Origin of the sequence: Scytonema hofmannii PCC 7110 (assembly GCF_000346485.2) — a bacterium.
Taxonomy (GTDB): domain Bacteria; phylum Cyanobacteriota; class Cyanobacteriia; order Cyanobacteriales; family Nostocaceae; genus Scytonema; species Scytonema hofmannii.
On record NZ_KQ976354.1, the window covers coordinates 6,983,625 to 7,041,295 of the forward strand.

At 42.0% G+C, this 57,671-nt stretch carries 52 protein-coding genes and 4 tRNA genes (2 of these 56 cut by a window edge); 22 read left to right on the forward strand and 34 right to left on the reverse strand.

Going from position 1 to position 57,671, the window contains the following annotated elements; genetic code table 11:
- Nucleotides 1–799 carry the 3' portion of an amidophosphoribosyltransferase gene (gene purF / locus WA1_RS29150; protein ID WP_017747062.1) on the forward strand. The gene continues 698 nt to the left of window position 1, outside the view, so the window shows 799 of its 1,497 coding nt (coding positions 699–1,497); its start codon lies off the left edge, out of view; the stop codon is at nucleotides 797–799.
- A gap of 156 nt (nucleotides 800–955) precedes the next feature.
- Entirely contained in the window at nucleotides 956–1,921 is a 966-nt protein-coding gene (locus WA1_RS29155) for an RpnC/YadD family protein (RefSeq protein ID WP_017747061.1), read from the forward strand.
- A gap of 25 nt (nucleotides 1,922–1,946) precedes the next feature.
- Here WA1_RS29155 and WA1_RS29160 read toward each other — a convergent pair whose 3' ends face one another.
- The 3 genes from WA1_RS29160 to WA1_RS29170 all read right to left on the reverse strand — a co-directional run bounded on the left by WA1_RS29160 (nucleotide 1,947) and on the right by WA1_RS29170 (nucleotide 3,982).
- Nucleotides 1,947–2,231: a hypothetical protein gene (locus WA1_RS29160; RefSeq protein WP_017747060.1), complete on the reverse strand. Its 285-nt coding sequence runs from the start codon at nucleotides 2,229–2,231 to the stop codon at nucleotides 1,947–1,949.
- 102 nt (nucleotides 2,232–2,333) lie between these two features.
- Complete coding sequence (locus WA1_RS29165) at nucleotides 2,334–3,380, reverse strand: ABC transporter permease (RefSeq protein WP_017747059.1); 1,047 nt, start codon at nucleotides 3,378–3,380, stop codon at nucleotides 2,334–2,336.
- 83 nt (nucleotides 3,381–3,463) lie between these two features.
- Nucleotides 3,464–3,982: an adenine phosphoribosyltransferase gene (locus WA1_RS29170; RefSeq protein WP_017747058.1), complete on the reverse strand. Its 519-nt coding sequence runs from the start codon at nucleotides 3,980–3,982 to the stop codon at nucleotides 3,464–3,466.
- A gap of 380 nt (nucleotides 3,983–4,362) precedes the next feature.
- On the opposite strand from WA1_RS29170, the gene WA1_RS29175 reads away from it, so the two are divergent.
- Both WA1_RS29175 and WA1_RS29180 read left to right on the forward strand, forming a co-directional pair.
- A complete protein-coding gene (locus tag WA1_RS29175; protein WP_017747057.1) occupies nucleotides 4,363–4,989 on the forward strand; it encodes a DUF3038 domain-containing protein in 627 nt (208 codons plus the stop codon).
- Nucleotides 4,986–6,533: a DUF4335 domain-containing protein gene (locus WA1_RS29180; RefSeq protein WP_017747056.1), complete on the forward strand. Its 1,548-nt coding sequence runs from the start codon at nucleotides 4,986–4,988 to the stop codon at nucleotides 6,531–6,533. Before WA1_RS29175 ends, WA1_RS29180 begins: the two co-directional genes overlap by 4 nt.
- A gap of 79 nt (nucleotides 6,534–6,612) precedes the next feature.
- On the opposite strand, the gene WA1_RS29185 is transcribed toward WA1_RS29180, so the two are convergent.
- A complete protein-coding gene (locus WA1_RS29185; protein ID WP_017747055.1) occupies nucleotides 6,613–8,880 on the reverse strand; it encodes a transglycosylase domain-containing protein in 2,268 nt (755 codons plus the stop codon).
- A 183-nt stretch (nucleotides 8,881–9,063) separates the two neighbouring features.
- Nucleotides 9,064–9,240 (reverse strand): hypothetical protein, encoded by a 177-nt coding sequence (locus WA1_RS57365; protein ID WP_017747054.1) that lies wholly within the window; start codon nucleotides 9,238–9,240, stop codon nucleotides 9,064–9,066.
- 76 nt (nucleotides 9,241–9,316) lie between these two features.
- Here WA1_RS57365 and WA1_RS29190 point away from each other — a divergent pair, with 76 nt between their 5' ends.
- Nucleotides 9,317–9,991: a hypothetical protein gene (locus tag WA1_RS29190; protein ID WP_017747053.1), complete on the forward strand. Its 675-nt coding sequence runs from the start codon at nucleotides 9,317–9,319 to the stop codon at nucleotides 9,989–9,991.
- 153 nt (nucleotides 9,992–10,144) lie between these two features.
- Here WA1_RS29190 and lspA read toward each other — a convergent pair whose 3' ends face one another.
- Together lspA and WA1_RS29200 are read right to left on the reverse strand one after the other, a co-directional pair.
- On the reverse strand, nucleotides 10,145–10,615 hold the full coding sequence (lspA, locus tag WA1_RS29195) for a signal peptidase II (protein ID WP_026135067.1): 471 nt from the start codon (nucleotides 10,613–10,615) through the stop codon (nucleotides 10,145–10,147).
- A 1-nt stretch (nucleotide 10,616) separates the two neighbouring features.
- Entirely contained in the window at nucleotides 10,617–11,204 is a 588-nt protein-coding gene (locus WA1_RS29200) for a biotin transporter BioY (protein WP_017747051.1), read from the reverse strand.
- A gap of 410 nt (nucleotides 11,205–11,614) precedes the next feature.
- On the opposite strand from WA1_RS29200, the gene pstS reads away from it, so the two are divergent.
- The 4 genes from pstS (at nucleotide 11,615) to pstB (ending at nucleotide 15,767) form a co-directional block, all read left to right on the forward strand.
- A complete protein-coding gene (pstS, locus tag WA1_RS29205; protein WP_017747050.1) occupies nucleotides 11,615–12,814 on the forward strand; it encodes a phosphate ABC transporter substrate-binding protein PstS in 1,200 nt (399 codons plus the stop codon).
- 240 nt (nucleotides 12,815–13,054) lie between these two features.
- Nucleotides 13,055–14,005: a phosphate ABC transporter permease subunit PstC gene (pstC, locus tag WA1_RS29210; protein ID WP_017747049.1), complete on the forward strand. Its 951-nt coding sequence runs from the start codon at nucleotides 13,055–13,057 to the stop codon at nucleotides 14,003–14,005.
- Nucleotides 14,006–14,025: 20 nt separating this feature from the next.
- Nucleotides 14,026–14,913 (forward strand): phosphate ABC transporter permease PstA, encoded by an 888-nt coding sequence (pstA, locus tag WA1_RS29215; protein ID WP_017747048.1) that lies wholly within the window; start codon nucleotides 14,026–14,028, stop codon nucleotides 14,911–14,913.
- A 47-nt stretch (nucleotides 14,914–14,960) separates the two neighbouring features.
- The gene (gene pstB, locus WA1_RS29220) at nucleotides 14,961–15,767 is read left to right on the forward strand and encodes a phosphate ABC transporter ATP-binding protein PstB (RefSeq protein WP_017747047.1); all 807 of its coding nucleotides are present in this window, start codon (nucleotides 14,961–14,963) and stop codon (nucleotides 15,765–15,767) included.
- A 171-nt stretch (nucleotides 15,768–15,938) separates the two neighbouring features.
- Here the strand turns inward: pstB and WA1_RS29225 are convergent.
- The 4 genes from WA1_RS29225 to WA1_RS29240 form a co-directional block, all read right to left on the reverse strand.
- Nucleotides 15,939–16,009: transfer RNA gene (locus WA1_RS29225), tRNA-Gly, on the reverse strand.
- Between the two features lie 92 nt (nucleotides 16,010–16,101).
- Nucleotides 16,102–17,379 (reverse strand): hypothetical protein, encoded by a 1,278-nt coding sequence (locus tag WA1_RS29230; protein WP_017747046.1) that lies wholly within the window; start codon nucleotides 17,377–17,379, stop codon nucleotides 16,102–16,104.
- Nucleotides 17,380–17,466: 87 nt separating this feature from the next.
- A complete protein-coding gene (locus tag WA1_RS29235) occupies nucleotides 17,467–20,994 on the reverse strand; it encodes a response regulator (RefSeq protein WP_017747045.1) in 3,528 nt (1,175 codons plus the stop codon).
- Nucleotides 20,991–21,197, reverse strand: coding sequence for an RRXRR domain-containing protein (locus WA1_RS29240; RefSeq protein WP_017747044.1), 207 nt, complete (start codon nucleotides 21,195–21,197; stop codon nucleotides 20,991–20,993). Before WA1_RS29240 ends, WA1_RS29235 begins: the two co-directional genes overlap by 4 nt.
- A gap of 709 nt (nucleotides 21,198–21,906) precedes the next feature.
- Here WA1_RS29240 and WA1_RS29245 point away from each other — a divergent pair.
- Nucleotides 21,907–22,518 carry a GNAT family N-acetyltransferase gene (locus WA1_RS29245; protein WP_017747043.1) on the forward strand — a complete coding sequence of 204 codons (612 nt, stop codon included), beginning with the start codon at nucleotides 21,907–21,909 and terminating at the stop codon, nucleotides 22,516–22,518.
- A 611-nt stretch (nucleotides 22,519–23,129) separates the two neighbouring features.
- Nucleotides 23,130–23,690, forward strand: coding sequence for a hypothetical protein (locus WA1_RS29250; protein WP_017747041.1), 561 nt, complete (start codon nucleotides 23,130–23,132; stop codon nucleotides 23,688–23,690).
- A gap of 1 nt (nucleotide 23,691) precedes the next feature.
- Here WA1_RS29250 and WA1_RS29255 read toward each other — a convergent pair whose 3' ends face one another.
- From WA1_RS29255 to WA1_RS29270, 4 genes are all read right to left on the reverse strand, one after another.
- Nucleotides 23,692–24,342, reverse strand: coding sequence for a YqiA/YcfP family alpha/beta fold hydrolase (locus tag WA1_RS29255; RefSeq protein WP_017747040.1), 651 nt, complete (start codon nucleotides 24,340–24,342; stop codon nucleotides 23,692–23,694).
- Between the two features lie 102 nt (nucleotides 24,343–24,444).
- Nucleotides 24,445–25,824, reverse strand: coding sequence for a glutathione-disulfide reductase (gene gor / locus WA1_RS29260; RefSeq protein WP_017747039.1), 1,380 nt, complete (start codon nucleotides 25,822–25,824; stop codon nucleotides 24,445–24,447).
- Nucleotides 25,825–25,845: 21 nt separating this feature from the next.
- Nucleotides 25,846–27,186: a glutathione-disulfide reductase gene (gene gorA / locus WA1_RS29265; RefSeq protein WP_017747038.1), complete on the reverse strand. Its 1,341-nt coding sequence runs from the start codon at nucleotides 27,184–27,186 to the stop codon at nucleotides 25,846–25,848.
- 85 nt (nucleotides 27,187–27,271) lie between these two features.
- Nucleotides 27,272–29,416, reverse strand: a complete 2,145-nt coding sequence (locus WA1_RS29270) for a cation:proton antiporter (RefSeq protein WP_017747037.1) — start codon at nucleotides 29,414–29,416, stop codon at nucleotides 27,272–27,274.
- A 145-nt stretch (nucleotides 29,417–29,561) separates the two neighbouring features.
- On the opposite strand from WA1_RS29270, the gene WA1_RS29275 reads away from it, so the two are divergent.
- Nucleotides 29,562–30,371: a TrmB family transcriptional regulator gene (locus WA1_RS29275; protein WP_017747036.1), complete on the forward strand. Its 810-nt coding sequence runs from the start codon at nucleotides 29,562–29,564 to the stop codon at nucleotides 30,369–30,371.
- 2 nt (nucleotides 30,372–30,373) lie between these two features.
- Nucleotides 30,374–30,886, forward strand: a complete 513-nt coding sequence (locus tag WA1_RS29280; RefSeq protein WP_017747035.1) for a GNAT family N-acetyltransferase — start codon at nucleotides 30,374–30,376, stop codon at nucleotides 30,884–30,886.
- A 128-nt stretch (nucleotides 30,887–31,014) separates the two neighbouring features.
- Here WA1_RS29280 and WA1_RS57370 read toward each other — a convergent pair whose 3' ends face one another.
- Nucleotides 31,015–31,161 (reverse strand): hypothetical protein, encoded by a 147-nt coding sequence (locus tag WA1_RS57370; RefSeq protein WP_017747034.1) that lies wholly within the window; start codon nucleotides 31,159–31,161, stop codon nucleotides 31,015–31,017.
- Nucleotides 31,162–31,308: 147 nt separating this feature from the next.
- Between WA1_RS57370 and WA1_RS29285 the strand changes: the two genes are divergently transcribed.
- Both WA1_RS29285 and WA1_RS29290 read left to right on the forward strand, forming a co-directional pair.
- Complete coding sequence (locus tag WA1_RS29285) at nucleotides 31,309–32,466, forward strand: sulfate ABC transporter substrate-binding protein (protein ID WP_017747033.1); 1,158 nt, start codon at nucleotides 31,309–31,311, stop codon at nucleotides 32,464–32,466.
- A 59-nt stretch (nucleotides 32,467–32,525) separates the two neighbouring features.
- On the forward strand, nucleotides 32,526–33,527 hold the full coding sequence (locus WA1_RS29290; protein ID WP_017747032.1) for a PstS family phosphate ABC transporter substrate-binding protein: 1,002 nt from the start codon (nucleotides 32,526–32,528) through the stop codon (nucleotides 33,525–33,527).
- Nucleotides 33,528–33,636: 109 nt separating this feature from the next.
- Here the strand turns inward: WA1_RS29290 and WA1_RS29295 are convergent, their stop codons facing one another.
- The 8 genes from WA1_RS29295 to WA1_RS29320 all read right to left on the reverse strand — a co-directional run bounded on the left by WA1_RS29295 (nucleotide 33,637) and on the right by WA1_RS29320 (nucleotide 39,786).
- Nucleotides 33,637–34,356 carry a carbonic anhydrase gene (locus WA1_RS29295; protein WP_017747031.1) on the reverse strand — a complete coding sequence of 240 codons (720 nt, stop codon included), beginning with the start codon at nucleotides 34,354–34,356 and terminating at the stop codon, nucleotides 33,637–33,639.
- A gap of 45 nt (nucleotides 34,357–34,401) precedes the next feature.
- Entirely contained in the window at nucleotides 34,402–34,713 is a 312-nt protein-coding gene (locus tag WA1_RS29300) for a P-II family nitrogen regulator (protein WP_017747030.1), read from the reverse strand.
- Nucleotides 34,714–34,717: 4 nt separating this feature from the next.
- Complete coding sequence (locus WA1_RS29305) at nucleotides 34,718–35,689, reverse strand: sodium-dependent bicarbonate transport family permease (protein WP_017747029.1); 972 nt, start codon at nucleotides 35,687–35,689, stop codon at nucleotides 34,718–34,720.
- A gap of 325 nt (nucleotides 35,690–36,014) precedes the next feature.
- Nucleotides 36,015–36,263: a DUF2281 domain-containing protein gene (locus tag WA1_RS53415; protein ID WP_336389847.1), complete on the reverse strand. Its 249-nt coding sequence runs from the start codon at nucleotides 36,261–36,263 to the stop codon at nucleotides 36,015–36,017.
- A 24-nt stretch (nucleotides 36,264–36,287) separates the two neighbouring features.
- Nucleotides 36,288–36,815 (reverse strand): hypothetical protein, encoded by a 528-nt coding sequence (locus WA1_RS29310; RefSeq protein WP_017747028.1) that lies wholly within the window; start codon nucleotides 36,813–36,815, stop codon nucleotides 36,288–36,290.
- Nucleotides 36,812–37,255 carry a DUF6932 family protein gene (locus WA1_RS29315; protein WP_017747027.1) on the reverse strand — a complete coding sequence of 148 codons (444 nt, stop codon included), beginning with the start codon at nucleotides 37,253–37,255 and terminating at the stop codon, nucleotides 36,812–36,814. Before WA1_RS29315 ends, WA1_RS29310 begins: the two co-directional genes overlap by 4 nt.
- A gap of 206 nt (nucleotides 37,256–37,461) precedes the next feature.
- Nucleotides 37,462–37,806 (reverse strand): tetratricopeptide repeat protein, encoded by a 345-nt coding sequence (locus WA1_RS60360; RefSeq protein WP_017747026.1) that lies wholly within the window; start codon nucleotides 37,804–37,806, stop codon nucleotides 37,462–37,464.
- 69 nt (nucleotides 37,807–37,875) lie between these two features.
- Nucleotides 37,876–39,786: an NB-ARC domain-containing protein gene (locus tag WA1_RS29320; protein WP_017747025.1), complete on the reverse strand. Its 1,911-nt coding sequence runs from the start codon at nucleotides 39,784–39,786 to the stop codon at nucleotides 37,876–37,878.
- A 270-nt stretch (nucleotides 39,787–40,056) separates the two neighbouring features.
- Here WA1_RS29320 and WA1_RS29325 point away from each other — a divergent pair, with 270 nt between their 5' ends.
- Nucleotides 40,057–40,902 (forward strand): peptidoglycan-binding domain-containing protein, encoded by an 846-nt coding sequence (locus WA1_RS29325; protein ID WP_017747024.1) that lies wholly within the window; start codon nucleotides 40,057–40,059, stop codon nucleotides 40,900–40,902.
- A gap of 446 nt (nucleotides 40,903–41,348) precedes the next feature.
- Here WA1_RS29325 and WA1_RS29330 read toward each other — a convergent pair whose 3' ends face one another.
- The 4 genes from WA1_RS29330 to WA1_RS55550 all read right to left on the reverse strand — a co-directional run bounded on the left by WA1_RS29330 (nucleotide 41,349) and on the right by WA1_RS55550 (nucleotide 43,534).
- Nucleotides 41,349–42,950 (reverse strand): TROVE domain-containing protein, encoded by a 1,602-nt coding sequence (locus tag WA1_RS29330; RefSeq protein WP_017747023.1) that lies wholly within the window; start codon nucleotides 42,948–42,950, stop codon nucleotides 41,349–41,351.
- A 36-nt stretch (nucleotides 42,951–42,986) separates the two neighbouring features.
- Nucleotides 42,987–43,110: transfer RNA gene (locus WA1_RS55540), tRNA-OTHER, on the reverse strand.
- A gap of 95 nt (nucleotides 43,111–43,205) precedes the next feature.
- Nucleotides 43,206–43,346: transfer RNA gene (locus tag WA1_RS55545), tRNA-OTHER, on the reverse strand.
- A 58-nt stretch (nucleotides 43,347–43,404) separates the two neighbouring features.
- Nucleotides 43,405–43,534: transfer RNA gene (locus WA1_RS55550), tRNA-OTHER, on the reverse strand.
- 165 nt (nucleotides 43,535–43,699) lie between these two features.
- Between WA1_RS55550 and WA1_RS57375 the strand changes: the two genes are divergently transcribed.
- Nucleotides 43,700–43,927, forward strand: a complete 228-nt coding sequence (locus WA1_RS57375) for a hypothetical protein (RefSeq protein WP_017747022.1) — start codon at nucleotides 43,700–43,702, stop codon at nucleotides 43,925–43,927.
- Between the two features lie 5 nt (nucleotides 43,928–43,932).
- A complete protein-coding gene (locus WA1_RS29340; RefSeq protein WP_017747021.1) occupies nucleotides 43,933–44,667 on the forward strand; it encodes a hypothetical protein in 735 nt (244 codons plus the stop codon).
- A 49-nt stretch (nucleotides 44,668–44,716) separates the two neighbouring features.
- Here WA1_RS29340 and WA1_RS29345 read toward each other — a convergent pair whose 3' ends face one another.
- A complete protein-coding gene (locus tag WA1_RS29345; protein WP_017747020.1) occupies nucleotides 44,717–45,844 on the reverse strand; it encodes a quinone-dependent dihydroorotate dehydrogenase in 1,128 nt (375 codons plus the stop codon).
- Between the two features lie 101 nt (nucleotides 45,845–45,945).
- Here WA1_RS29345 and WA1_RS29350 point away from each other — a divergent pair, with 101 nt between their 5' ends.
- The 3 genes from WA1_RS29350 to WA1_RS29355 all read left to right on the forward strand — a co-directional run bounded on the left by WA1_RS29350 (nucleotide 45,946) and on the right by WA1_RS29355 (nucleotide 50,177).
- Nucleotides 45,946–48,789, forward strand: coding sequence for a GAF domain-containing sensor histidine kinase (locus WA1_RS29350; protein WP_017747019.1), 2,844 nt, complete (start codon nucleotides 45,946–45,948; stop codon nucleotides 48,787–48,789).
- 260 nt (nucleotides 48,790–49,049) lie between these two features.
- Nucleotides 49,050–49,211 carry a DUF2256 domain-containing protein gene (locus tag WA1_RS53425; RefSeq protein WP_081402960.1) on the forward strand — a complete coding sequence of 54 codons (162 nt, stop codon included), beginning with the start codon at nucleotides 49,050–49,052 and terminating at the stop codon, nucleotides 49,209–49,211.
- Between the two features lie 12 nt (nucleotides 49,212–49,223).
- Nucleotides 49,224–50,177: an isoaspartyl peptidase/L-asparaginase gene (locus WA1_RS29355; RefSeq protein ID WP_017747018.1), complete on the forward strand. Its 954-nt coding sequence runs from the start codon at nucleotides 49,224–49,226 to the stop codon at nucleotides 50,175–50,177.
- 74 nt (nucleotides 50,178–50,251) lie between these two features.
- Here WA1_RS29355 and glmU read toward each other — a convergent pair whose 3' ends face one another.
- The 4 genes from glmU to WA1_RS29375 all read right to left on the reverse strand — a co-directional run bounded on the left by glmU (nucleotide 50,252) and on the right by WA1_RS29375 (nucleotide 56,031).
- Nucleotides 50,252–51,619 carry a bifunctional UDP-N-acetylglucosamine diphosphorylase/glucosamine-1-phosphate N-acetyltransferase GlmU gene (gene glmU, locus WA1_RS29360; protein WP_017747017.1) on the reverse strand — a complete coding sequence of 456 codons (1,368 nt, stop codon included), beginning with the start codon at nucleotides 51,617–51,619 and terminating at the stop codon, nucleotides 50,252–50,254.
- A gap of 69 nt (nucleotides 51,620–51,688) precedes the next feature.
- Nucleotides 51,689–52,819, reverse strand: coding sequence for a response regulator (locus WA1_RS29365; protein ID WP_081402961.1), 1,131 nt, complete (start codon nucleotides 52,817–52,819; stop codon nucleotides 51,689–51,691).
- A 100-nt stretch (nucleotides 52,820–52,919) separates the two neighbouring features.
- Nucleotides 52,920–54,395: an IS5 family transposase gene (locus tag WA1_RS29370; RefSeq protein ID WP_026135401.1), complete on the reverse strand. Its 1,476-nt coding sequence runs from the start codon at nucleotides 54,393–54,395 to the stop codon at nucleotides 52,920–52,922.
- Between the two features lie 709 nt (nucleotides 54,396–55,104).
- A complete protein-coding gene (locus WA1_RS29375) occupies nucleotides 55,105–56,031 on the reverse strand; it encodes a tRNA (5-methylaminomethyl-2-thiouridine)(34)-methyltransferase MnmD (RefSeq protein ID WP_017750113.1) in 927 nt (308 codons plus the stop codon).
- 88 nt (nucleotides 56,032–56,119) lie between these two features.
- Here WA1_RS29375 and WA1_RS29380 point away from each other — a divergent pair, with 88 nt between their 5' ends.
- A complete protein-coding gene (locus tag WA1_RS29380) occupies nucleotides 56,120–56,947 on the forward strand; it encodes a sulfurtransferase (RefSeq protein WP_017750114.1) in 828 nt (275 codons plus the stop codon).
- A 283-nt stretch (nucleotides 56,948–57,230) separates the two neighbouring features.
- Here WA1_RS29380 and WA1_RS29385 read toward each other — a convergent pair whose 3' ends face one another.
- A protein-coding gene (locus WA1_RS29385) for a porin family protein (protein ID WP_017750116.1) crosses the window boundary here: on the reverse strand, nucleotides 57,231–57,671 show its 3' portion. The gene runs 1,005 nt beyond the window's last position; the window shows 441 of its 1,446 coding nt (coding positions 1,006–1,446); its start codon lies off the right edge, out of view; its stop codon occupies nucleotides 57,231–57,233.

Below are 57,671 nucleotides of genomic sequence, written 5' to 3' on the forward strand. Positions count from 1 at the left end.
TGGCCTAGATATTATTGGTGCTGAATACCTGCGTGATGTGGAACCGGGAGAGGTGGTTTGGATTAATGAGGAAGGTTTAGCATCATTTCAATGGACTCCCAAGTCGCAAAGGAAACTGTGTATTTTTGAGATGATTTACTTTGCCCGTCCCGATAGCGTTATGCATGAAGAAAGCTTGTACAGCTACAGAATGCGTTTGGGACGGCGATTAGCTCAAGAATCTCCTGTTGATGCTGATTTAGTAATTGGTGTCCCTGATTCTGGTATTCCTGCTGCAATTGGCTACTCACAAATCTCTGGTATTTCCTATGCGGAAGGGCTGATTAAGAATCGCTATGTGGGGCGTACTTTTATTCAACCTACACAAAGTATGAGGGAATTGGGTATCCGCATGAAACTAAATCCCCTGAAAGACGTGCTGTATGGCAAACGGGTTCTGATTATCGATGACTCTATTGTTAGGGGAACTACAAGCCGCAAACTGGTTAAAGCTTTGCGTGATGCTGGTGCGCTAGAAGTGCATATGCGAATTTCTTCTCCTCCGGTGACTCACCCTTGTTTTTATGGGATTGATACTGATAGTCAAGATCATTTGATTGCAGCCCGGATGTCAGTTGAAGAAATTGCCAAGCAACTTGAGGTGGATACTCTGGCATACCTAAGTTGGGATGGCATGATAGAAGCAACGCGAGAAGAATCTGGTAGCTTTTGCTCTGCTTGCTTTACAGGAAAATATCCTGTTCTAGTTCCCGAACCGCTTAAGGGTTCTAAGTTGGTGTTGGAAAAAACGTCGGTTTAGGTGTTTTGAACCGCAGATGAACGCAGATGGACGCGGATAATTTTTGGACAATTATCTGCGTCTGTATTTTTATTGAAGATTATTTATATTATACAAAATTTAGCTAAACTATGAGAGAATCTACTGACTGCACGTAGTGGATATACTCTAGCTTTCATGACAGAACAACGAGCGGACTATGATAGTCCTTGGAAAGAGTCTTTAGATAAATATTTTGCGGAATTCATTGCTTTTTTCTTCCCACAAGTTCATGCTGAAATTGATTGGACAAGAGGTTATGAGTTTCTGGACACTGAACTGCAACAAATTGTCAGGGATGCAGAACTTGGTAGACGCTTGGCAGATAAGTTAGTCAAAGTTTGGCGAACAAGTGGTGATGAAACTTGGGTACTTGTCCATGTGGAGATTCAGAACCAAGAAGAATCGAATTTTGCTGAGCGAATGTTTGTTTATAACTACCGGATTCGCGACAGATATAATCGTCAAGTTGTTAGCATGGCAGTGTTAAGCGATGAACGTTCTGGTTGGAGACCTAATACATTTGAGTCTCAACTCTGGGGTTGTGCAATCAGTTTTAAATTTCCTGTGATTAAGTTGATAGACTATAAACAGCAGTGGCAAGTACTGGAAAACACAGACAATCCTTTTGCTACTGTTGTCATGGCTCACTTGAAAGCACAAGAAACTCGCAATGACCAAGAAAGTCGCAAATATTGGAAGTTTTATCTTACAAGACGACTTTACGAACGAGGCTATCAAAGACAAGATGTCCTCAATTTGTTTCGATTTATCAATTGGGTAATGGTACTTCCAGAAGAAGTGGAAGCGAGTTTTTTGCAAGAAATTAAGGAGTATCAGCAGGAGAGACAAATGCCATATATTACTAATTTTGAACAAATGATAATTAATCGAACTATTAAACAGGAGAAGCAGCGAGGCTTGTTATCAGCTATTGAACTAGGCTTGGAGTTGAAATTTGGTAACGAAGGATTACAGCTTTTACCAGAAATATCTGAAATTAAGGATGTAGAAGTTTTAGAAGCAATTAAGGCAGGTTTGAGAACAGTTAGCAATCTAAATGAATTACGCTCTCTTTACAAACTTGATGATTCGCCAAATTGAAACTTTAGAAGTGTTTTAATAATTTTTACTTCTGCTGCAAAAATTCAATATTAGGTACTAGTGGATCGGAAACAATACCTACACCCGTAAAACCCCAGCGTTGAAGTAAACTTCCTAATTGAGCACTAGGAAGCGATTCAACTGAAAAGCGGTTTGCAACTTCTGCCGCATGGGCGTTGAGGTAACTCAAAGCATCAAAGTTTTCGCGAAACAATAGTAAATATGTTGAAGCATCATCGGGATTAGGACGTGCTACCAGATAACGACCGTCGGCTTTTGAGCGTAATAAGTAATAAACGTCAGAGAACATAAGTTTGTTAGTGGTTAGTGGTTAGTGGTTAGTGGTTAGTAGTTAACCACTAACTACTAACGATGACAGGCGAGACGCCTGTCCTACATCACTAACAACTAACTAATTTAAATTTTCTAAGCGAATGCGGGGGTCAGCGATTTTTAATAGCAAGTCTGCGACTAGGTTACCAATGCTTAGCAATACAGCACTCATGACTAAACTTGCCATTACTAAATATAAATCTTGGGATTGCACTGCTAGTAAGGTTAACCTTCCCAAACCAGGCCAGTTAAAGAAATATTCGGCAATGAAGGCACCACTTAATAAACTGGCAAGTTCAAAACCTAATAAAGTAATCAAGGGGTTGATGGCATTGCGGAGGGCATGAACGTAAATCACTCGGTTTTCTGGTAATCCTTTGGCACGGGCTGTTTGAATGTAATCTTGTCTCAATACATCCAACAACTCTCCTCTAGTAATACGTTGCAAGCCTGCAAAACTAGTAACACTGAGTGCGATCGTTGGTAAAATCATGTGCCAGCTAATGTCTAATATCTGACCAAACCATGTTAACTCAGTAAAATTGATGCTAGTCATTCCACCTACTGGAAAAACAGGTGAGGTGTTTTGAGCAAAAATCAGCAGAAACAGGGCAGTCACAAAGCTGGGGAAACCTTGACCAACGTAGCTGATGACTTGAAAAATTCGGTCAACCCATTGATTTTGTTTGACGGCAGCAATAATACCTAAAGGGATGGCGATCGCCCATGTTACAATCAGAGAGGAGACAGCTAGTAGCAAAGTGGCTGGTACGCGCTCCCACAAAAGTGATGATACCGAGCGTTGGTAAACAAAGCTTGTCCCAAAATCTCCTTTTGTCAGGATTCGCCACAGCCAAAGTCCAAATTGCTCTGGCCACGACTTATCAAGACCGAATTGCCGCCTGAGTTCCTCAATTCGTTCTGGAGATATTTTAGGGTTTTGCCTGAGCGTATCTACATAATCTCCTGGTGCTAGTTGAATAATAAAAAACGACAACGCCGCAGCCAAAAACAAAGTTAGCACCGCCTGCAATAGCCGCTTCATTATGTAAAGAAATGTGTCGCTGGTGACCACTCTTGTCACCCAATCGCGGCTCGCTTCCAAGGAGATTTTTGAAGTAGTCATTTGTCACTGGTCACTGGTCACTGGTCACTGGTCACTGGTCACTGGTCACTGGTCACTGGTCACTGGTCACTGGTCACTGGTCACTAATATTCCACAAGAGTAATAATTGGTGCATCTGGCAAATGTTTTCGTCCTTGTAAATCCCGTAGCTCGATGATAAACCCAAAACCGACAAGTTCGCAGCCAATTTGTTTTACAAGTTTTGCTGTTGCAGAGGCCGTGCCACCAGTGGCGATTAGATCGTCTACTACGAGAACTCGGCAACCTGATTGTAAAGCGTCTTTATGGATTTCCAAACAATCCGTACCATACTCAAGTGCATACTCAATAGAGTGAACTTCTGCTGGTAGTTTGCCCGGTTTGCGGACAGGAATAAAACCTGCTCCTAATTTATAAGCAAGTGGTGCGCCAATAATGAACCCTCTTGACTCTATCCCTACCACATAGTCTGCCATAAGGTTGGCATCGTTGATTTGGTCTGCAAATAAGTCAACAGTGTAGCGCAGCCCTTCTGGGTCACGCAGTAGCGTTGTGATATCGCGAAATAAAATTCCTGGTTTGGGAAAATCTGGAATGTCACGAATGAGAGATTTTAAATCCATAAAAATTGGGGAGTGGGGAGTGGGGATTCACTGGTCACTGGTTACTGGTCACTGGTCACTGGTCACTGGTCACCACATACCGCAAAAATCGTACACTATAATGTCATACGCTTGGTATTGAGTTTTCAGCAAAAAATCCATTGACGATTGCTAGAATCTACACCAAGCTAGGGATGTAATTATGGCACGACGAACTAAGGCAGGTGAATTTATGCTTGATAAAGTTTAAATTTTAATATACGGAAACGTTAGTGTAAAAAGAGTAAGTAGTGTAATGATAGGTAATTTGCCACAACTGAGCCAAGTCGAATTTTAAAAATTGGCTTGCTTATTTTAAATTAGTTTTACCTGCTTTGTTAAAGTCATACAAGGTCTTTATAATGAATGTCTCTGCTAGTGTAACGTCTTATAATAGTCCAACCTCTAAATCTTTGCCAATGATTCTGGACTCTTTACCCGAACCGGTGATTGAGGGACAGGGTTGTCCCCGCCGGACTCGGATGCAAATTGACTTCTTATTACTGGCGATTGAGGCTTTGGAGCTTGGTGGCTCGGAAGCCATTTTGGCATTTGCTGAAGAGTTGGATCTTAAAGGTATTGTAAAAAATAGAGTCAATTTGTGGCGGATGCGTAGCACAAATCCTCTGCGAAGAGCACATACTCGTCGTACCTTGAGTGTAACAGAGGCAAAAGCTTTAGTAGTTATTGCTTGCTACATAGCACGACGCCTGACCGTTATGATTCGTCAGTTGTTAATGGTGTATCAACAAATGGTTGAAAAACAAATCCCATTAGAACAAAATTTGCGTCTCTCAAATTACTTAGAGCGATTTAGAGCGCATTTTAAGAGCCGAATGAATCCCCGGCGCTCTGGGTTAAATACATTAAATTCTGATGAAAAATTAGATGAACTGGCTATAAATTTGTTGGGGCAACTCTTATTTTGTACCGGTACATCTGGAATGCAAAGGTTCTGGATTAGTCTATTTGACGGTGAAGTGGAATGAATATTCAGCGTAAGTATAGTTTACCTAATTGTACGCTCCTTTTGGAGGGTTTGAGTGATGCTACAAGAGCGGCGCACCTTCAAGAATTGCGCCCAGAATTATCGATATTGGTAAATGCAGAATGTTATATATCTGGATATAAAAAACCTATATCAGGAGGACGGGAGTTTTTTGAAAGCTTGGTGAGGGCAGTCAGTGCCTATGCTCAAGAGTTTTTAAGCAACATACCCCATGCTCAAGCACATGACTCAGAGTCAGAATTGGTGCAGTTACAAAAAGTGAGTAGCGATCGCCACAGATTAACTGTACACTATGAGAACGCATCACAAGAAACAGGTGCAAATTCTCACGGTCAACAAGCTACTGAAATCGATTTAAATACAGTGCAGCTTTTTGATTTAGTAGAAGCCATAGACCAATTTTTTGCTGATAGCCAAACACTACCAGAGTTGTCATTAAAAGTACAACCTGTTGCCAGACGATATGGCAACTTCAGCCAAGCTTTGGTCAAGCAGGCAGTTCCAGTCGGTATAGGTGTCACTAGTTTGGCAGCTGCCGCAGTTGCTTTTAGTATCATCCCAGTACCTGAAGTTCGTCCACCGCAACAAAACAATACACAAAAGACTAGCAGCACGACATCTCGTACCAACAATCTTGCTTCTCCTACTGTCACACCAACACCTACTCCTAACGAACCAATAGCTGCAAGCCCTACTTTTACTCCCACACCTACAGCCGCAGCGTCCACACCTGCTTCCCTTGCTGCATCTGTGAATCCTACAACCCCCACACCAACTCCAAACACACCTACAGCAACTGCTACTACTCCAAACCCAACTGCAGTTAAAGATTTAGAAGCACTTTTAAACACGGTTCCCGAAATTACGGATGCATCAGTTTTGCGTGCATTGCAACGCCAAGTTTACAACCAAATTAATCCAGAATGGGCGAATCGCTCAGCATTGACTCAGGACTCCGTTTTTCGGGTTGGTGTCGCTGGGGATGGTTCCCTTATTGGCTATAAAGCAGTTAATAAAGAGTCCAATGATGCTGTGGCGAAAACTCCCCTACCCAAGCTTCTTTATAATCCTGCTGGTTCGCGAGGTCCCATCACTAATGAACCGATAGCCCAATTCAAAGTCGTTTTTACAAATCGAGGCATTTTGGAAATTAGCCCTTGGCGAGGATACACTAAAACGCCAGAGGTTATAGGTAGCAAAATTACTGACACCAACACAGTCAGTACACTGAATAAAAAACTGACTGACACTATCCGCCAGAGTTTGAGTAATACAACTTCTTTTCCAAAAGATTTGAAGTACCGGGTAGCCCTCAATAAAGAAGGAACGATCGCGGATTATGAACCACTCAATCAAGTCGCTTTTGACTATTTTCGACAAACACCTCTTCCCAAGATGTTCCAAGACGTTTATGGTTCAAATGTAGCTGCGCCTAACAGCAAAGAACCTCTTGCTCACTTCCAAGTGGTATTCAAACCTAACGGTAATCTTGAGGTGACTCCTTGGAAGGGGTACGGACAGTAGAAGAGTTAGTGGTTAGTGGTTAGTGGTTAGTGGTTAACAACCAACAACCAACAACTAACAACTAACAACTAACAACTATTCACTTAGTAATTTTCCCCATATAATTTCCCCAGAGTTGTGCTGCTTGAGCACTACTGCCAGATGTTGGAGAATTGTTATCGTTTCCCAGCCAAATTCCTGTGGCTAGACGTCGTTGAGGGATAAAGCCAATGAACCACAGGTCAACATTTTTATTTGTTGTACCCGTCTTACCTGCTTCGCCTAATCCAATAGCTGCACTGCGACCCGTACCATTTGTTATAACTCCGCGCAACATCCGCACCATTGTATCGGTAATTTCAGGTGACAAAACTCGCTTGTTTGCTTCCGGATCTTGGTCAAATGAATAAATGACACGACAAGTCTTTGGGTCATTCCGATCGCGGCAATCACTGCTATCTAGTATCCTACTAATGGCGTGGGGACGGTTCCATACACCGTTGTTGCCGATCGCACCAAAAGCTCCTGTCATTTCTAATACATTAACCACGCTCTGACCCAGTATTAACCCAGGGACTTCATCTAGCTGGGATTTGACTCCCAATCGTCGTGCTGTTGATATAACTTTATCTAGCCCGACATCTTGAGCAATTCTCAAGGCGATAGGGTTCTCAGATAAAGCTAGCCCCGTGGAAACTGTCAAACTTCCCCCCCCCGTGCGGCAGGGTTTATAAGTAAAGCCTCCCCAGCGTAAAGGCGCACAGGAATAAGACCTTCCTGACGAAATTCCTTGCTCAATAGCTGCTGTATAGGCAAAAACTTTGAAAGTGGAACCTGGTTGCCTTTTTGCTTGAACGGCGCGATTGAATTGGCTGGTTCTGTAATCTGTACCACCTACCATAGATAAGATCGCGCCTGTACTAGTATCAAGAGTTACCATAGCTCCTTGAGAAAATCCCAAATTTTTTCCGGCACTGCGAACTTGATTGCGTAACGCCGTTTCTGCTTTTGACTGAATTTGTGGGTCTAGCTGAGTTTCAATAATAAAGTTTCCCTCTGTTGCTAGTTCTTTTCCCAAAATCTTTTCTAGTTCTTGGAAGACATAACTATAAAAATAAGGAGCAATGGTTTTTGCTTGCTGTTCGCAAACTTTAGAACTCACCTCAACGGGCGATCGCCTTGCTCTGTTATACTCATCTTGTTTAACTTTGCCCATTTCCAGCAATCGTCTCAGTACGCGATTGCGGTATTCTATGGTTCTCAGCTTGTTATCGCTATCTCCACAAAAGTCGAAGGCGTTGGGCGCAGGTAAAATTCCCACCAGTGTTGCTGCTTCTGCAAGAGTTAATTCCTTGGCTGACTTGTCAAAGTAGTACCGAGACGCATCTTCAAAACCTGATGTATCTGCTCCCAAAAAAACCCTGTTTAAATAGGTCAGCAGAATGTCATCTTTGCTGTAAAATGTCTCTAACTTTAAGGCAACAACTGCTTCTCGGAATTTCCGTCCCAGAGAATCCTGTCTACCTACATAACTCTGAAATAAACTCCGGGCAACTTGTTGGGTAACAGTACTGGCTCCTTGTTGGACATCACCGCTACGAGTATTAATAAACACAGCTCGTAAAATTCCCAACGGGTCAACTCCAAAATGCCAGTAATACCGGCTATCTTCCGAAGCAACAATTGCTGCAGGCAAATAAGGACCAAAATCCTGCAACTTTTTCATATCAATGTGGGCGTTTGTTCGTGGTTCGCGCAGTCGTGTTTCTCCATCACGAGCGTAAATCACAACGGGTGCTCGCGTTGCACCTGGTAAGGGTCTGACACTTACTTTTAACCATTCAATACCGATCGCAAGTGCCGCTAGAGAAACTGCGCCAGTCACACCCAACCCTGTCCAACCTGCTGCTCTCACGTACCAGGCTGGTGGATTGACGAACTGCAATCTGACTGAAGCTGCTAGTTCTGGCGGACCGAGGGTAAGAACATCACCATGACACAACTCTAAGGATTTTACCCGCCGCTTGCCTCGATAAATGCCATTTGTAGATTCTTCATCTTTGATGACAAACGCGGGAATTCGTTGGCTGGAATCCCTTGAAAGTGATAGGTGAATTTGACTGACGACTGGATTGCGAACCACGATATCGCAGGACTTAGAACTGCGTCCCAGTATGTAGCGATCGCCCAATAGGGGATATACCTCTGCTTTATCTGTCCCCGCATCCTGCACCCAGAGTTCCGGTACTTTGGCATTAGGCTTGAGTGCCAGTTTAGAGAAATCTACTCTAGCTTGAATTGTCTGTACTGCTTGAGTTATTTGACCAAGCAAAGTTTGTGGCTTTTGAGGTGGTTGGGGGGAACTCATCTGCTATTGACACTACTTTGTATGAGTGAAGAACCGGGGTTTTTTGTCTTTAATACCAAGTATTCCACCATTGTACTCATAAGCCTATGAAGACGTTAGTTGCACTTGACAGTTCCCGATTCAACTTAACTATCTATATCCGTTGACTGATGTTATTATTAACCTTGTCATTGGTTTATCTTGTTATAGCTTGTTTTTTCCCATTGTCATGCTCATCTTAGAATCTCCAATTTTCAAAAAAATAATCATCCAAAGTCTCAATAATGTGCTATCATCAAGCGCCATAAATTTTTCAACCAATGATAAATCTTTCTTTTCTAACACATAAGCATATTTTAAGGCAAAAATATATATCCTCATTTAGGATGATTTTCTATGTGCTATTGTCTGTTTAAATAAGCGGAAGTACTCCGTTGAGGTGTTGAGGTTAAGAAGTATGAACGGAAAATATCTAGCCTTCATCGGTACAGCAATTGCTTTAGCGTTTTCAAGCAACGTTGCTGTTGCCCAAGCAGATAAGTTTGAGCGGATTGCTCAAAGTGGTCAGCCATCTACTGCTAAACCATTCAAACTTTCCCCAGAGGGCAAGAAAATCCTGTGTCAAAATTTCCCCCTGAATTCTGCGTGTGCTCAAACAGGTGGTACAGGAGCAACTCAAACCCCCTCTAGCGGTAGTTCAGACACTCAGAATACTAACAAAGAACCTGCAACAGGTGCTCCTAACACTACTACCCCAGAAGGTACATCTACCCCCGGTGATAACGGCACTCCCGGCATGACCGGTCCGGGCGGTACAGTTGAGCCTTCTCAAACTCCTCCTGGCGGTGCAACCGATCCTTCTCGTACAAACCCTCCCGGTGGTGATACTCTACCTGCTTCACCATCTGGTACAACAGGTACTCCAGATAGCGGTACTGGTACTCAACAAATCACTCCAGTGCCTCCAGTCCCTGGCACTCCTGGTAGTACAGATGCTCCTGACAGCACTACTCCAGAAGGCACCTCTACCCCTGGTGATAACGGCACTCCAGGTAGCACTGGTCCTGGCGGTTCAACCACTCCTTCTCAAGGTTCTGGTTCCGAAAAGCCCAGCACAGGTGATTCAAAATAACTAAGTATTTAGGTGTAATTCTTATACCAATCTGCTTGAAATGATGCTTCTTTGAAAAATCAAGAGTGAGGGGTAAGTTGACTAAGTTAGCTTACCCCTTACTTTATTAACCAGTGACCAGTGACCAGTGACCAATGACCAGTATTTCTAACACTACCTGTGATGAGAAGTTGGTGTTTTTTGAAAAGTAGAAATTAGCAGGCAAGCAATACCGGTATTGATAAAGACATCAGCCAAATTAAATACTGGAAAGTTAATTAACCGAAAATCGAGAAAATCAACAACGTAGCCTAGAATAAATCTGTCGATCCCATTACCAATTGCTCCGCCTAAAATCAAACCGTAGCCCAGTTGATCCCAAAAATGTAAGACAGGACCGAACCATGCCATTGCTATCAACACTAGACTAACTCCCAATGATAACCAGCGCAACCACTCTACTTTTCCTGATAATAAACTAAAAGCTGCACCAGTATTGGTGACATAAGTAAAGTGAAATATTCCAGGTAATAAGGCTTGGGTTTGTCCCAAGTTAAAAGTTTGCATTATCCAATATTTCGTCAGTTGGTCTAAGCAAAAAGCCACCACAGCCGCAACCCAGAAGAGATGATTTTTTATACGCATACTAGTAAAACATGAGATGGCGTAGGACATATGCTATGACAACTACAGCGCAAACCACGGCTAATTGTCCTGGTAATGCAAACCAGGAGTATTTAAGCATTGCTTGCGTTAAAGGCAAAGTTTCTGTACCTTGCCACTGTAAAACAGAACTGATAATCAAATAAGTAATACCGCAGATGTGGACGGTTAACAACCCACAAAAACAACTAAACGTTAGAGTTTCCAGTCTGGGTTTAGCTTTAAAGGCAAAATATCCACAAATCCACGCCCCTGGAATAAAACCTAGCAAGTAGCCAAAGTGGGATAGTTTGACGTAGCCAATTCCACCACCCTCAGCAAATACGGGTAGTAAGGTCAAGCCCATAACTAGGTAAGCAATTTGTGAGAGTGCGCCAGCATTTTTGCCTCCCAAACAGCCAACTAGCAGCACCCCACCAATTTGATAGGTGACCCCTAGAGAGAAAGTGTGAACTCCCTGGTGGCTCCAATTCCAAGGTAAGGTGGTGACATGGGCTTCTAAGAACGTACCACCCATGGTCAGCAGTAAGCCAATCATAGACCACAATAATTGATTGGATGCAGCTAGCATTGACAAAGCGCTCGCGTGAAGGACTTTTATAAATAAAGTGAAAAATCAACAATGGTATCTGATTTTCTGAATTTATTGAATGGGAAATATTGCTTAATTATCACAAGAATAACCATTATTTTATTTGTACAGTTACAGAGACGATCGCAGCCGTCTCCAGTTGGAGAATGACCAAATTTTACAACCTGCTACACATAAACTTGAAAAATTATCATTTTTAGTACAAAATTACTAAAGCATATTGTTGATTTTTCACTAACTTATTTCATTAGAAACCGATTAGTAAAGAATGTTAATTTATTTGAGATAATTTAAACTAAAATAATTAGTCCAACTCTGTTAACCTTTTCTTTACTCTACAGCTGTATAGTATAAACGCTTAGCTGGAAAATTAGTAAAACTACATGTCCATGCTTTTCCATTACCCTGTCATTAATTCTTCTCGCCTAACGAGAACAGCTTCAGTACTTGCACTTACCCTGAGCTTAGCTGCTTGTGGTGGTGGAGAACAGCAAGCACAAACTGGTAACAACACCAGTGAGAATACTGGCGCTGCTACAAATACAACTGCTACCGGACCGGCAAAACTCGATTTAGGTGGTAATGTATCGTTAACTGGTGCTGGAGCATCTTTCCCAGCACCTTTGTACACAGCTTGGTTCCAAGGACTAAACCAAAAATATCCCAGCCTGCAAGTTAACTATCAGTCAGTTGGTAGTGGTGCTGGTGTAGAGCAATTTATCAAAGGCACTGTAGATTTCGGTGCTAGCGACGTTGCGATGAAGGATGAAGAAATTAAGAAGGTAGACAGAGGTGTTCTGTTACTACCCATGACTGCTGGTAGTATCGTGTTAGCCTACAACCTAACAGGAGTCGATCAGCAGATCAAACTCCCTAGGGAAGTTTATACCAATATTTTTCTTGGTAACATCAAGACTTGGAACGATCCTAAAATTACTGCGGCCAACCCTGGTGTTAACTTACCCAATACACCAATCACAATCGTACACCGATCGGATGGTAGTGGTACTACAGGCGTTTTTACTGACCACTTAAGCGCAGTTAGTCCAGAATGGAAATCCAAAGTTGGTAGTGGCAAAACTGTAAGTTGGCCTTCAGGGGTAGGTGCTAAAGGGAATGAAGGTGTAACGGCTCAGGTACAACAGACACAAGGAGCAATTGGTTACGTTGAGTATGGCTACGCCAAACAAAATGAGTTGAAATTTGCATCCTTAGAAAATAAGGCAGGACAATTTATTGTGCCTTCGGATCAATCAGCAGCTAAAACTCTTGAATCCGTTACCTTGCCAGACAATCTCCGCGCTTTTATTACAGATCCAGAAGGGGCGGAATCTTATCCTATCGTGACTTACAGCTGGATTTTGGCTTACAAGAAATATCCTGATGCTGCAAAAGCCAAGGCAGTGGAAGCTATGATTGAGTACGGCTTAACGGAAGGTCAAAAACAGGCTCCAGAATTAGGATATGTTCCTCTTCCTCAACCTGTAGTGCAAAAAGTTGCAGCTGCGGCTGACACTATTAGCCCGGATTATAAAATTGCAGGGGATGCTGCTGGCAATACAACTGCTGCTACAAGCACTGGCAAATAGACAAACAACACTTGCAAATTTCAACCAGGACTTGTGAAAATGGGCATTGGGCATTGGGCATTGGGCATGGGGTTTTTTCTGACCCCTATTTTCAAGTCAGCTAATCATGGAAAAATTTTGCAACTGCTCGTGAAAAAAAGATATTCCCTACCCCCGACTCCCGACTCCCGACTCCCTATTCCCCTTTAATTTTTACGCGGTTTGCTCCCACTTTTTTCCGTTAATGAGTGAAATCATGAGATGAATACGCAAGCTGAGAATCATCAACCTACTATTCAACCTCGCTCTCAAGTTGAAAAATCAATAGATAATGGCTTTATCTGGCTAACTCGGATTTTTGCACTGGCAGTTGCAGCACTTCTATTGTGGATAGCAATTCAGGTTGCCATTCAAGCAGGACCTGCAATTCGAGAATTTGGTCTTGGTTTTTTGATAAAAAGTGCTTGGAATCCAGTCACAAGTGACTATGGAGTGCTACCGCAAATCTACGGAACATTGATGAGCGCTTTCATCGGGCTACTTATAGCAGTCCCAATCGGTGTTGGTACTGCGATATTGTTGAGCGAAAATTTGTTACCATTACCTGTTAAAACAGTCATAGTTTTCTTAGTAGAACTGCTAGCAGCTATTCCTAGCGTTGTTTATGGAGTTTGGGCAATTTTTGTGCTCATTCCTATATTGACGGATATTGGAAAATGGCTGAATGCTAACTTTGGGTGGATTCCATTTTTTAGTACTGTTCCTACAGGTCCGGGCTTATTACCTGCCGGGGTTATATTGGCAATTATGGTTCTGCCAATTATTACAGCCATATCCCGCGATGCTCTTATTTCCGTACCCTCTAGTTTGCGTCAAGCTGCTTTCGGGTTGGGGGCGACCCGATGGGAAACCATTTTTAAAATTCTCATTCCTGCTGCTTTTTCTGGGATCGTCAGTGCCGTAATGCTGGCACTCGGTCGGGCAATGGGAGAAACAATGGCTGTCACAATGATTATTGGTAACGCTAACACGATTAGCCCTTCGTTGTTTGCACCATCCAATACAATTTCTTCGCTACTGGCAAATCAGTTTGCAGAAGCAAGCGGTTTACAAGTCAGCGCTCTAATGTACGCAGCGCTAATTCTGTTCGTATTAACTCTGATAGTCAATATTTTGGCAGAGATGATCGTTTTAAGAGTCAAGCGACTGTAGGAAGTGGGTAGATTTGAAATATGACTTCAACTGTTCCAAACCAGCCTGGTGGCGGATTTACTGGCAACTTAGCTCGCGCTCCTATGTCATCTCGGACACTTTTTAGTACCACAATGACTGGCATAGCATTTCTATGCGGGATATTGGCTCTTTTGCCTTTGTTGGCAGTATTGACTTACGTGTTGATTCGAGGGTTTAGCAGTCTCAGCCTCGATTTATTTTTTAAATTACCACCACCACCTTTAGTGAAAGGAGGTGGTTTTGGCAATGCTATTGTGGGAACACTAATTATGGTGGGGATTGCCGCTTTAATTAGTGTTCCATTTGGAGTCTTGGCAGCCATTTATTTGACAGAATTTAGTTCTGGTAAATTATCTCGGTGGATTCGCTTTGCAACTAACGTTCTGAGTGGAGTTCCCTCGATCATCGCTGGGGTGTTTGCTTACGGTATTGTTGTCGCTACAACAGGGAGTTTTTCAGCAGTTGCTGGCGGTGCAGCTTTGTCAATTCTCATGTTGCCAATTATTGTGCGTACTACTGATGAGGCTTTGCAATTAGTATCACAAGATTTACGGCAAGCTGCTGTTGGGTTGGGAGCAACTAACTTTCAAACAGTTTCTTGGGTCGTTGTACCCGCAGCTGTTCCAGCTATTGTAACTGGCGCAACTCTGGCGATCGCTCGGGCAGCTGGGGAAACTGCCCCCTTGCTATTTACTGCTCTATTTTCTCAGTTTTGGCCGAGTACTTTATTTCAACCCACCGCTTCTCTGGCAGTTTTGGTCTTCAACTTTGCAATTGCTCCCTTCAAAAACTGGCAATCGTTGGCTTGGGCAGCATCTCTCATCTTAGTGTTGTTGGTTTTGATCGCAAGCATCATTGCTCGTTGGGCAACTCGCGAACGGCGCTAAGTTTGCATAGTTTAACACTCTTCTAAGATTCAATCTCCAAAAATGATATGACAACTAACGTTAGAAGTGAAAATCAAACGGGAACCGTTTTCCGTACAGAAGGGCTTAATGTATACTACGGTAATTTCTTAGCAGTAAAGGATATTTGGCTTGATGTTCCCAGAAATAAGGTAGTTGCTTTCATCGGTCCTTCTGGATGTGGTAAGAGTACCTTACTGCGTTGCTACAACCGCCTCAATGACCTAATTGAAACTTTTCGAGCTGAAGGGAAAGTTTTGTATCAGGGTGAGGACTTGTATGCACCTCATATCGACCCTGTTGTGGTACGCCGAAGAATTGGGATGGTGTTTCAAAAACCAAACCCATTTCCAAAATCAATTTATGACAATATTGCCTTTGGTCCTCGACTCAACGGCTACAAAGGTGATATGGATGAACTCGTGGAGAGATCTCTTAAACAAGCAGCTTTGTGGGATGAAGTGAAGGACAAACTACGACAAAGCGGACTGTCTCTCTCTGGAGGACAACAACAGCGTTTGTGTATTGCTCGTGCGATCGCAGTTCAGCCTGAAGTGATTTTGATGGACGAGCCTTGTTCTGCGCTTGACCCCATTTCTACCTTGCGTGTTGAGGACTTGATTCACGAACTTAAAGAGCGGTACACAATCATTATCGTGACCCACAATATGCAGCAAGCTTCACGTGTATCCGATTTAACTGCATTTTTTAACGTCCAAACCTCTGATAAGGGAGGTCGTACAGGTTATCTTGTGGAATACGATCGCACGGAGTCAATCTTCCAAGATCCACAACAAGAAGCCACTAGAGAATACGTCAGTGGGAAATTTGGTTAAGAATTATATCAGTTTGTTGTAATTATTACCAATGAAGCAAGTTATTCAAAATATAGTAGGGTGAGCAATGCTCACTCTTATTTTTGATCGGTTTTTGCGACCCGCTACTACTTTATGCGATTCGCTCATGGCGATCGTCTTTCTATCTGAAATTTTATACCCTGACTCTCAAGCGGGCAGCGAGAATCGAACTCGCATCAATAGCTTGGAAGGCTATGGTTTTACCACTAAACTATGCCCGCAAATTTCCAACTATTTAAAGATAACACAATGTTTGTGAAATGACAAGTGGTTAGTTGTTAGTTGTTAGTTGTTAGTTGTTATTGGTCACTGGTCACTGGTCACTGTTTACTGGCTGTATAGTGATACTTACAACAGGAGTTCTGATTTCACGCTTGTTCCCGTTGACGCTTTTTGCAGAAGTAAATTTTTGGTCTTTAAAAAGTTCGAGCGCATACTTTCGATATCGACTGCGTTGAGGTTCTAAAATTGACGGATGTATTTGGACTTCATCCATAAAATTTCCATTGCTGTCAATCAATAAAGTGGCTTGAAAAGTTATGGGTCCAGGTGTGGGTTCTGGCTCGGATGAAAGGGTTAATTTTTTTTGCTGAATTTTTCCTATAGGCTGAACTGAGTTTTCTGGAGTGTTTCTTCGTTCGTCATCTGTTTTTATATCCCAACTCGCAATTCCTGTTCCTCCTTGTTGTGTATTTGGTGGTGATTGTTGTGGTTGCACTGGTGGAGCCAAATCTGCCAATGGCGTTTCTTTACCTACAGCAACTTCACCCTCTGTTTTAGGAAGATTATCTGGTAAATTATTAGTCTCGCTAGGTGAGGGATTGGGGCTGCTAGAATTGGTCGTGTTATTTTGTGGATTAAAAGCGCGATCGCTGTTCTCTTGATTTTTTAGCTCTTGAGAAGTTGTATCAGTATTTTCCTCAAGATTGGGCGAAGAAGTCGGCTCTGGCTGTTGGTCATCAACGGCTGGGCTAGATGATGGAGTGGGGTCTGGTTCTGGAGTCTCCGTAATGTCAGGTGAAGGAGTCGGTTCTGGTGGCTCGTCTTGAGGAGTGTCAGGTGAAGGAGTCAGTTCTGGTGGCTCGTCTTGGGGAGTATCCAATGAAGGAGTTGATTCTGGTTCTTGCTCCTCTGGAGGAATTGAATTTGTTGGTTCTGGTTCTGGCTCTAAAGCGACTTTAGGTTGAGTTTTTGGGTTTTTGGGTTTAACATTCTCATTTATTGAGATTGGCAGACTCTTTGTAAAAGCAATAGCATTCCTGTCTTCAACAGGAGAGGATTTGGCTGCTGAACTCTTCGGAGCCACTTGCTTTGGAAGCTTTACTGACGAAGGTTTTGGCGTTGTTGGTTGTCTTTTAGGTGAAGCTTTTAATTGAGTTTTTTTTGCAGAAATCGTTATAAATTCTATGGGTATAGCAGTAGAAGAGGTTTTTTGCAAAAGGCTCAATCCATGCGATCGCAACAGCCAAAATAGCAGCAAGTGCAGGCTTATAGAACCTAAGGCGACAGCAATCCACAAACCAGGTGGATCGGTATGTCGCCTGTAAGTTCTTTCTGGTATTGGAGTTTGGTCAGCAACAGGTTGTGTCATATTGAGAAATTGTTATTAGATAGTGGTTAGTCGTTAGTCGTTATTTTTCATACTAACCACTAACAACTAACCACTAACAACTAACCATTATCTATTAGCTACAACTTCTGGTGTTACAGAAAAGGTAAGAACTGTTTCATCGATTCCTTTGAGTTCCAAGGGGCTGCATTTGGTAATTTCTTCATCTTGCAAATAATCGGCTACGGCTGCAGAAACCAGTATAGTACCGGGAAGTGCTGCTTGTTGCAATCGAGCTGCAATGTTTACACTCGGACCAATGGCTGTGTAGTCGGCGCGTTCAGAACTTCCAAACATTCCCACAACTGCTGTACCTTGATGAATACCGCAGCGAAACTGAACGCCTGTACGTCCGTCACTTTCAAAAACGCCTTGCTCTCTCCAACGCTTGTTCAATTGTGAGAGCGATCGCAGCATGGCTCTAGCTGTATTAATAGAGCGCCGTACTTGTTCATTGGGTGTGAGTTCTTCTGGTGCTCCAAATAGAGCTAATATGGCATCCCCCATAAACTTATCTACTGTACCGCCGTTGTTAAACACGGCTCGTGTCATTTCTTCTAAATATTCATTTAATAATTCTGCAACTCGACGCGATCTCAAAGTATTTGATAGTTGAGTAAAACCGACAATATCACTGAACAAAACTGTAATTAAACGAGGTTCTGGTCGTAAATCTAAAACTAGATCTCCTACTGCTGCTTTTTGTACCAAAACTGTTGGCAAAAACCGCTTCAAAACTGACTCTGTCAAATAAGTATTTAACTCTAATACTCTTCTTTCGTTTGCTTTCAGGGCTAAAAGGTTTCTAACTTCTGCAAGAAGTTCCCGGTCATTAAATGGCTTTGCTAAATAAGCATCTGCACCGCGTTCTGTACCTTCAATCCGAGTTTCTTCGTCAACTTTTGCTGTCAGTAAAATAATAGGTATTCCTTTTAACTTTTCCTCATTGCGGATTTCCCGAATCATTTCTAATCCTGATATTACAGGCATCATCAAATCGCTAACAATTAAATGAGGTACAAATTCCCTAGCAATCCGCAAACCTTCTAAACCGTTACGTGCTGTACGTACTTGGTAGCCATTAGCACGTAGAATGCCAGATACATATATTCGCAGATCTGGATTATCGTCTACGACTAAGATTGATGCAATAGATGTGTTTGAGGAATTAACTGTGTTGGCTTTCTCATCTTCCCATGTCCCTTGTCCCCAATCTCCAGTTTCTTCTTCTACGAGTTCCAAGTCAGCTAACTCTACGCTAGCGCGACTCATATTTAACTCACACGGTGTTTCCAGAACTTGCTCAATATTTAAGTGTGTACTACCAGGAATCAGGGACACAGTGAAGGTTGTCCCTTCTCCATATACTGATTCCACAGCGACTTCACCACCGTGGAGTTCTACCAATTCTTTAATGAGAGCCAAACCCAAACCACTTCCTTCATAAGAGCGATTCTCTGAACCTTCTGCTTGACGGAAGCGCTCAAATAAGTAGGGAATTTGCTCTTTAATAATACCAATTCCGGTATCTTGTACGTGCAATAAACACCGATCTCCTATCGATCGCACCGTAACGCTGATAATGCCATCATTTGGCGTAAATTTCATGGCATTCGACAAGAGATTATACACCACTTTGTCAAATTTTTCCGTATCCAAATAGACCGTAGGGCAATCTTCTAGCTTGCTCAGCAGGTGCAATCCCTTTTTTTCACAATAGGGGCGAAACGATTCTATAATTTGATTCACAAATTCAGCTAAATTGCAGGGACGGAAACCGGGCTGCATTCTACCTGCATCTAATCTTTGTAAATCTAGCAATTGATTGACGAGCCGCAACAAACGACGGGAGTTACGTAATGCGATCGTGCTTTGTGAGTAAGACAGTCCTTCTTTTGAAGCAACGGCTGCTTCCAATGGTCCTTGAATTAAAGTTATAGGAGTGCGGAACTCGTGAGAAATATTTTGAAAAAATTCAGTTTTTTGTCTATCTAATTCCAATAAACGCTCGGCTTGTTCGCGAGTTTTTTGATAGAGGCGTGATTGCTGTACGGCAATAGCGGCTTGAGATGCGACGGCTTTCGCCAAATCTATTTCTGATGCTTGCCATTTTCTTGCCCTGTTATTTTCTCGCAGGGTAATACTTCCTGTAATTTTACCATCAGCCAGTAAAGGAACTACCAAAAGCGAGCGGGCTGGGAGTCTTAAGGGCAAATCAAATCCTCTGATTTCCGGCGGACATTGGTTCATATCAGCGATCGCAATTGGTTCTTGTGTCCGCAATATTTCTTGTAGAATAGGATTTTCTTGAATAGACGACTGAGATATGGGTAATTCTTGCTTCCCGTTCTGCTCGTGCTGAAGAGAATTTTCACTTAATAAATTGTTCTGAAAACTGTCATACAAACCCACACGTTGGACAAATTCATCTTCCTCTGTCCATAAAGACAGAACACAACCGTCCACTTGTAAAGCTTGTCCCAGTTGTTGGGTAATAGCAGCAAAAATCTCTTGAGGGTCTAAGCTAGAGCGAATTGCACTGGTGATTGTATTAATAAGAGATTCCCGCTTTGCCAAAGCACGGACTTGCTCGTAAGCGTGGGCTTGAGAAAGAGCTAACGCTGCTTGATCTGCCACCATCATCACTAACTGCACCTCGTCTTCCTCCCAAATCCGAGGTGTTTTGCACTGGTGCAAGGCGAGTACAGCCATCAGTTCTTGTCGGCAGATGAGAGGTACTATTAAGCTAGAGCAAATCTCAGCCGCAGCAAAAGCTGTTACACGACTTTTCAATTCGGGACAATCGCTTTGGATGCGATCGTCCGTAGCGACTTGATTAATGACTTGAACTTCACGAGTTTCCCATAGTGTTTGGGCGAGGAGGGAGAGGGAGGGAGGGGGAGAGTGAGGGAGTGAGGGAGTGAGGGAGTGAGGGAGTGAGGGAGAAATTTCTTCCTTGGCTCCCTTGTTCCCAGTCTCCAATTTCTCCCCGCTTGCTTTTTGATAAATAAATTCTTCATTCACCAGTTGGTTATCTTGAAAGGGACGTAAAAGACACACGTCCACCTCCAACATATGACCTACAGTATCTACAATTGCTTGTAAAATTTGCCGATAATCTAAAGCGCTACGAATCGTATTGGTAACAGTGTTCAGCAGCGACTCTTGGCGGAGAGTACGGGTTAATTCGCGGGTTCGGGCTTTCAAAACATTGTGTGTATCCAACGCTTGGCGTACCAATGTTTTTAGTTCTTCGGCTTCCCACGGTTTAGTGACATATTTAAATACCTTACCAGCATTAATTGCTTCCACCAAATCTTCGACATCGGTGTAGCCAGTTAAAATAATCCGAATAATGTCTGGATATTGAGTTGCTGTTAAACTCAAAAATTCTGTACCACTCATCATTGGCATCCGTTGATCGGAGATGATGACTGACACATCTTCTTCTTTTGCCAACAGTTCTAGTGCTGCTGGACCTGAGTTTGCTCTCAGTACCCTATAGTCTCGATAAAAGGTACGATACAGCAAATCAAGGTTGTCGGGTTCGTCGTCAACAACCAAAATAGTGGGTTTACTGTTTGCTTGGGATTTCATGCACCGCTTTCCTGCTGCAACGGCAGACGCATAAATAATAATCCGTAGTGGTAGTTATGTATCAAGTGTTTCAGGATGATGGTAAACGGGTACATTCTGTAAACAGCAGCTTTTTGTTTTGTCAGCAACTCCCTCGCCCGTGCTGGATGGACGGGATTGAAAGGTTGTTTGTTTTGGTCAATAACGAACACATAATTTTGCATTGCTGCAAGTCTCTTTCAGGTAAAGTTTGCCTCGAAGACCGTTTAAAGCCGACGTATCCAAACGACACTAGCTTAACTCCCGTAAACTTGTTTAATCGCCTGGTTCTAGAAGCTTAAACTGGCAGGTATTTGTAGGTAGGACTTTTAGCACTTTCTTTAAACGTAGCTCATTTAAGGACTTAAGTCTGGTCTGGTCGCGTTAACCGCAAGTCCCCGAATTTATTCGTGGGCATGCAGTAAAATAGGAGTCCCTGACAGCCAATAGCCTTAATCGCTGGTATAGGTTCCCATTTACAAGGGATGCACTCCTTGGACAGGTTAATGGGTAACCTTTAGTCTTGCAGAATCATTAAAATGCCGGGGCATGAAGCCCTGTCACTTTAGTGCAGGGTGCTGACCTAGTTAGGCTGCATATTTAATTTTCCCCGCCACATCGCGATCGCTAACATTTTTCAGTAAATTTTATTGATGGCGAGCGTGGTAGAGTTTGTAATAGTACTACAATACGGTTAAAAATCAAATATACTATTATACAAACACTTAACTCCAATTTAACAATCAGCACAGGCAAACTGCCACAACACTCCTTATATTACCTGCAGTCCGATCTTAACTTCACCGGAAATCTTAAAATTATCGTCTTAGGTTAGATGATGTTTTAGGATAGTTGAGAACAGTTACACTCCATAAAATCAAGATTAAACTAGCTTTGAAACCCTGGTTTTTTCACTCGCCTTATCAAGAGCCAGCTACCGCCGCCGCTCCCAACGCCCCCTCTAAGTTTCAAATCCGTGCAGCTACACCTGCTGATTTGACTGGCGTTGCCCAAATCATTGCTGAGAGTTTTCACTCCAAAAATGGTCTTCTGGGATGGCTTTTTCCAATATTACGTTTGGGTATTTATGAAGATTTAAGACATCGTCTTGCATCAAGTGCTCCCCATCACCTTTGTTTGGTCGCGGCTAACACGACGAACCTTAGGGCAGATGATTTAGTTGCTACAGTAGAGATGGGCGTTAGATTCAATGATTCGTGGACTGAGGTTTCGAGGAGCGTTCTTTACCTATCCAACCTAGCTGTTCATCCCACATATCGCAGGCAAGGAGCAGCATCAAGTTTACTTCTAGCTTGTGAACAAGTAGCCCTGAATTGGGGATTTCAAGATTTATATCTTCATGTTTTAGAAAATAACCACGAGGCCCGCCACCTTTATTTGAAGCTGGGGTACCGAGTCTACAAGGTCGAATCTTGTTTGAATGCTTTTTTCCTGAGACGTTCGCGGCAGATTCTCTTACATAAGCGTTTGACCAGTGACCAGTGACCAGTGACCAGTGACCAGTGACCAGTGACCAGTAACCAGTAACCAGTGACCAGTGACCGATGTTAAATATTACTTATGTATATTAAAAATAATATAAAAGTTTTATCTTTTTAGTCTCTACTACTAGAAAATATTTTTATTTTTTAATAAATAAAAATATTCTCTCTTACGGGTGTATAATTCTTAATACACTTTAGATAAAACTTTATCTGCTTTCTTTCGAGTAAATGCTGGGTTCCTAAAACAGATGCTGTTTCTGCTGTATCTGCTGGTGAAATAAGATCGGAAACAGCAAAAGCTTTCATAGAAGATAAATATTTAAATTGACATCAGTAATATTACGATAAACATTCTGTTAAATCCTTACAAAAACTTTGTATTCAAGGCATCTATCTTTATAAAAACTTTAAAAATAATACTTCTCTAGTTGAAGACAAATCCACTTAAATCTCATAAAATATGAATACTCTAATACAGAACATTGTCTATTTATTAAAATTTTTGTAAATAGGCTTTGGAGTTATTAATATTAAAAATCAAAACTTTGATTTTACAACCTTTTTTCTATCAAATTGCAAACTATCCCCAAATTCATTCAATTTTGAGAAAAAATGGATAGCGCAAAGCGCCAACGCTATCGGTCTGCTATGGTATCTACTTATTATCCTGACACCAGATTTCTTGACTATTTTGTCATGCCACATGGAACTGAGCAACCCTATGGCTCGGATCTCCTAACGATGTTGCTTAGCGGAAAAGTTTTTATGGTCAACAGTCGCAGGCGAAATGGTTTAATACTGTTTAAACATTTCCATGCTGAGTTTGCCGGACCGGGAGCAGCTGTGGGAGGTGATTACGATCGCGATTGTGTGGGGGCGCTACCAATAGGAAATTTATCTTTATTAACCCCAGAGACTCATGATGAACGCCAAAAGGCTTACTTGATCCGGAGACAGTGGATTAGATTGATTAAGCAAATCACAGAAAATCCAGTTCCTCAACAGCGAGTTCAGAAGGTTTTAGATCAATTTGAGCAATATTTTCCTCCAGAAATGGTTGCTCAGTTACCTGATGAAGCATTTGCTTTTTTGGTAGGTGTTTTACCTCAAACAGTACGAATATTGCGCCGTTTGGGAAGTGATGACTCGGCAGAAGAGAGTTATGATGAATGAGTTAGTGGTTAGTGGTTAGTAGACAAAATTGTTGAATGGCTTGCCAGATTTCTGACATGACGTTGTTCAAACTGTGGTCGCTGTTAAGTTCTAATAACTCCACCCAAGGACGTTGGCGAGCAAAGTCGCGGCTAGCTTGAATAGGAATGACTTCATCTTGTTTGCCGTGCAAGATAAGAGTAGGAGTGGAACGTTGCAAAATCTCCTCTTTGTATTGACTGGCATCTAAAACAAAATCATAGCTCAGAGGAAGAGGACGTTTCTCTCCATAATGATGAACCATCAGATATTTTTCTTGTTGCCATTGCTGTAACGCTTCATCCCCCAGTTTAGGTAACCAATGAGATAAAAACCCAAAAGCAGGTGCTAGTAACACAAGGCGTTTTACTTGTTGATGCTGTTGTCCTAGATGAGCCGCGGTTAAACCCCCCAAACTTGAACCAATTAGGGTGACTGATGTAGAAGGCTCTGGTAATTCTAATGTGATTTGAGCCAGCTGACGGGTGATAGTCAAGTTTGTAAAATCCCCTGCATTTAAATCGGGAATTTTGAGATCGATATCAGCTTGGGTAAAGCAATCAAGAAGGTATCTTGCTTTAGCAGAACAAGGACTTGATGCAAAACCGTGAAGGTAAATAAATTCGATAGGCATTACAGTGACCAGTCAGTGACCAGTGACCAGTCAGTGACCAGTGACCAGTGACCAGTGACCAGTGACCAGTGACCAGTGACCAGTCAGTGACCAGTGACTTTATTACCTCATTGTGACAAATTCTTCTGCGGATGTAGGATGGATACCAACAGTGGCATCAAAGTCTTTTTTGGTAGCACCCATTTTAACGGCAATTGCTACACCTTGAATAATCTCACCTGCGCTGTCTCCAACCATATGAGCACCTAAAACTTTGTCAGTATAGGCGTCTACCACTAATTTCATCATTGTCCGATCGCTTGCGCCTGTCAAACTATGGAACAAGGGACGGAAGCGCGTGCGATAAATCTTAACTCCATCTTCTCCTAGTTTTTCCTTAGCTTCGGCTTCTGTCAAACCGACTGTAGCAGCTTCTGGTGTGGAAAACACGGCAGTTGGAACATCTTCGTGACTGAATATACGACGGTTACCACCGAATTCACTATCTGCAAAAGCACGACCCTCACCTATAGCGACAGGGGTTAAGTTCATTCTGTCAGTAACATCACCAACAGCAAAGATATTCGGTTGGGAAGTTTGGCTGTATTCGTTGACAGCGATCGCATTCATAGTACTATAGCCCGGTCCTTCAATAACACTAGGAACAACATCAACTCCAGCGTTTTCTAAACCTAGCCCTTCTACATTCGGTGCTCGACCCGTTGCGGCAAGAAAAACATCAGCCACGATTGATTCTGTATGTTCTCCTGATAAATTTAACTTTAATCCGAACGGTAAGCGTTCTACTGAGTCCACAATAGAATTTTTGACAATCCGCACGCCATACTCAATGGTTCCTTCCTGGATTCCCAAGCGGATATCCTCATCAAAACCGTTCAAAATCTGGTCTTTCCGAATGATTTGTGTTACCTCGCAGCCCAAACCACGCATAATACAAGCAAATTCCGTACCTATATATCCAGCACCAATGATGGCAATGTGCTTTGGTTTCTCCTTCAGGTGAAACATTTCATTAGAGGTAATGGCGTTTTCTATTCCAGGGATATCTGGTTTCACAGGACGCCCGCCCACAGCTATCAAAATTTTATCTGTAGTTACCTTACGTCCATCAACTTCTACAGTGTGTGGATCTACGAGAGTCGCACGGCTTCTAAAGAGTTCGACTCCTGCTTTTGCTAAGAAGTTAATGTGGAGTTCCGATAGCCGCCTGACTTCCTTATCTACGGTTGTGATAAAACGTTCCCAGTCTAATTCGGCTTCACCAACTTTCCAACCATAACCAGCTGCATTTTGAAATAATGCGGGGAAGTGAGAACTGTAAACCATGAGCTTTTTAGGAACGCAGCCACGAATCACACAAGTTCCACCAACTAAGTCATTTTCAGCAATGGCTACTTTTGCCCCGTAGCTAGCAGCGCGTTTGGAAGCTGCCAAACCTCCAGAACCAGCACCAATAACAAACAGGTTATAGTCATATGTCATAACTGGATTTCCTTTAATGAATTAGGAAAGATCGAGAAACTCTTCACCTATAGTTGGATGAATGCCAATAGATTCATCTAAGTCTTGCTTGGTAATGCCTTTACGAATGGCAACAGCGAGACTTTGAATGATATCCGCAGCATTTTCACCTACCATATGAGCACCTAAAACACGCTCTGATTTACCTTCAACCACTAACTTCATCGTAGCTTGTTCGCTCTCATTGGTTAAAGACGACAAAGGTTGAAAGCTATGGCGATATAATTTGACAGACTCACCAAATTTTTCTCGTGCTTTTGCCTCCGTCATGCCTACACCTGAGCCTTCAGGACGAGCAAAAACAGCAGAAGGAACTTCATCGTAATTAATTTTTTGCTCTTTTTTGCCAAAAATCGTATTGGCAAAAGCTATTCCCTGTGCTTTTGCCACGGGTGTTAATTGAGGGCTACTCGTGCAATCACCAACAGCAAAAATATTTTTCTGAGTTGTGCGGTTGTAATCATCAATTTTGATTGCCCCTTTTTGCTCGAGTTCAACTCCAACCTTTTCCAAACCAAAATTTTTCGTATTTGGCGCACGACCAGTAGCAACCAAAATCGTATCTGCTGGTACTGTTTTTCTTGATTCGCCAACAATTAACAGCAACCGTTCTTCCAAGTATTTAATTTCCCTAACCATGCTGTTGTTAATAAAACGAATCCCTCGTTTGCTTAAGCCTTGTTGAACTCCTCTGCGAATATCAATATCAAATCCCGACAAAATTGTTTCATCTTTATCTATGACCGTCACCTCGCATCCAAAGGCGTTCATCATACTGGCAAATTCCACGCCAATGTAACCGCCACCAATGATGACTAATCTTTTGGGTAAGTAAGGTAAATGAAACATCTCACGAGATGTCAGGGCGTATTCAATCCCCGATATTTTTGGCTTGATGGCATACCCACCTACGGCAATTAAAATTTTGTCAGCCGTGTATTTTCGTCCATCTATATCTATAGTGTGAGCATCAGCAAAGCTAGCATGACCTCGAATGAGTTCAATCCCTGCTTCTTGTAACTGTTGAAGGTAGGAGTCTTGGATGCTGTCAATATGCTGATCTACAGACTTGATGAATTTTGTCCAGTCAAAGTAAGTTTTGCAGTCACTCCATCCGTAGCTAAGCGCCATTTGATTTTTCAAGGCAAAATCGGCGGCTTGCACGATGAGTTTTTTAGGAACACAACCGCGATTTACACAAGTGCCACCAATAGCTTCTTTTTCAGCAATGGCAACACGCGCACCGTAGCTAGCTGCTTTTTTGGCGGCTGCTAGTCCCCCAGGACCAGCACCAATGACAAACAGGTCGTAGTCGAAGGTCATGGCTTTTGGGAAGAATGAAAAGCAAAGAATTGGATCTTTTCTCTATCATCGCAATTCCTGAGCATATCGGCTAGGGGCTAGTCCTTCAAGAAGATACTGTCTGAACAATCACTCTCGGTTTTCTCAAAGTTTCCTGGTAGCCTTGTGGTTCTCCTAACAGGACGACTGAACAACGTATTTGCTGAACGACTTCAGTTGTGACGTCGCTGATGGCTACCTGACCTATACTCAATCGGCGACGGCGCGATCGCAATACCACAAGGTCGCTTGATTGAGATGCTTTGACAATAGTACTCACTACATTATCTGCTGGTATGACAGAGATGGTGGTACGGCTTTGAGGAAAGTATCTAGAAACAAGTATTTCCAACTGGGACTTCATCCAAGAAATTCGGGCGGGAGAAATCCGGCGAGCGCACACGTGTAGTAGTGTCACTTCCGCTTGATTGGCATTTGCCAAAATCTTCACAAATTGCACGATCCGCACCGACTCTTGGGTCAAATTTTCAATGGGTATCAAAATTCGTTGTATGTTACTGGGAGAATCCAACAGACGGGTCACAGCTACCGGACAGTGAGATGCCCAAAGAACTCTATCAATGACATTACCAAACAAACGCGCACGCAATCCCGTGATTCTACCCCAACCCATGACAACTAAGTCAGCATTTTGTTCTCGACTAACATGGCTAATAGATTGAGGAATATTGTAGTCTATCCGTGTTACAGGTTCTACGTCTACACCCAATTCTTGACCGAGTTCCACTGCAGTAGATAGAAGAATTTTGTTTTGCTGTAGGTTTTTTTCTAATTCCGGAGAGTCCATATGCATGTGGGCAGGTGTCACAGCTAAAGCAAGAATCTTACTTCTTTCGCGGCGTACTAAAAGTGCTGCCATTTCAATCAAAGTTCTTTCCGTTTGCGGATTGCGAATGGGGACAACCACAGTGAATCCCTCACTGGTTTCATTCCTCCAGCCAAGCATTGACCCATCTGTTTCGTTTGTTTCATCGGAACTATTATCCATTGTTACCAACCCAGGAGCGCTGCGGGCTGTAATAAGCGGTCCCAATGTTGCTGTTACCATCATCAGAACTATGACGCCATTGAGTACGTCTTCCGTCACTAACTTAACTCTGTAAGCGACTAAAGTTGCTGCCAATGTAGCTGCTACTTGAGGGAGAGATAACGACCACATTGTAATCATTTCCCGCCAGTTATAACGGTAAACCAGCTTTGCCAAGAGTGCTGCAGCAAACTTACTCCCAATTAACCCTACCAAGATAGCTAGTGTCAGCCAGATAGAACTGATGCTTTTAATAAATCCTGGAATATTAATTAATAAGCCCAAATCAACAAAGAAAATTGGTATGAACAGCACATTCCCAACAAAGACTACCTTTTCTTTCACGGGTCCCGAACCGATGACCTCATTCACCGCCAATCCGGCGAGAAATGCTCCAATAATCTTTTCTACGCCAATAACTTCTGCGCCCAAAGCGGAGACAAAAACGACTAGCAGCACAAACAAAAATTGGTTTCCTTCTTCGTCTCCAGTGCGTTTGAAGAATTGATGCCCTAACCATTTAAAACCAAACAAAATAATCGCAGAATAAATAATAAGTCCCAGTAGTAGCTTGGTTATACTAAATACAGAAAATTCTCCTTGATGGATACCAACACACACCGCCAGTACGAGCAGTGAGCCAATATCCGTGAAAATAGTTGCACCAATGGTAACAGTTACTGCTTCGTTGTTAATCACTCCCAACCGACTAATGATGGGATATGCCAGCAAGGTGTGGGAAGCAAACAGGGAGCCAATTAAAACAGAAGCATTCCAACCAAAACCAAATACTCGCCCTACTATTGTTCCTGCAATCAACGGTATGAGGAAGGTAAAAGTTCCAAATCCTGCAGAACGATGCTTGGTTCGCTGAAACTGTTCCATATCAATTTCTAGCCCCGCTACAAACATCAAGTAAATCAACCCAATACCTGAGAGAAGCTTGAGGGTTTCCGACTCATTTTGAAAAATACCCAAGCCTTGGGGTCCCAAGACAACGCCTGCTGCTAACAACCCCAACAATCCTGGTATCTTAAAGCGCTCAAAGATGAGAGGGACTATTAAGATGACAGTTAAGAGAATGGCGAAAGAAACAATAGGCTCCAAATGCATCAATAGCTCCTGTGTTAAGCGGCGGACTGCATCCCATATCTTCAGGGACATTGAAACATTTATCTTCTGCCATTAGGTGGTGTCTGAGAGTGGGATTGACACTATCGAAAGATTTTTTGACACCACTATAAAGTGGTGATAATATTTTTTTGACCCCACTTCATAGTGGTAACAAAAAAGCTGGGGCTAAAACCAAGTGGAAAAGCAAATTCAGCTACTAAACGAATTAGGTTTGACTGGCTATGAGGCTACAGCGTACTTGGCGCTCTTGGGACGAAGCAGTTTCACTTCTACAGAATTGGCTGCACGGGCAAAGATCCCACGACAACGCATTTACGATGTCTTAGAATCTCTTGAGGAAAAGGGGTTATGTATTTCTAAAGACACAACGCCACGTTCCTATTTCGCTCTCGACCCAAGTATGGCACTGGAAGTGGTTAGTACACAGCGTACTGAGAAACTTGAACAACAGCGACAGCAGATAGTTGCTCACACAAAAGATTTGATTCAGGAATTATCTCCCATTTATCAAATTGGGCGAGGTCAGAACGATCCACTTGAATATATCGATGTGCTGGGTAATCCATCTCGGATAGCTAGCAGGGCGCTAGCGTTAGCACGAACGGTTCGCATTCAAGTCAACTCTTGCATCAAACGTCCCTTTGTTCTTACAAAGGAGCAGAATTGGCGTTTTATTCGCGAACCACTTTCTCGTGGAGTTACCTATCGCGCAATTTATGAAATGTCTGCTCTGGAAGACGATGAACTCCGTATCTGGCTTAGTACTTTTCATGAGTGGGGACAAGAAATTCGTTTGATAAGCGAATTGCCCATTAAAATGCAGGCGTTCGATGAAGATGTTGTGCTGGTCTCCATGCAAGACCCTGTGGGTAGTCCGCCTAGCTTGACTGCGATCGCGATCGAGCACAAAGGGATGGTAGCGATGATGAATTTAGCTTTTGAGCAAATCTGGGAACGTAGTAAGCCTTATCAAAGAGAGAACTAAGTATGTTGAAACAAAGCAATGTAATTTACGTAGAAGGATACCATCCGGGCTATATCGGACGTATTACCGAACTGCATGGAGTTTATTACAACCGATGTTGGGGTGTTGGTGCAGAGTTTGAAATCTTGATGGCTAGAGAACTGTGCGACTTTTGCGAGCAGTACGATACGGAACGTGACCTTTTGCTGATTGCTCGAGCCGATGAACGTCTTATCGGTTCTATTGCAGTACAAGGAAATACTGATCGTTCGAGCAATCAGCATGAAGCACGATTACGTTGGTTTATTCTCGACCCTGTTTACCAAGGTCAAGGTATTGGAAAAGCTCTTCTTCAGCAAGCACTACATTTTTGTCGTAAAAAGGCATTTCCAAAGTTATATCTTTGGACTGTTGATGGGCTTCCTCAGTCAAAATATCTTTATGAAACTTTTGGGTTTCAAGTCGTTGCACAAGAGTTGGATATAAGGTATGGTATTTCACTGCTGAGTTTAAAAATGGAAATGCAGTTAGAGTAATCCTAAATTTCGTCTGAATTCATGCCTAGAGATCGCAACCGTTCAGCGAGTCGCTGTGCCTTTGCTTCTGCTCCGTCTGCTCGTTCTGCTCCAGTGGGAATGACTTGCCCACTGCGATCGCCCTTGGCTCAAGCCGTACCCGGCTTATCGCACCACCGAAGCCACAATCGCGTCACGTCTTCCTCGAACTGCCCTTCCCACAATAATATCAAGCCAATTCCAGCGATGTCAAGCTCAGTGACGATTTCTTCCGTGTCAAAAAGCTGCTGAGTCATAAGCGGTTACTAGAATTCAATATCTTAATATGATCTACTGAATTTTCAAGAAGATTAAAGCAGAAGAAAAAAACCACCAAAGTGATTTATAATGCCATAAAAATACGGTAATACGATCAAACAGCCGTATAGATACGGAGAATTGTAATGATCAAGTGGCAAAATAGGTTGATGGTGGGGACACACTGGATTGGGCAAATCCAGAGTTACGTGAAAAAAGCTTTTGAGGCGATCGCACAATGGAGCAATAAACTGGCGGGAAACTGGTCAAAAGGAAATTCTCTTAGAGACTTTGTCTGTCTTTTTCTGTTAGGCGCTGGCTTGAGTGTTGCGATCGCAGCCTGTTCTGGAAGCACCTCAGCTGTCAAACCCGATGTTAAATTAAACCTCGTTTCATTCTCGGTGACTCAAGCAGCTCACGATCGCATCATTCCTAAATTTGTAGAAAAGTGGAAGAAAGAACACGGTCAAAATGTGATTTTTGAGCAGAGTTACGGTGCATCTGGAACTCAAGCCGAAGCTGTGATTAAAGGTTCACAAGCAGCAGATGTAGTACACCTAGCACTTCCCCTTGATGTCAATAAAATTCAGCAAGCTGGTTTAATTGAAAAGAATTGGGAATCGAGAGCGCCCAAAAGTAGCATTGTGACTAGGTCTGTGGCGGCGATCGTGACCCGTGAAGGCAATCCCAAAGGCGTCAATACTTGGACAGACTTGACAAAAGATGGTGTTAAGGTTATTGTTGCTAACCCCAAAACTTCTGGTATTGCTATTTGGGAATTTTTAGCTTTCTGGGGTGCTGTAACTCAAACAGGCGGTGACGAAACGCAAGCACAAGCTTTTACAACTAATGTTTATAAAAACGCCCCGGTTCTAGCTCCGAGTGCGCGTGATGCTAGCGATCTCTTTTTCCAACAAGGAAAGGGAGACGTGTTAATCAATTACGAAAACGAAGTTTTTTTAGCTGAGCAGAACGGTCAGAAATTACCTTACATAGTGCCTAACGTTAACATTTCCATTGACAATCCTGTCGCGATAATAGACAAAAATGTTGAGAAGCACGGTACTAAAGAAGTTGCAGAAGCATTTGTAGATTTTCTTTACTCAACAGAAGCTCAACGTGAATTTGCCAAGTTAGGATACCGTCCCGTTAACCCTGCTGTCCTTGAAGAAGTAGCAAAGAATTATCCCCCAATTCAAACCTTTTTTACTGCTCAAGATTTAGGAGGTTGGGATCTACTTCAAAAAAGATTTTTTAATGATGGGGCAATTTTCGACAAAATTTGGACTGCTAGCAAGGCATAAATGGGCATTGAGCATTGGGCATTGGGCAATCAGAAAAATAAAGTACAGGAATTTCAGTTATGAGCTTTTACAGCAGATTCAAGTGTCAGGGTTTATTAACATCTTTGGTCGTTTTAACGCTTGGTATAACTTCTTGTAATAGAGCTAACGAGAAGGCAACTGAGGTAAGTATAGATGGTGCGGCTGTAGGTTTTCCTATATCTCTAGCAGTTGCTGAAGAATACGAGAAATTTAGATCTAAGGCAAATGTGAGTGTTGCTTCAAGCGGTACTGGAGGTGGCATAAGTAAGTTTTGTGCTGGTGATATTGATATCGTTGGTGCTTCACGTACCATTAGGGATGAAGAAATCAAAACTTGTGCCAAGAGAGATATTACCTTTCTAGAAATACCTATTGCTCTTGACGGAATTGCTGTCATTGCCAATCGTCAAAATAACTTTGTTCAATGTTTGACGATTGATGAATTGAAAAAAATGTGGAATGCTAAAGCAACTCATAAAATCAAAACCTGGAATCAAGTCAATCCCAAATTTCCTAATAAGCCACTAAAATTATATGCTCCGGCTTCTGATACTGGGACATTTGATTATTTCACACAAGCTATCACTGGAAAAGCCAAAAACGGACGCACAGACTATACTCCAAGTCACAATCAAAACATTCTTGTCCAAGGAGTTGCTGGTGATGAAAACGCTCTTGGGTATGTTGGCATATCTTACTATTTGCAGAATCAAGATAAGCTAAACTTAGTTGCTGTAGAAAGTCCGAAAGGAAAATGTGAAAAACCTGTTCCAGTTGACAATGTTGTCAAAAATATTTACACACCTTTGTCTAGACCTTTGTTTATTTATGTGAGTAAGAAGTCACTGGATAAAAAACCAGCCGTTAAAGAGTTTGTGAATTTTTACATAGAAAATTCTTGGAAATGGGTTGAGTCAGTGGGTTATGTTTCTCTACCCGATGAAGCTTATCCTAAGGTAAAGCAAAAAGTGGCTAATGGTACAACTGGTACCAAGTTTAAGAAGGCAAAACCGGGCGAACCTATTACGAATTTTATTTAAATCTGGGTAATTCTAAATACAAAATGTCCCAGAATGTCTTGTGGGATGGGCATCTTGCCCGCTATTGATTAAGGACGGGCAGGATGCCCATCCCACAAGATGAAATAATTTATATCAAGCCAACTTCTCCAGTATCGAGATCGTAACGACCTCCAACAATTTTAAGCTTACCCTCCGATAATCGTTGAGACAAAATTGTTGAATTCTGTTTCAATTTCTGAACTTGATACTGAACGTTTGCAATCACAGCTTTATCAACTGGATCGTCTGATGATTCACTTTTTGTCTTAGCGATAACGGGTTTGATAGCTTTAACAAAAGAACCAATATGACCGGGGAGACTTTCTCCCTGAACCGCAGCTGTAACAGCACCGCAGCGTTCATGACCCAAAACCATAATCAAAGGAGTGTTGAGGATGCCTACAGCATATTCCAGGCTGCCAAGCACCTCATCTGTCACAATGTTCCCGGCGACACGGATGTCAAATAAATCACCAATTCCTTCATCAAATAAAATTTCTGGAGGTACTCGCGAATCCGCACAGCACAGCAAAGCTGCAAAAGGGTGTTGTGCTTGGGCAACTTCTTTGATTCGTGCTTTTGATTGGTCTGGATGCTGACCCTTTTGCTGAACGAACCTTTGATTGCCGTCCATCAATCGTTTTAAAGCAGCATCGGGGTCTAAGGGTGGAACTGAGTCAGCAATTGCTTGCTTGGGCTGCATACTCCAAAAAGCACTTCCCGTAACAGCAGCTACTAAGGCAATTCCACTCGTTCCTGTTAAGTTTAAAAAACGGCGACGATCTATCAATCTATGATTTTCATTCATGATACCATTTGAGATTGTGGATTGTGGATTGTGGATTCTGAAAGCTTACAGTGACGCGATACATCTCAGTGAGCGAATTTCTGTAGCATCGGAAATGTAGCAAGTGCCGCCAAACTTGTTGAGGATTGGTCGAATGATTTCCACTGTAGGTTTGATTTTGTCTGGAAGACAAAAGGCAATCACGTAAATATTATCCAGCATGGTCATGTCTAAATCTTCAGAGTCACCTCTAAAACCTTGTCCGGCAACATTTCGAATCAACAAGTACCCTGTTATATCTGCCTGTTTTAAGCCGTCCAAAATTTTTCCAAGCTCAAATGAATTCGCGATGATTTCTATTCGTTTAACTGGATGCATATTGTTATCTCCATAGCATATTAATTCCGTACAGATATAATGGAATTCCCACAATGATATTGAAAGGGAACGTTACAGCCAGAGCCGTAGAAACGTACAGGCTGGGATTTGCCTCTGGAACCGTTAACCTCATGGCAGCAGGAACGGCGATATAAGAAGCACTAGCGCACAATACTGCAAACAGAAGCGCGTCTCCTTGAGGCATTCCGATCAATTTCGCAATAACAAGTCCAATCGCTGCATTGACAATTGGAATTAGTATGGCAAAAGATATGAGGAATGCGCCCGTTTTTTGCAAGTCTTTAATTCTTCTGGCAGCAACAAGTCCCATGTCAAGCAAAAAGAATGTCAGGACACCGTAGAATAAACCTTGAGTAAAGGGTTCTAAAATTTTCCAACCGCGTTCTCCTGTCAAAGCTCCAATACCAAGGCTCCCTACTAGCAAAAAGACAGAACTATTTAAAAACGCTTCTTGTAGGACTTCTGACCAGGAAAAATCTCGCTCTTTTGAATCGGCTGTGAATAGATTGACGAGAATCAAACCGACGATAATAGCTGGAGATTCCATGAGTGCCAAGGCAGCCACCATATAACCATCGAAAGGAATCCCGAGTTCGCTTAGAAATGACCCAGCTGTGATGAATGTTACGGCACTGATAGAACCATAGGTTGCTGCGATCGCTGCAGCATCATAAGTATCAAGCTTCAGTTTGAGAACAAAAAAGGTATAAATTGGAACCAAAGAAGCCATTAGTATGGCTGCTAGGAGCGTTAAAACCACTTCCTGAGTGACTCCGCTTTTGATGAGTTCCACTCCGCCCTTAAATCCTATTGCGAAAAGCAAGTAAAGGGACAACAGTTTTGGAATAGGAGCCGGAATTTCAAGATCTGATTTGACAAAAACCGCTATCATCCCCAGAAAAAAGAATAAAACTGGTGGATTGAGAATATTTGAAACGATTAGACTTGCATTCATACCTACTCCGCACCCAGAAAACCAAAGAATTTTAGGAAAGCATTCATCATGAAGATGAACACGATCAAATATGAGTCACCACAGCTGGTGTAAAACCACTTTATGTCAATTAAGGCACTAAAAATATATAACTAATTATTATGTAAACTATAAGTAAAACTTTTTTACTGCTATGGAATGTAATAATTAATACTTTGTTTATGTATATATGCGGTATTACAGGAAAGCGATCGTCTTGTCTAGATTTCTTACTGGAATTTCAAAAAATGTTCTGTGCCTACAACAGGATTTAAGTCGCAAAGAACAACATCCCCTCGTGTAATCTCTACCACTGAATTTCTCCACGAGTCAATCGATTCTCATAATCCTCTAAATTGGATAAGTAGTCAGAAAAATCTGACTCAGCCATCTCTTTGGACTCAGTATACTCAAGCCATAATGAAGAATCTTTACTACTTTGCTTCCGAAGCAGGAAGTCGATAAAATCGTTTACTTCCTGAACTAAAGATTCTGGAAGAAGATGAATCTTTGTAATTGCTTGGTCATGTATAGTTATAAGGTTTTGCCTACTGATTTTGCTACGCGGTAATTTAAATGATTAAGAAGCAGTCCTCATGCCACTCATATCACTATCCAAATGTGACTCCCGACGTATATTCATTAATCTTTGTTTGTAAAAATCGTCCATTTCAGCAACAAATTTGCCCTTGACAAGTTTGATTCCCAATACATCAATTGCGTTAGCAAAATCTAGGAAGCTAGCATTATGATAATTTTTATCTTCAAAAGATTTTATTTCTTCTTCAGTCCGCTGACAAAACACTGCTAATTCTTTCTGAGTCAGCTTCATTGCTATTCTGGCTTTAATTAAGAGATCGGGTAAATAATCAAGATTTTCTATTTCGAGCATAATTGGTTGTTCAGGGTCATGAGCAACTAATGCTTCATATTCCGTTATCTCGTCTAATAACTTTTTCCGTAATGCATCGTTCGAGTCTTGAGATAATTGCCAACCATCGGGGTCATTTAATCGCTTTTCTTCATTTGCCTTTATTTTTCGATTAGCTTCAGCAAATTTTTCTGCCCATTCCTTGGAATAAGCTAATTCCTTGTCAGTTTTAATCATATTTCCCACTCCAATAAATTAATAGCTATAATGCCCTTAAGATTTTGTTGTCTATCGCGTTGCAAAAACTCTATTGATATTGTAGAGTCATCCACGGGTTGATCGGATTGATAAATTTCACCTCGATACCTAGCTTTCTGTGCTGCACTGTCATAAAACTTTAATATTAGTGGTGCATTTTGTCTCAAGTAGTCTATATCAACATCATCCCTATCCCAGCAACAGTCAAAATCTCGCGGCTTTGGTGCGCTTGTTACAAAGGAGCCATTAATATAAAAAGTTCGGCATCCAGCAGTTTTTAATTCTGCCATTACTGCTTCCATCCCTTGAATCATTTGCATTCTTTTATCTGTATATCCAAACCTTGCTTTAAACTCCTCCCAATTGCAAAAATGTACCCCTGGTGGTAAATTACCAATTTCATCAAACTCCGGAATCATTATTTAATCAATAGCATGAACTTTACTAATTTTAAAACATAGCGCAACGAAAGACACTTAAAGTAATCGCCTTTTTAAAGAATCGTATTCTGAAGTGCGATCGCATCTCAAAGTTTTCAATCAATTAACAGCCTGTAACAAGGAATTAGTTCTTATGTCAGATAAACACTCTTTTAATGACAAGACTTTGCGCTCGCTCTCTCACATCATCCCAGAGCATCAAGGAACCATTTCATCTCTTCTGCATCTCGTAACATTCCTAAGAGATTAAAACCATTCATTGCCTTAGTTGCATAGTGACGAGCTGATTCTATACTCCCCCATTGTTTTTCCCAACGAGCAAAAGAACGTTGATAGCGAGCAAGACGCCGTTTGTTGTTGCTACTTTCAGCTACCGTTAAACCTTTGGTTATTAGCTGTTGAGCTTCATGTCTCTCACCTTGTTCTATAGCTATATCAGCTAGCCAATTTTGAGCAGAGTTAATAACTCGATGCCAGTTAATATTTTCTGCTTTTTGTATCACCTCTTGAAAAAGTGTTTTAGCTCTCACCCATTCATATTCTGAATGAAAAATTTCAGCACGATGATAGAGAACAGGAATTATATAGCGAGCGTGTTGTCACTCTTCTAGCTCAGCTTTTTGGACTAGTTCTTCTTCTAGCGTTAACCAGTGTCGTGCATCTTGATACATTCTCTGTCGAATTTTCAGCCTAGCCGTCCCTTCCGCTAAGTCAGCCTGAACACACAAGTCCGCATGATCTCGTAAAACCCATGTCCGTCGCAAAATTTCTTCTGCTTCTTTCAAACTTTGTTGCGAACACATCCGAATCAACAACCAGCTTTTTCGGATTGAAAATTTTACAAAAGATGACCATTCACCTCGCCGTTCCGATTGTTCAATTAGCCATTGCAACCAATCCAAGCGATCATCCCAGTAAGCGTAAAGGTTGGCATAGTGATATAAAAGCAGCCATAAATCGCTGACTTCTTCATAGCGATCTTGATCTTTACACCAGTAGAGAGCTGCCCGCAAATTCCCTTGCTCTTCGTCTAACTTGCTGTAATGTATCCACTTTTCCCAATCTTCTCCTGCATTACGTTGAGCAAAATCTTGATAGAATCTTACCCAGCGCTTGCGTGCTTCTTTTTCAAAATCTGGGTATGCAGCCAGTTCGGCTAGAACGTACTCTCGTGTTAGAGAAAGCATTTCATATCGCCCAGTTTCTTGGTTCAAATTCACTAGCGAGAGTTGCTGAAGACGTGCTAAGCCATCATTGATAGAATCAGGGGCTGCGGTGAGTCCAGCTACCTCAGCCACAGCAGCAAGTATTGGTGGATCGGGAAAAATTGCTATTGACAATAGTAACTTGTGAGCTGGTTTTTCCTTGATACCTTGTACTGATTGCTCAAAGCAAAAACGAGCAACATCACTTGTTGCTGAAGCCAGCCTTTCTAAAACAAAATTCAAGGAATAGCCACTAGAGACTTGACCGATGGCATAAACAATGGCGAGAGGGATTCCTCCAGTCCGTTGATAAAGTAGACTTGAATTTTGATCGGTTATAGTGACTCCTTTTTCTTCAGCTTGCTGCTGAATTAACTTCAATCCGTCATCCAAAGGTAAATGTCGGAGACTAATGGGAAGCAAAGCAATTCGTTCGCGAGTCGTCAAGATAACTTTAACGTGAACTGGTAAGTCGTACAAGAAACCGATAACTTTTTCCGTCTCCTCAATTGTTTCCATATTGTCCACAATCAGCAGTGTTCTTTGTTTAGACAGACTTTGGCGGACACCGTCAAACTGATCGTCTAGAGGAGATTGAATAATAGCAGGGTCGTTGAGAGTATGAGCAATCTCGCGAAAAATGTCCCGCAGGTTACGATGTCCCTGGTGTTTTCGCAAAATACTATTGGGAATGAGTTCTTGTTGTTTAGCTGAAGTGAAAATAATGGCGTCAAATTTGGGTGCGCTAGAAAGATTTTCCCGACTGGCGTTTAGGCAAAGATACGCAGCTGCTAAAACCAGAGCAGTTTTACCTACACCGCCAATACCATCTACTGTAATGATGTGAGCAGCATGATTGGGTGAAAGGCGTTGCAGTAGAAGTTTCATCTCCGCCTCACGCCCAATAAATTCTGTGTAAGTTGGCGCGGGTAAGTTATGAGTGATTGTGGAACTACTGACACTGGATACCGAAGCACCCCTACGATAGCCGTGTCTTTCTAGAATGTATACTAAGTTACCTGACTTAACGCTTTTATTTGGTTCTCCTGTCAAAGCTTCTAGATCTCTATAGATACTGCTCACACTTGTTCTGACAACAGCATTTTTTTTCAGCAGATCTATACCAATCTTTTTTAGGCTATACCCACATAATAATCCTAGTAATAAATCTTTTCTTGTATCCCGTCTGTATCGCTTTTGTGTTGTTGCCTCCAAATCAATCAGTAGACGGTCTATGTCCCATTCCCTCAAAATGTTGCGATTCCAGCTTTTGGGTAAATTCCAATCCTCGGAGCCATTTGACATAAATATTACCCTACAAGTTTATTATTTACAAGCGTTTTTATATACTTAATAACATTTTAATGGATAAAATATTAACAAACCACTAACAAATTATTGACACTGTTAATTGGCTGTTTGTAATTCTTTAATTACGCTAGTGTTAAAGCTCTACAGAGAGCGATCGCACTGAGAGGTGATTTCTAGCAGATACAAATTTAACTCACTCAATTGTAGCAGTAACAACAGAAACTTTGGCAAAGAATACTAGGCTCTACTTATAGGAGAAATTTGATGAAAATCCCGACCCGAACCGTAGTTTCTTTTTTTAGATCAGAGAAATCAAAAGTATGTTTTCCTGGCACAAAACAAGTTTATCTATTCACAAAGCGTCCTATACTTCACCAAGACTTTACAGCCAAATCTCTACAGGACGCCATTAATGAATTGCAAACAATATTATATGCTCAAGGATTCCTTGTAAATATCAGTGGAAAATTTGATTTAGAAACTGAGGGAGCAGTTAAGGAATTTCAAATAAAAAATAATCTACACGTTGATGGAATCGTTGGAGCACTAACTTGGGCTTGTCTTTGTTATCCCATGATTTATCGTGGTATGAAAATTTTGACACCCAAATTACAAGAGTCTGTGAAAGAATTGCAAAGTATTTTGCATAAAGAAGGATTTTTTAAAAAAGAACCTTATGGTGTTTTTGATCGGCAAACGGAAAAAGCAGTTAAATATTTTCAAAGAAATTACGGACTGAAAGATGATGGTATAGTTGGGGCTGCTACTTGGGCTGTCTTATTAGGAATGCGACAAAAAAAGGATGTTCGTACTCCTAAAGTGTTTTGTTTTTTGCCATTGCAAATGTTGTCTTTTTGGAAACAATTGTTAATGCTTGCTTTCATCATACTAGGTATCTATAACAGTCCGATAGCTGGTCCAGATCCTCAATTCAATAAGGCGTTAGTTACTGGGTATGCGCTGACTTATATTGTGCCTTTTCTACTGGATTGTATTCCATTTAAGCAAGCTAGCGAGCAAACATTACCACTTTTTGAATATGCTCCCTATATGTTAACTGGCATCTTTTGGAAGCCTATTCTTAACTTCATTGAGCAACTGGTGAACTAAGTGTGAAAAGTTACGATTTTGTAGCAATTATCGCTTGTGTGAGATACGGTAAGAAATAATTAACCGCACCCTGTAGCTGATGGACACAGATAAGTTTGTACCTTTTAGCAGATTAGGAAATACTGTATCTACACAAGTTTTTTCTTAAGTTTGGTAAAGGGCGGGTGCGGGGTTTGAACCCGCTAATCCCCAAAGTGGTGGAGATGTCATCCGATAATCCTAAATTCTTCGTCCTTGAAAGGCAAGTTGTGAATCAGGATAACCCGCCAAGAAATAAATTGCCCTGAGAATAGAATTCTGGGGCTACACAAACGCTCGTCCGCATATGCGGACTAATCATAGCCTGTGGAGGCAGGCTTCGTTTGTATAGCCATGAATTCTATTCGTTAGGTATTTTGACAAAATAGGAATGCTCCCAAGGATATGGTGTCTTGCATATCCTTGATCTACAGTTCACCTGTAGCTAGCATTTGAATGATGCGAGGTATTCCAGGGTCAAAGCCACCCAAATCCCAAGACAATGGATCTTGAGGATCTACTAATGTAATCCGGTAAGGTGTAAGAGTGATATACACTGCTTTGGTATTGGGGTTGACCTTTTGACGGTACTCAGCTAAAGCTTGACTTGGGTGTTTGTAACCAGCCCATGACTCGCTGTCAGTCCAAAAGCAAACAACATCGGCTTTGAACTTGTTCTTAATCATCCAGTCATAAGCAACAGATGCATCTGTTCCACCAAAGTTTTGGTTGCTAGCTTTGCGGACTGCTGACTTGAAGCTATCATTGGCATTAATACCTAAATCGCGGAAATCGGTCGCAAAACCACGAATCATGTAGTTCTTCTCTGCTTTTGCTGTCACCAGTGCCATTGTTGCAGCTACTTCACAACACGTAAGTCCCATATCAACAATTGGGAAACCCATTGAACCGGAGACATCTACGGCATGCATGAACACTTTGCCTGTAGGTTGCACGACATCAAAAGACAGCGCCAAGGACTTTTCTAGAATTTCCACAATTTCATCAACTGGGTTCCAAGTCTTTTTGCTGCGTCCCAATGTACCCCCAGATTGATAAGTCTTGAGGGCTTTCAAAACATCAATTGGATGTATACGACCTTTCCGCAGATGTTCTTTGTTATTCAGCACTGCTTCCACTCGTTGCAAGTTGGCACGTTCATTTCGTGCTAACACACCTATTTCGGTGAGTGAACCTAAATTACGCAGCAATGCACCAATTGGCATTTCATTGAATAGCAATTGCCAAGCACTTTGCTCCATCTTGCCCACAGGTGCAGCCATTTCATGGGTTAAGTGTCCTTGTAGTATGGCTTCATTGGTCTTTTCTGGATTCCGCTTCAGCCACTCATACCACCAAATTTGGGCTAATGCTGTAGAAGGGATTTCCTCTGGTAGAACTTCCCAACCTTTCACAACCCACTCAAACAATTTTTGATGGTCTTCTGTAAGTGGTTTGACGTGAAATAACCGCAAAGCATCTCGGTTGGAAAAGCCATGACGTTGCTGGTACTTCAGCAATTGGTAAGCCAAACCTTTAACGTCTTCTTTTGCGAACCAATTCTTACCAGCTTCTCGCACAACTTTACCAAATCCTCGCATGGACTTGGTGTAGTTCAACCATTCATAAAAGTGACTTCCCGTGCGGACAACTTGTGGGAAGATTTCGCAAAATGCTTTCTTTGCTTCTGGTGCTTCACCCATGGATAGCAACACCAAAGCAAGAATAGGCGCACTGTTGTTGATGGCGCGTCCGTCACTAGCATAAAGTATTTCTTCTGCAACTCGTCCTGGATTTTCTGCGATCGCCTGTCTGACAACCTCAACAAAATCTTCTGTCAGTTCGTGTTTGCCAGCATAGTAAGTGCTTTTGGCAGTACCAATCAGCAAACAGCGCCGCAGCATCTTCCAAATACCCGCATCGAACATGAACCCGCCCGAACGTCCTTGGATCATCTCTGTTTCCCGTCCGGGAATGGGCTGAGTTTGTGGTGTGGCTGTCTTTTTCTGAGTAAAAAATTTGTAATTCATTGTATTATCTCCCAGCCCTTACGGACAAAAAAGAAGGTGGCGGAGCAGGATTTGAACCTGCGACATCCCGCGTGGAAAGCGATAACCCTAATTCTTCGTCCTTTTCAGGCAAGGGATGAATAAGGATGTTTAGGTGTTCTACCATCTGAACTACCCGCCACATGGAAATTTTGGATTTTGGATTTTGGATTTTGGATTTTAGATTTTGGATTTGAAATTCAATCCAAAATCTAAAATCTACAATCTAAAATGAATTGGCGTGGGAGGCAGGATTTGAACCTGCGGATGATGGAACCACGATAACCTCAATTCTTCAGCCTTTACAGGCAAGTTTGTGAACCAAGGACTATGGGCAATTTGCCCATCCAATGCCTTACCAGACTTGGCTACTCCCACGTGAAATTTTTGGTTTTAAATTCAATCCAAAATCTAAAATCCAAAATCTAAAATTAATTGGTGTAGCGGGGCGGGATTTGAACCCGCATCTCCGGTGAATTAAGGGGGGGATCGTTAGCAGCGATAACCCTAAATTCTTCGTCCTTTTCAGGCTATGTTGGCGCTCTACCACTTGAGCTACCTGCCACATATCAGCTTGTAATACTTAATGTAGTATATGTATTACTGAGTGTCAAGTGGCTGGGTGAAAAATTTTATTGCTGCTGTAGTAGGGTGGGCAATGCCCACCGTTCGATGTTGGTGGGCGGTGCCCACCCTACTTTTTATCGAGAAATGGAGGAGTCCCTTAAGACATGCCCAGACTCTGCTTGGGAACGAGATTGAGACGGGTCACTGGTCACTGGTTACTGGTCACTGGTCACTGGTTACTGGTTACTGGTTACTGGTTACTGGTCACTGCTCCCCATTTGCCAAATTTTTGCCGGGAAAATTTTCTGGCAAATAGACAATTGTTACAAACTATTGCCATGTTTTTTGCCAAGATAATATCATTATTTCCCAACAAAGATACTTGGCAGTAATCGGCATGAGTGAAAAAACAATAGAAAGCTACGGCAAGGGTTTTCTAGTTCTACTTTTGCCTATCTCGTTTTTAATTATTTTCCTAGTTGCCACCTGGCGAATCTGGCTAGGGGTAATCCTTCTCGTCTTGACGCTTAATGTTTGGCAATTTTACAAATGGCAACAGTGGAGCCAGCAAGTTAATCCAATGTTCCATCAGTTGCTTAAGGAAAATCAAGGCAGGGTTACACCTGTAGACTTGGCAATGAAGGGCAATTTTTCTGGGGAAACGGCAAGACGTTACTTAGAATCGAAAGCAGCAGAATTTGGTGCTCGTGCTATTGACTCTGAAGATGGAAGTAAAGTTTATTACTTCATCACTGCTAGTACTCTAGGTAGCATTCTTGACGATAGCGAACCACCAAAAGAACTGCCTGCTGAACGTGTTGCCTACCAACCTCTACCAATTTTTGCTCCACCTCCACCCAAGCCACTTTTGGAAGAACCAGAGGCTGAGTTACCACCTCAGCCACCTCAAGAGACTCCAAAAAAATCACTGGAAAAACAGTTGTTTTTTGGTTCTCTGATTCAATCTGAACTTGCCAAGCGGCTCAATGTTTATTCCAGCACCGTCTACAAAAGGAGAGACGATCCAGATTTTCCAGAGTGGAGTCGTAGCAAAGATCCAGATGGCATTGCTTGGAAATATTCTCGAAAAACTAAAGAGTTTTTTCCATTAGAACGAGAAGAAAAAAGTTAAAAGTTAAAAGTCAAAAGTCAAAAGAAATTTCTTTTAACTTTTGCCTTTTTTACTTTTGAAAACCAATAGCTTCTGAGATAGAATTCAAACCATTTTGTTCTAGCTTGGATAACAAACCTTGAAGGATGCGTCTTACCATAGCTGGACCCTCATAAATCCAGCCTGTATAAACTTGCAGAAGGCTAGCACCTGCAGAGATTTTTTCCCAGGCGTCTTCAGCCGTGAAAATGCCTCCAACACCAATAATTGGAATTTGACCTGAAGTTTGCTGCCAAATAAAACGAATAACTTCGGTGGAACGTTCTCTTAATGGAGCACCACTGATACCACCTGCTTCATCTTGAGGTGATTTGCCAGTTTTGGAAATTACCTGAGTTCGCAATCCATCCCTACTAATAGTGGTGTTTGTCGCAATAATTCCAGCAAGTTGATAGGTTTTTGCCAAGGAAATAATGTCAGATATTGCCTGCCATTCTAGGTCGGGAGCTATCTTGACAAAGAGAGGCTTTTTTAGGGAATTTTCCTGTTGTAATGCTGCCAAAATAGAACTTAGCATGGAAGCATCTTGGAGCGATCGCAATCCGGGTGTATTTGGGGAAGAAACATTGACAACAAAGTAATCCCCGTAATCCTTAAGTAAGTGAAAACTATTGCGATAATCAAGAGCAGCATCTTTAATGGTGGTTATCTTAGATTTCCCCAAGTTCAGACCTATAGGTATTGACCTTAAATCTTGCTTAACTTCTGCTAACCGTATTGCCATTGCCTCCGCACCGCTATTATTAAATCCCATGCGGTTGAGAGCGGCTTTATCTAAAGGCAAACGGAACAACCGGGGAGGGGTATTTCCAGGCTGTTGGTGAAAAGTAACGGTTCCCATTTCTGCAAAGCCAAAACCCAAGCTAGACCAGATGGGGACTGCGACTCCATCCTTATCAAAACCTGCAGCCAAACCAAGGGGATTGGGAAACGTCAGTCCAAATAGATTTTGCTCTAGGCGTTTATCCTCAAGACAGAATGCTTGCATCAAAAGTTCGTTCATCCAGTTTGCGGGAGGACGAACTCGATTCTGTCCCAACCAGCTCAAGCTGCGGATGGTTTGCTGGTGCAGCCACTCTGGATCTGTTTTTGCCAGAGTGAACAAAAGGGGACGAATTGCATTTTTGTAAATATCCATCTTAAATTCAAAACTTCACAATCTCAAAGCGAAATTCGCTCGATCCATGTGCTTTTATGGGCATCTTATATAGTAACAATCTAAGTTAACCGATAATTCAGATGTTGCCCCCTCAAAAACCAACAGCAGCCGACCAACATATATTTTCCTTGGGGCGCGTCCTCCAAAGCCTCAGGGAAGAGAACGATGTTGAGGTTTTAATCCAAACCACTATCTCGTACCTGAAAGAGCAGTTTGACTATAGGTTGGTGTGGATTGCTCTTTACGATCGCCTGAACCACATCTTATTTGGCAAAGGAGGTTTTTCGCCTGTCGCGGATAGTAGTTACTTGAGACAGCGAGTTGTACTGAGTCCGGGAGATTTGTTAGAGCAAGTTGTCATTGAGCAACGCCCCATAGGTGTAGCTGACTTAAAAGCTGAAAATCGAGCCGAACAATGGCAGGGATTTGCAGAAAAATTTAACATACAGGGAACGATTATATTACCAATTCGATACAAAGATCGCTGTTTGGGTGTTGTGTTGATGGGTTCGGAACGCTGGGGTTATATGCTTGGTGGTGAAGCAAAAGCTCGGCTGATGATGGTTTTGGGGGAACTGGGGGCAGCACTTTATCAAAGCGAAATTGATTTGCAGCAAAAGCAAACCAAGCGCTTGGACGAGCCATTATTGCGGCTGTTGGAAAGTTTCAGAACTCTGGGTAACTTGGAGCAAAAACTGGAAGCTGTGGTGCAAGCCACTCATGAATTCGTTTCACCTACCCGGACAAAAATTTACTGGTTCGATCGGGAAAAACGGTATTTTTGGCTGCGGTTGAGCGATCGTCATAGCAAGACGCCAGCCGAACAGCAGTCAAGTGGAATTACAGTGCAAGAACTTAACGACTTTTATTATGCACTGTCAGTCCATCAAATTGTCTTCATTGGGGAGGGACGCAGTTCTTTAAAAAGTGCTTTTACAGTCAAACTGCTGCAACGCTTGAACGTGCGATCGCTTTTGGCAGCTCCGATTATTTGGCAAAAAGACTTGCTGGGTTTTATGGCAGTTGAAGCCAGAGAAGCTCGAATTTGGTCGGATGTGGAAAAAAATTTCGTTACCGGTGCAGCTGGGTTGCTTTCGCTTGTAGCACCTACCGAAAGTATGGAAACCACCATCAAACAAGTTCAAAATGATGCTCAACTCACCAGTCAAGTTGCTAAAGCTATCTGTAAAGATTCTGATACTCTAGAAGCTTTACGTGTTTGTGCGGCAAAAGTCTTGGAACGGTTGGGGGCAGAACGTTTTTTATTACTCGATTTAGATGCAGATCGAAATCAATACAAAATTTTATACCAAAGTCAACCCCGAAATCGGAGAAATTTGATATCCGCCCTTGATGCTCTCAAAGAATTGGATTGGCAGTTATTGCACCATTCATCAGAGGCAGTGGGAATTGAAGATGCTGAGTTCGATTTAAAATTTTATAATTGGCGGTCTGAGTTAGTAGAAAATGGAGTCAATTCTTTTCTCATTAGTAACTGCACTCAAGGTCGTGCGCCAGAATCTCTTTTACTCGTTACCACTGAAACTCCTCGCTATTGGACATCTCAAGAGAAGGAACTACTGCAAGCAGTGAGCCAGCAAATTGGTGTTATTGTTCGTCAATGGCGACTGCATCAAGTGACCGAACAGCAAGAAAAAATATTGCGTAGCTTTCAGCAATGCTTCCGGATTTTGGAACGAACTCAGAGTTCTATCCCTCAACCTGCTTATCAGTTTGAACGGGCTGCATTGGAACAAATAGCGTCTGTTCTTGGCTGTCCTTTAGCATTACTGCTTTCTTGGACAGCCGAACAAGACGTTGCAGAAGTGATACCAGGAGTTATTGCTAACAGTCAATTTGCAATTAATACTGATGTAGCGATTCCAATTCAGGCCGAACCTATTATCTATTGGGCATTTGCTACAGATGGTTTATTAGCTATCAAAGTAGACGATTTACCCGAACAAACCAGAAAGTGGCTCAACGGTTCCGGTATTGGTCAGGTTTTAGTGATGGCTTTACGCACCAGTGCAGACTACCAACCCACAGGTGTTGTGTTAATAGCAGACCATGCAGAACGTCAGTGGTCAGAACAAAGCCTCACTGCCTTAGAATCTTTGATTTGTCAGTTTGCTTGGTCGCGTTGGCATTTGCATATCACGCAAATTCTCCAATCCACAACTAACAATCTCCAACAACTGAATTGGTACAAGCACCGTCGTTTGGAGGAAATGCAAAGAACTATCGTACTTTTACTTAGCCAAATGTATGATTTGTGTACTCCTACTAACGAACTGATTCACACTCGCCATCTACAGTTATTGCGTCAGATGGAGACAGTGACAGGCGCGATGACAACCATGCTCAAACTCGAGCAGTGGCAAGTCTGTGTTAGCAAAGAAACTTTACCAATAGCTAGTTTACTCAAGCGATCGCTCGAACGAGTAGAAATCTTGCTCAAACAACAAAAGCTGTGGGTAGGCGTGCATGGTTTAGGGCAACCGATTGACAGCACAGAAAAAACTTATTCTACTTTATATAACTCTTCTGACGGGTCTAAAACCCAAGCCATGACGATCGTTGGCGACATAGTAAAAATTGAATTAGTTCTATATGAATTGTTAATGAACGCTTGTCGTCGTTCGGTAGGTGGCGGAAGAATTGACATTTGGTGTCGCCGCATGGACGAGGAGTTGCTAGAGATATCAGTGACAGATAATGGTACTATTGAAGCTAAACTTTTAGAAGAATTACATCAAGATGCACCCAAGAAAGTGCTATCTCCCTCCAGTCTCAGTCAACCACCAGGTTTACACTTGTTAATCTGTCAAAATCTCATGCAACTCATGGGAGGCGAACTGCATTTTTATCAGTTACCAGATGGTCGGGTTGTGAGCCGATTGTTATTGCCTTTAGCTAGTTAAGTAGTCACCCGGACAAATTATCAACCGGGTAATAAATTTCTAATTTGTGCTTTTTAAGACTTTTTTGAGCCTAAACTATACGCATATTTGCTTAATGATAAGCTTAAAATAATACAACTTAAGTTAGAACATTTTTTCCTTTGGTTATGGTAAAACAAACGCCACAATCAGTTACCCAAATTACCATACCGTTGTAACAAATGCGGTTATAATGTACATCCAAATCTCAAAATTCAAACTCAAATCAGCACCGTATTGATATGGGACGTGCTCGTTCTAAATCGGACTTGCCTACAAAAATGTGTCCGGTATGTCAACGCCCTTTCACCTGGCGCAAGAAATGGGCTGATTGCTGGGATGAAGTCAAATACTGCTCGGAAAGATGCCGTCGTCGTCGTTCTGAAGCACAAGGTACGGAGTAAATACATAAAGAGATGGATATACAGGTGCAACCTAAATTAATTATTCATGGAGGGGCGGGAGCTTCTCTGAAGGGTAAAGGAGGATTAGACGCAGTCCGCCGATCGCTCCATAAAATAGTGGAGGAAGTTTACGCTCTTCTCCTATCTGGAGAAAGTGCTAAAGAAGCGGTAGTTAAGGGCTGTCAACTGTTGGAGGATGAACCCCGCTTTAATGCCGGAACTGGTTCTGTATTGCAATCAGACGGTCAAATCCGTATGAGTGCTTCTCTCATGGATGGTGCTTGCCAAAGTTTTAGTGGCGTGATTAATGTATCGCGGGTGAAAAATCCTATCGATTTGGCGCTTGCTCTCCAAAGTTCTCCCGATCGCGTATTGTCTGATTATGGTGCTGCTGAATTAGCACGAGAATTACAAGTTCCGAGCTATAACGGCTTAACTGAATTGCGGTTACAAGAATGGATCCAGGAACGTCAAGATAATTTTAAAAGAGCAATGGCTGGGGTCATTGCTGAAGAAGAATTGCTAGAAACTAGCAGTGCTCGACGCGGTACCATTGGTGTAGTAGCTTTAGATACTCAAGGTAAGCTAGCAGTAGGTACCTCTACGGGTGGAAAAGGATTTGAGCGCATTGGTCGGGTCAGCGATTCTGCAATGCCTGCAGGCAATTACGCTACAAAATTTGCTGCTGTTAGTTGTACTGGTATCGGAGAGGATATCATGGATGAGTGTTTGGCACCACGGATTGTAGTACGCGTTACTGATGGAATGCCGCTTTCTGAAGCAATGCAGCGCTCCTTTACAGAAGCAAGCGAAAACCACCGAGATTTTGGAGCGATCGCCATTGATGCGAGTGGGGCAATAGGGTGGGGCAAAACCTGCCCAACTCTTTTGGCTGCATTTCATAACGGCGAGGAGATTGGCGATACTTTGGAAATACCCGGTGGTACAAAAGTAGGCGTGTTTTAAGGATAAATTATGAAGGTATTTTTTACTTTATTCATCGCGCTCAGAATCCCTGTGGCTTTAGCCCAGGGAGTTAGTCAACCTTCTCCATCCTTGTGACTTTGCAAACGCCAACCCGGTTTCTCTACCTGGCGAGCACGGGCAATTACCAGACAATCATCAGGGACATCTTTTGTAACAGCAGAGCCGGCTGCTATGTAAACGTCATTTCCTATTGATAAAGGAGCAACTAAAACGCTATTTGCTCCGGTTTTTGTGCGATCGCCAATTGTGGTTGGGTGTTTTTTCACTCCGTCATAATTGGCGGTAATTGTTCCCGCACCAATATTGACTCGGGTTCCTGCAGTAGTATCACCTAAGTATGATAGGTGGGCTGCATTGGAATGGTCGCCTAGGGTGGTATTTTTTAGTTCTACAAAATTTCCGATTCGGCACTTAGCACCCACGACAACATTACCGCGTAAATGAGCATAGGGCCCGACTGTGGTTCCTGAATGTATGATACTATTTGTTACTACAGAATATTGAATAGTGACGTTTTCACCGATTTGGCTATTTTCAATCAAACTTCCCGGTCCAATGCGACTTCCTGTGTGAATAACCGTACTCCCTCTTAGGTGAGTTTGAGGTTCAATAATTACATCTGGCTGTAATTCTACGGTGTCGTCAATTGTAATACTTGCGGGATCTATGAGCGTGACACCAGCTAACATCCATTTTTCTTTGATTCGCCTTTGCAAAATCTCAGATGCTGTGGCAAGTTGCAGGCGATCGTTAATGCCGAGAATTTCCCGATAATCCTCTAAATCCACTGCCATTACTGGCTCAATTTGGCTAACCGCATCAGTAAGATAGTACTCTTTCTGAGAATTGTTTGCCTGTAAGTGAGGCAAAATGTTAGCTAAATCCTGCCATCGAAAGCAGTAAATGCCAGCATTAATACGTTGATTCTGCTTTTGATCGGGAGTGCAATCCCTATCTTCAATAATTTGTTGAACTATATTTTCACTATTACAAAAAACGCGTCCATAGCCCTTAGGATTATCTACCTTTGCTGTCAGTATGGTGGCAGCGTTTTGGTTTTTAGTGTGAGTTTCCAACAAATTTTCCAGGGTTTCTGTACGCAGCAATGGGACATCACCGTACAGTACTAGTAAATCTCCGGTGTAACCTTCTAAATAGGGCAGTAACTGCTGAACTGCATGACCTGTCCCAAGCTGTTCTGTCTGTTCTACAAACTCCAAACTTGGAATTGGCTGTAGGGCTGCCTTGATTTCTTCCGCTTGATACCCTACTATAACCATCTGCCGAGTCGGCGAAAGCGGTTTTACACTCTCAATAACTTGTTCGATGAGCGATCGCCCACCGAGGGAATGTAAAACTTTAGGCAGGTTGGATTTCATGCGTGTTCCACGTCCTGCTGCCAAAATTGCTACAACTACCATAATGAATGTGAATTGCTTTGACTGGCTTGCTTATTCGAGTTTAGACTCACTTAATACCAGCTTACTCACTTAAGACAAGCAATTCTTGCAAGAAATCATGACAAAATCCTCAAACTGCTTCATAAGTTCGGGGTTTCGCCAACCCTTTTTTGTTTCCTCTGCCATCACTTTGAGGGCTTCTTTTGCGGTAAACGCTTTTTTGTAGGATCTTTCGCTCGTTAAAGCATCAAAAATATCAATTATTTGAAAGACCTGTGCTATGCGAGGAATTTGCTCGCCCACCAGCCCATCCGGATAGCCTGAACCGTCCCACCGTTCGTGGTGGTGTCGGATGAGGGGAACCACACCCCGCATACTGCGTAGTGGCTGGCAAATCTTTTCGCCAATTAAAACGTGCTGCTTCATGATCGTCCATTCTTCAGGAGTCAGTTTTCCCTGTTTCAGCAGTACAGAATCAGGAATACCCACCTTGCCGATATCATGAAGATAGCCACCCCACATCAAATCTCGAATTTGATTGCGTGTTAAACTCAGGTACTCACCAAAAGCTTCACCCAATCTCATTAACCGTTCGCAGTGATCTCCGGTGTTGGGATCGCGACTCTCAATGGCTCTGGCAATAGAAAACAGGACTTGTTCGGCGTGGTCTAAATCTTCATTTAACCGCTTTTGTTGTACGAGAGATTTGACACGGGCTGCTAGTTCTACGCGATCGAATGGTTTGGTTAGAAAATCGTCTGCACCTACCTCAATTCCCCGAATACGCGATCGCCTATCGTTTAAAGCTGTAATAAAAATCACTGGTATCAGCCTGGTTGCTTCTTCCTGTTTGAGCAACTGGCAAACTTCAAACCCATCCATTCCTGGCATCATCACATCTAATAGAATCAGGTCTGGTTGTTTTTGCGGTACCAGTTCTATGGCAGTATAACCGCTATCTGCTTCTATGACTTCGTAGCCTTCCATTGCTAACAGAGCAACAGCTGTCATCCGACTAGCAGCATGGTCATCAACGACTAAAACTTTAGGTGCATCCGAATCTGTGCCATTCACTGTCCAATATGCGGCTTGTACCGTTCTAGATACTAGTAAATCAAATATAGAATTCACACGAGGGCTTACCCAAGAAGCAGGAGTTTCCGGCTCTTCAAGCCCGATTTCTTTTATAGGTGAACTTCGCGCATCATCCTTGTTTTGCAAAGACGATGTATGATTTGTAACTAGGGCTTGCTGAAAAAGTCAGAAAACAGCAAGATAAGAATTGATTAGTTACTCAACAAGGGTCTAATATAAGCAGATGCTATCTATGATTTAAGGACTGATTATTTTCAATAATAGTAAATGGGGAAAAAGGTGTAGTTTTAAAAAATAGACATAAAAAAGCATAAAATAGCCGCGAGAGCTGAGTAGAAAGATTCATCACTAAAAAAGTAATAGCAATTGCAGTTTCAGAAGTATGAGCAAGTTTCGTCATCACGCGATTGAGGCTAAATCTTCTTTTCCCCTGTCCAAATTTTCCCTCAATACAATTACGAATTCTCTCAGATTCTAAATCTTGTTTCTTTTTTTCTTTACTAACATTAGCTGGGGGTCTTCCTAAAGGAGGTCCGCTCATTATAATACCTCTTTCTTTACACCAAGCTCGGTTCTCTCTTGTGCGATAAATTTTATCAACATGAACAGATTCTGGATAGTACCCTGTGTAATTTTTAAAGGCTTCTACTTGAGCTTTTAAGTCTCCTGATTCATTAAAATTATCCCAACTTATATGGTCTAAAAATATATATCCTTCAAAGCAACTAGCAGACAATTTTGCCCCAAATTCTACCGATTTACCAGCTTTCCCTCGGACAATTGGACGGATATGTGGTTGGGTTAAACTGACAATGCGGTCGTCAATACTCTGTTTTTTATTTTCATACAACCAGAGTTGTTGACGGTAGACTTCTGCAACTACAAGCAACATCTTATATTGTCTGTGACTTAAATCTTCCAGAGAGGCTCCTGAAATAATTAGCTGTTCAATATGAGATAAGTTTCTTTTGATATATTGAAGTTGTTTTCTAATTGCTTTTCTCCTGTCTTTTTGGGAAACGCGACGTTTTTTAGCGACTGCTAGATAATCCTTTCTAGCCCTCTCTCTATAGGTTCTTGGTTTTTTCTCTAATTGACCCAAAGTCTGTTCGTAAAGTAAGTCTATAATTTTCTCTGTCTGTTTTCTTGCTTGATTGAGTAGCTCTAAATCTGTCGGATAGCTGATATCACCCGGAGCACAAGTTGCATCTATTATTAATTTTCCCCGATTTTTGGGTGTCTCACCTTCTTCTTCTGGTGATTCTGTTTTTTTTTCAGATAGTTTAGAAGATGTTGCTTCTAGCATCTTCTTCACCATTTCTTGATTCACTTTGTTAACAAGCTCCACACTAATTCTTTCCCGAAAATGTACCAACATTGATGCATCAAATGGAGCTTCATTACTATAATATGACATTCCTATAAAGTACTGTAGATAAGGATTTTCTTTAATTTGCTCTACTGTTTCTCTATCGCTTATCCCCAACTTTTCTTTGATTATTAATGCCCCTAATGCCATCCGAAAAGATTTGGCAGGTGCTCCCATCTCTACTGAGAAAAATGAAGAATATTCTTCTTCAAATTCTGTCCAAGGAATGAAAGCAGCCATCATTACCCAACGATTATCTTCTGATAACTTGCCCTCGAACGGGAGTTCAAAGTTTTCAGTTGGGATTGAAGTTTGTCCCTGTTTTCGGTACATGGTTACTAACAGCATACTTGATGCTGCCGCTCGCAGTGATGCAAGCATTTTTGGCTATTCTACCCTCCTCTCTTGCACCTGAATATACTTCTATAGTCTGAGAATTTAGAGACTGTCTCCTTTTTTTCTTTTTCAGCAAGCCCTAACTATAGTATTATTGACTTGATTTGACAAGTTCGACTCACTAACAATTCCTTGGGTAGAGCCTGTAAACTTGGATTTCCATTGAACCACAAGGGTACTCCAATTTCAAAATAGTTAACAGTGACGGCTATTAAAAACAATTTTACTTTTGATCAGCATTTATATGCTAGCAAAACACGTTTTTTTTATAAATAGCATAAATCTTTCAATCTTTTTTAAGATATTAGAAATGATGCTATGTTCTTTCTTTCCTATATCTCCAGTATGAGCAATTCTTGGTTGAGTTAAATCGGGTTTTTTACGGAGATTTCTTAGCATGATATTAAAAGAAGAATGTTGCTGAAGCTCCAATCTATATTAAAATTGAGTATCGGTATTTTAAAGATTTGACTTCAAAGTAAGTATTTACCCATTTTTGTCACCAAATTTACAATAACTATAAAAACCATGTCAGTTTTTTTACTTTCAAAGGCATATTAACAGACCATTTAGTATTGAAAGTTACAGAAATTTGATTCCATAACTAAAGTCAATACCCCTATAGTAAGAAATTTTACACCATTTTCTATAGACTTTTCGATAGCCATCTTTTTCGCCAATGGGACGTAGGTTCTAGAGAAGAGACTTGTTGCTCTTGTTGCCGTCGTCTCAAAATGACATCAGCGGAATCGTTCAGTTGTGGATCTCGATAGGGAATTGCTGCACGGGTTAACAAGTGTTCTTTTTCCGCTTGAGAGAGTTCGTAGGACTCGGAGAAGGGAAATTGTTGAATGCCTTCTCCCTCTCCCCCTCTCTCCCCATCTCCCCCTCCTCTTATATGGGCTGCAACAGTACCGGGTGTACGCCTGCCAACGGGTGGTGTGGAACCGATTTGTAGTCCACCGGCTTCGAGTGCGGTACGTACAGCAGCCGCGCAAGAGTAGGTTGCAAGTAAGCCGTTCAAATCCAAGCAAAGGGAAAGTTGCTGAATAAATTCAACAGTCCACAACTGCGGACATTGAGGGGGAGAAAATGGATCGAGAAAAATAGCATCAGCTTTAAAACCGGATTTGTTCACAAGCTGAATTGTGCTTCTCGCATCGCCAACTAAGAGATTTGCTGTCAGGCAATCTTGGACAACTTGATGCTCGCAAGCTAACTGAGCCAAAATTTGAGTATACTCATATCCCCAATTGTCATATAAATGATGAGCGATCGCAGCTTGTGGTACAGCAGCATTTAGTTCTAAGCCAATAACTTCCACATGACACTTGGGGTTGACTTCCCAAATGGTTTGTAAAGCTGCTGCTGTGTTGTATCCCAAACCGTAACAAACATCCAAAAGCCGCAATTTTGATTTATTTGCAGCAAAAGTAAGTTGAGTGGGAAGCGAGAATTTGAGAAAACTCTCTTGACGAGCGCCGTAGTGACTGTGGAACAATTCGCCAAATTCTTGTGAAAAGAAGGTGAATGAACCATCTGCGGTTGACTCTGGTGTAAAATTTTCTTTCATATGCATTTTGTAAATGGCTAATGGCTAATTGCTAATACTACAGATAGTAATTAGCGATTAACCATTAGCTCTTAGCAAATAAACTTTTATGCCCAACAAACATTTCGTTATTTCTTGTGAATGGCTGTTAGAACATCTTGAAGATCCACAAGTTGTTATAGTGGATTGTCGCTTTTCTCTCGCAGATCCACAACTGGGACAGCAACAGTACAAAAAGTGTCATATACAAGGGTCTTACTACTTAGACTTAAATTTAGATCTTTCTAGTCCTGTTGGAAAACATGGAGGCAGGCATCCTCTACCAGAACCTCATGAATTAGCTCAAAAGTTGTCAAAAATTGGAGTAAATTCTCCAGAAACTCTTGTTGTTGCCTATGATAATTCTCGTTATGCTTTCGCATCCCGTTTGTGGTGGCTGCTACGCTACTTTGGACATGAGAAAGTAGCAGTACTGGATGGGGGTTTTGCTGCATGGCAAAACGTTGGTTATCCCGTAACGGATGTTGTGCCAGAACACAAAGTAGCGACGGATATTACTTTTATACCTAAGATCCAAACAGACATGGTAGTAGATATCGCTACAGTGAAAGAGCGAAAAGATTTACAAGAAGTTGTGTTGATTGATTCGCGAGAAAAGGAGCGTTACCTGGGTATTAGAGAACCGATTGATAAAATTGCCGGACATATTCCTGGTGCAGTCAATTATCCTTGGCAAGAAGTGACTGACTCTGCGGGGTATTTGCTGCCAAGTGTAGAGCAAAGTCATCGATGGTCTAATCTTGAAAATGCCAAGGAAATTTTTGTTTATTGTGGTTCTGGGGTAACTGCTTGTGTCAACTTACTATCGCTGGAATTAGCAGGTATTCATACAGGTAAACTTTATGCTGGTAGTTGGAGTGATTGGATTAGTTATTAGGGATTTTGGATTTTGGATTTTGGATTTTGGATTTTGGATTGGGGATTGGGGATTGGGGATTGGGGATTGGGCTGAGAAAACAAGGGAGAGGGGATAGACAAGGAAGAAAGATCTACTTTTTTGTCTCTAGTCTCTAATCCCTAACCAATTACTTGTCGGTTAAGGATAGTTGAGGTGCCAGAACCCCAGTATCTTAAAGATACCGGGGTTCTCGTTTTCTCTTAACCGAGCAGTATTGAATCCCTAACCCTCAATCGCCAATCCAAAATCTAAAATCCAAAATCTAAAATCTCCCCAGTTCCAAATTGTAATTAACTGTGAAGAACCAGCCATCAAAATCGATGTTTGTTTCTGTAGAACCACCTAAATTCATCCCACCTTGTAAGCTCAAATTTGTATAAGTAGATACTCCATAAGTTAAATGACCGTATATTCGATGATATTGGTCGTGTCTTTCGCGACGGGTAAAGTCTGATAAACTAAATTGGTAATTCAAACCTACTTGAAGTGATTTTTGCCAGTAGTAGTTTAACGACACCCATACGGTATTGGAGATGCGATCGCGGTTATCTTGATTGCTGGGAGGGTGAGTAAAACTGGCTCGCAATTCATAAAAAGTATCCAGCATTAATTTGGGCGTTAGGGGGTCTCGCCGTCCAAAAGACAATTGGACAGAATTTTCGTTAAGGAAACGGTCTCCAGCTTTATAAAAACTGCCGTTTCT

Coding starts and splice junctions, on each gene's coding strand:
- WA1_RS29155 (WP_017747061.1), top strand. CDS start 956: ATGACAGAACAACGAGCGGACTATGATAGTCCTTGGAAAGAGTCTTTA.
- WA1_RS29160 (WP_017747060.1), bottom strand. CDS start 2,231: ATGTTCTCTGACGTTTATTACTTATTACGCTCAAAAGCCGACGGTCGT.
- WA1_RS29165 (WP_017747059.1), bottom strand. CDS start 3,380: ATGACTACTTCAAAAATCTCCTTGGAAGCGAGCCGCGATTGGGTGACA.
- WA1_RS29170 (WP_017747058.1), bottom strand. CDS start 3,982: ATGGATTTAAAATCTCTCATTCGTGACATTCCAGATTTTCCCAAACCA.
- WA1_RS29175 (WP_017747057.1), top strand. CDS start 4,363: ATGAATGTCTCTGCTAGTGTAACGTCTTATAATAGTCCAACCTCTAAA.
- WA1_RS29180 (WP_017747056.1), top strand. CDS start 4,986: ATGAATATTCAGCGTAAGTATAGTTTACCTAATTGTACGCTCCTTTTG.
- WA1_RS29185 (WP_017747055.1), bottom strand. CDS start 8,880: ATGAGTTCCCCCCAACCACCTCAAAAGCCACAAACTTTGCTTGGTCAA.
- WA1_RS57365 (WP_017747054.1), bottom strand. CDS start 9,240: ATGAGGATATATATTTTTGCCTTAAAATATGCTTATGTGTTAGAAAAG.
- WA1_RS29190 (WP_017747053.1), top strand. CDS start 9,317: ATGAACGGAAAATATCTAGCCTTCATCGGTACAGCAATTGCTTTAGCG.
- lspA (WP_026135067.1), bottom strand. CDS start 10,615: ATGCGTATAAAAAATCATCTCTTCTGGGTTGCGGCTGTGGTGGCTTTT.
- WA1_RS29200 (WP_017747051.1), bottom strand. CDS start 11,204: ATGCTAGCTGCATCCAATCAATTATTGTGGTCTATGATTGGCTTACTG.
- pstS (WP_017747050.1), top strand. CDS start 11,615: ATGCTTTTCCATTACCCTGTCATTAATTCTTCTCGCCTAACGAGAACA.
- pstC (WP_017747049.1), top strand. CDS start 13,055: ATGAATACGCAAGCTGAGAATCATCAACCTACTATTCAACCTCGCTCT.
- pstA (WP_017747048.1), top strand. CDS start 14,026: ATGACTTCAACTGTTCCAAACCAGCCTGGTGGCGGATTTACTGGCAAC.
- pstB (WP_017747047.1), top strand. CDS start 14,961: ATGACAACTAACGTTAGAAGTGAAAATCAAACGGGAACCGTTTTCCGT.
- WA1_RS29230 (WP_017747046.1), bottom strand. CDS start 17,379: ATGACACAACCTGTTGCTGACCAAACTCCAATACCAGAAAGAACTTAC.
- WA1_RS29235 (WP_017747045.1), bottom strand. CDS start 20,994: ATGAAATCCCAAGCAAACAGTAAACCCACTATTTTGGTTGTTGACGAC.
- WA1_RS29240 (WP_017747044.1), bottom strand. CDS start 21,197: ATGCAAAATTATGTGTTCGTTATTGACCAAAACAAACAACCTTTCAAT.
- WA1_RS29250 (WP_017747041.1), top strand. CDS start 23,130: ATGGATAGCGCAAAGCGCCAACGCTATCGGTCTGCTATGGTATCTACT.
- WA1_RS29255 (WP_017747040.1), bottom strand. CDS start 24,342: ATGCCTATCGAATTTATTTACCTTCACGGTTTTGCATCAAGTCCTTGT.
- gor (WP_017747039.1), bottom strand. CDS start 25,824: ATGACATATGACTATAACCTGTTTGTTATTGGTGCTGGTTCTGGAGGT.
- gorA (WP_017747038.1), bottom strand. CDS start 27,186: ATGACCTTCGACTACGACCTGTTTGTCATTGGTGCTGGTCCTGGGGGA.
- WA1_RS29270 (WP_017747037.1), bottom strand. CDS start 29,416: ATGTCCCTGAAGATATGGGATGCAGTCCGCCGCTTAACACAGGAGCTA.
- WA1_RS29280 (WP_017747035.1), top strand. CDS start 30,374: ATGTTGAAACAAAGCAATGTAATTTACGTAGAAGGATACCATCCGGGC.
- WA1_RS57370 (WP_017747034.1), bottom strand. CDS start 31,161: ATGACTCAGCAGCTTTTTGACACGGAAGAAATCGTCACTGAGCTTGAC.
- WA1_RS29285 (WP_017747033.1), top strand. CDS start 31,309: ATGATCAAGTGGCAAAATAGGTTGATGGTGGGGACACACTGGATTGGG.
- WA1_RS29290 (WP_017747032.1), top strand. CDS start 32,526: ATGAGCTTTTACAGCAGATTCAAGTGTCAGGGTTTATTAACATCTTTG.
- WA1_RS29295 (WP_017747031.1), bottom strand. CDS start 34,356: ATGAATGAAAATCATAGATTGATAGATCGTCGCCGTTTTTTAAACTTA.
- WA1_RS29300 (WP_017747030.1), bottom strand. CDS start 34,713: ATGCATCCAGTTAAACGAATAGAAATCATCGCGAATTCATTTGAGCTT.
- WA1_RS29305 (WP_017747029.1), bottom strand. CDS start 35,689: ATGAATGCAAGTCTAATCGTTTCAAATATTCTCAATCCACCAGTTTTA.
- WA1_RS29310 (WP_017747028.1), bottom strand. CDS start 36,815: ATGATTAAAACTGACAAGGAATTAGCTTATTCCAAGGAATGGGCAGAA.
- WA1_RS29315 (WP_017747027.1), bottom strand. CDS start 37,255: ATGATTCCGGAGTTTGATGAAATTGGTAATTTACCACCAGGGGTACAT.
- WA1_RS29320 (WP_017747025.1), bottom strand. CDS start 39,786: ATGTCAAATGGCTCCGAGGATTGGAATTTACCCAAAAGCTGGAATCGC.
- WA1_RS29325 (WP_017747024.1), top strand. CDS start 40,057: ATGAAAATCCCGACCCGAACCGTAGTTTCTTTTTTTAGATCAGAGAAA.
- WA1_RS29330 (WP_017747023.1), bottom strand. CDS start 42,950: ATGAATTACAAATTTTTTACTCAGAAAAAGACAGCCACACCACAAACT.
- WA1_RS57375 (WP_017747022.1), top strand. CDS start 43,700: ATGCCCAGACTCTGCTTGGGAACGAGATTGAGACGGGTCACTGGTCAC.
- WA1_RS29340 (WP_017747021.1), top strand. CDS start 43,933: ATGAGTGAAAAAACAATAGAAAGCTACGGCAAGGGTTTTCTAGTTCTA.
- WA1_RS29345 (WP_017747020.1), bottom strand. CDS start 45,844: ATGGATATTTACAAAAATGCAATTCGTCCCCTTTTGTTCACTCTGGCA.
- WA1_RS29350 (WP_017747019.1), top strand. CDS start 45,946: ATGTTGCCCCCTCAAAAACCAACAGCAGCCGACCAACATATATTTTCC.
- WA1_RS53425 (WP_081402960.1), top strand. CDS start 49,050: ATGGGACGTGCTCGTTCTAAATCGGACTTGCCTACAAAAATGTGTCCG.
- WA1_RS29355 (WP_017747018.1), top strand. CDS start 49,224: ATGGATATACAGGTGCAACCTAAATTAATTATTCATGGAGGGGCGGGA.
- glmU (WP_017747017.1), bottom strand. CDS start 51,619: ATGGTAGTTGTAGCAATTTTGGCAGCAGGACGTGGAACACGCATGAAA.
- WA1_RS29370 (WP_026135401.1), bottom strand. CDS start 54,395: ATGTACCGAAAACAGGGACAAACTTCAATCCCAACTGAAAACTTTGAA.
- WA1_RS29375 (WP_017750113.1), bottom strand. CDS start 56,031: ATGAAAGAAAATTTTACACCAGAGTCAACCGCAGATGGTTCATTCACC.
- WA1_RS29380 (WP_017750114.1), top strand. CDS start 56,120: ATGCCCAACAAACATTTCGTTATTTCTTGTGAATGGCTGTTAGAACAT.